Genomic DNA, 57,285 nt, shown 5'->3' with positions numbered 1-57,285 from the left:
ACTTCAAGGCCTTGCTGGAGTCCGAGCAGATCACCGGGGCCGAATTCTTCGAGGTCGGCACCCCCGTCAACCTCATGACGTGAGCATGGACCCCCTCGCCCAGGCCCGCCACAACTCCGCGTACTACCTGCGCAAGGCCCAGGCGGCGGCACGGCGCGCGGAAGGGGCGACGGCGGAGGAGCTGTTCACCCTCAGCTCCTGCTGGCGCAGCCTCGCGCTTTGCGCGCTCCTCCAGGATGCCGACGCGGACACCTTCGCCGAGCACCTGTGCAGGTCGGCCCAGGCGCGGCGCGTCCTCCTGGAGCTGGGAAGCCGCTCCTCCGTGAAGCCGCAACTGCTGTGCTGCACACGGGACCCGGGCTTCTGCGCGGCCCTCGCCGCCGGGCACCTGGGGCTGGCGGCCGACATTGCGGCCCGCTCCCCCACCCGCCACTTCCAGGGCGTGGAGTACGAGGACGACTTTCTCTTCTTCCACTTCATGCACCGGCTGGTCCTCAAGCCCGAAGGCATGGACGAACGGACGAGGCTGCTGGAGCGCTGGAAGCAGGTGGAGCAGGGCCGCCCCAGTGCGAACTTCGAGGTCTGCGTCGCGCTGAATGAAAAGGCCCCCAGGGCCTTCACGGCCGCGTTCGAACTCTTCATCGACACCCGCAGGGAGCAGCTCCAGGGCTACGCTCAGCGCATGGGCTTCAACCCGGAGCTGAACGCCACCGAGGGCAAGGTCTTCATCGAGGGGCTCGCCGTCCTCCGGCTGGCGGAGTTCCAGGGCCTGCCGACCCACCCCAGCTACGACTTCATCCCGGCCCTGGCGAGGTTCCCGCCTAGCAACCGCCCGCTCTCCAAGAACGCCTGGCGCGGGGACTGAGGCCCGCTCACCACTTCGAGTACAGGCCAAAGCCGGGGGTGCACCGGACGCGCAGTTCTGGAAGACTCCTGGCCGTGCACTTGGAGATGCCCCTCATCATCGGGTTGATGGTGGTGGCCGCCATCATACTGGCCATCGCCGCCAAGCGCGCGCCTGCCCTACAACGTTGCCCTGGTGGAGGGAGGTCTCCTCAGAGTATGGGCGGAATGAGGGCCCTGTTTGAGGGGGCGGGCTGGTGCAAAGGGGTTGAAAAGGGCCGCTAATGGGCACCACCCGGGCTGTGAGCCGGGCCGGAGGAGAGGCCGTTCCTCCTCTCTTGGGGCACACGCCGGCCCAGGCGGCCCACCCAGGCGCTCCGGACACAGCCAGAACAGGACCTGGAGCCAGCAGCAAACTAGCAGCAAAATCCTTGGTGCCCGCGCGTGCTGGATGGACTGGCTGGATAGCCTGGGGTGAAGAAACCCGAGTAGTTACCATGGGTTGTGAACCACTGGTAACGCCTGGACGCTCCCCGGCCTTGGTTCGGGACCAAGGGGTCGCAGGTTCGAATCCTGTCTCCCCGACCATTCAAAGCCCTGGAGTTTCGCGGACTTCAAGCGAACCTCCAGGGCTTTTGTTTTTCCTTCGGAGCCCTCCATCGGCAAGCGGAGGGGGCTCTCATCTGGCGGCCATTGGAACCGGGCGTTCGTTGCCCGGGCGCGGGGCTTAAACTCTGCCCGATGGCGACCAAGGAAGACCTCCTCTCGGATGTGCTGCGACTCCCTCCCGAGGAGCGTGCCGAGGTTGCCCACAAGCTCCTGCTCAGCTTGGAGGCAGAGGCCGAGGATCCGGAAGCCCAAGCCGAGTGGTCCGTGGAATTGGAGCGCCGGGCCCGTGAAGTGCTCGACGGTCGCGTGAAGACGGTTCCCTGGGAGCAGGTCGAGGAGCGCATCAGTACCCGGCTCGGCCAGCGGCGGTGAAGGTCCGTCTCGAACTTCACCCCGAGGCCGTTCGTGCGGTGGATGCGGCCATGGATTGGTACGAGGGCCAGCGTGCTGGCCTGGGAACCGAATTTTTCGCTGAACTCCGTCGGAGTCTCCGGGTGATTTGCCCTCGGAGGTTCGTTCGAAGTGCTCCGGGTCGTCGCGTTCCGCGTGGTGGCCCCCCTCCCAAGAGCTACTCATCGCGCTTGCGAGAGGTCCCCCTTCATGCTCTCGGGGAGGACTTCCCGGCGGAATTGCCTTTCTCGCTGGTGGTGCGCTTGTGCGCGGTCTTCCCGGCGGGGGCGCTCGCCTGGCGGCTCATGCTTCCCCGCTGTCTTGGCGGATGGGACGCCTTCACGCGGTGGACGCTCGCACCATCGCGGCGTGGCTCCCCGTTTCCCATTCTGGGGGTGACATCACTCGCCGCCTGTTCCGCCATGCGCCGGGCACTCCGGGTCGCGTCGCGCGCCATGCTCCGGGTCTCCTCGAGCACATCGCTCGTCACCTTCAGTCCCCGGCCCGGGGCCTCGAGCGTCCACTTGCGTGCCTCCTCGCTCACCTCCTCCGCGCGCTCGCGTCCCACCTTCGCGAGTTGCCGTGTCCACTCCAGGCCGCGTTCCACCAGCTCGGTGACCAGATCCCGGCCCCGGTCGAACACCGCCACCAGCGGCATCACCAGGTTGCCAGGAGGCTCATCCGGGAGCATCGGGTGCGGGTGCGTCGGCACCGCTCGCTTCGCGAGGGCGAGCGCGTCCGCCATGGCCTCGAGCTCCTCCTGGGTGAACGTCTGGTGGATACGGGCGAACAGCCCGTTCTCCTCCTCCTCGATGTGGTGCAGCACGTTCTGCACCAGCACGGTGAACCGCGCGTCGAACCGCGGCTCCTCCGGACTCATCCGCTGGATCGCGGCGAGTTCCCACTTCGCGACCCGGTGCTCCTCGAGGGACTCGTCGATCCGCTCGATCCACCTCGGATCGTGCGCCTTCACCGAGGGGTAGAAGACCTGCTCCTCGATGGCGGCGTGGATGGAAAGCTCCAGGATGATGCGCCGGGAGATCTCCTGCTTCTTCCTGACCTCCCCTCCGTGCTTGAGCGCTTCGTAACGCTTGAACAGCTTCCGGAGGGTGGCGTGGTCTTGTTTGAGTAGAGAGATGGCGTCCATGGCGCAATGGGTAAGCATCATGACGCGATGCGCCAGGGCCGCTTGCTCGCACGCTTCGTGCGGGTGTTCCTAGCCGCCCGACGTGATCTTGTAGGCCAGGCGCGAGGTGATGCGTTCGAGGTAGTTCTTGAAGATGGGCTCGTCCAGGCCGGGTGCGCCGAACTTCGCGCCCCAGCTCAGCTGGGCACCGACGTAGACGTCGGCCGCGCTGAACTGCTCCCCGAGGATGTAGGGGCCGGGGACGAGCATCTTCTTGAGCGCGTTGATCGTTTCCTCGTAGCTGCCGTAGCCCAGGGCGCCTTTGCGCTCGACCGGCGGACGCTTGAACATGGTGTCGATCAGCGCCGGCTCGAAACAGCCCGCGCCGAAGAAGAGCCAGCGCAGATATGTGCCGCGGCGCGGGTCTCCGGGCAGCGGGGCGAGCCCGGCCTGGGGGAACGTGTCGGCGAGGTAGGTGATGATCGCGGCCGTCTCGGTGATGACGGTGCCGTCGTGCACGAGCGTCGGCAGCTTGCCCATCGGATTGATGGCGAGGAACTCCGGCGTCTTGTGCTCCTGCTTCTCCATGTCGATGATCACGGTCCGATAGGGCACGCCACCGAGTTCCTCGAGCATCCAATGCACCATCTGCGCTCGCGACCTGGGGTTGTGGTAGAAGACGATCTCGTCGCTCATGTGCCGTTCTCCTAAGCTAGGGGGCGCGGAGCGTACGCTGGGCGCTCGCTTCCCAGCATGGAAATCTCCTGGCGGCGGTAGCGCTCGATGTGCGCGCTGCCCTCCTATCGTGAGGGCTACCCGCCCTTCTGGGACGTGTCCTTCTGGGGCTTGCCCTTCGTGGGGTCGTCCTCGCCGGGCTTCTTCTTGAGCGTCCCCAGGCTCGAACTCCACCACTCCGGGCCCAGCAGCAGGAAGACGCCGCCAAACGCCAGCACCCCCAACAGCGACACGATGATCACTTCCATACATTCCTCCCGGGCCCGGGGCCCCACATATCGATGTGCCCGGCGGTGGCCCGGAGCAGCTCGATTCCGAGGAAAGCCATGGGGTCCGCCGTCCGCGCGACCAGTGGAGAGCCGGGGGACCTGGGCCGCGGACAGGCGCCACCCGGGCGTCCTACGGCCGGGCAGCGGGTGCCCGAGCCGCCATCGGAACGCCAGGTGGCCACAAGAGGCCCGACCTTAACGTGAACCCCGGAGGCGGACAACCGCCGGAGGCACGCCCCACGACGTGGCCCGGGTGCTCCGTGCGCGCCCATGCCTTTTTCCCGTCGAGTTGAAGCAGCCGGGCGAGTACGTGCTCGAGCCTCGAGGGGAACTCGTTCCTAGCTTCGTCGGATGAACCTGAACCACACGTTGCGAAGCCTCGTCCTGGGCATGCCCCGGATGTTGCGCGGACGTCCCGGCGAGCGAGCGGGAGAAGAGCGACTCGCCCAATACCGGCTGGACTTGAGCCAGGTGGCTCCCCTGGTGGTGATGAGTCCCGCCTTCGTGAAGGGGCGCGACATTCCCGTGCACTACACCGCCGATGGTGCGGGGCTCAGTCCGCCGTTGCGCTGGGGCGCGGGCCCCACGGGCACTCAATCCTTCGTGGTCTGGATGGAGGATCCGGACGCGCCCACCCCCGAGCCGTTCGTCCACTGGCTCGTCGCGGACCTGGACGCCGGGCGCGACTCCCTGCCCGAGGGCATCCCGGCGCAGGGCGCGGACGTGGCGGTGCAAGGTCGCAACAGCTTCCTGCGCGTGGGCTACACCGGCTGTGCTCCGCCCTGGGGGGACGTCCCGCACCGCTACCACCTCCAGGTGCTGGCGCTCGACCAGCGCCTCGAGCTCGAGCCGGGCTTTGGACGCCAGCAGCTCTACCGGGCCGTGCAAGGTCATGTGCTCGCGTTCGGCGAGACCGTGGGCGTCTACGCGCGTCCCGGGTAGGCCCGACGGGGTGGGCGCACGGGCACCTCGACAGGGGCGCCCATCTCCTCCAGCGGGGCCTCCGCCCCCTCGCCCGTGCCCGCGAGCAGGCGTTTCTCGTGGCGCCGTCCCCACTCGAGCATGAGGAGGATGATGGGCTCGAGACTCTTGCCGAACGGGGTGAGCGAGTACTCCACCTTGGGGGGCACCTGTGGGTAGACCTCGCGGTGCACCACCCCGTCCACCTCGAGTTCGCGCAGCTGGTTGGTGAGCATCTGCAGCGTGATGCGCGGCATGAGCCGCCGGAACTCGTTGAAGCGCAGCGTTCCCTTGTTGATCAGATAGAAGAGGATGACGCTCTTCCACTTCCCGCCAATGACGTTGAGGGTCAATTCCACCGGGCAGCAGAAGTCCGAGGGTTTGCGTTGTTTCTTCATCCGGCCTCCACACTCTACTTTTACTGACTATATGCGAAAATCATGAGTACTTGAATCCGGGGAAGAGGAAGCGAATAAGAGGAGCCTCCAACCCAGAGGTCTCCATGAATGTCTTCATCGTGCACGCGCACCCCGAGCCCCAGAGCTTCAACGGGGCGCTCACCCGTCATGCCCAGAAGGTGCTGACCGCTCAGGGGCATCAGGTCGTGGTGTCCGATCTCCACGCCATGGGGTGGGATCCCGTGTCGGATCGCCGCAACTTCGTGACACGCAAGGATCCCACCTTCTTCAAGCAGCAGCAGGAGGAGCTGCACGCCGGGGCGCACGACGGCTTCGCTCCGGAGATCAAGGCCGAGCTCGACAAGCTCCTGCGGTGCGATGTGCTCATCTTTCAATTCCCGATCTGGTGGTTCTCCCTCCCGGCCATCCTCAAGGGGTGGGTGGACCGGGTGTTCGCCATGGGAACCATCTACGGTGGGGGCCGGTGGTTCGACACCGGGGTGCTGCGGGGCAAGCGGGCCATGCTGTCGTTGACGACGGGGGGCGGGGAGCCCCAGTTCTCCGAGGACGGGTTGTTCGGCTCGCTGGAGCAACTGCTCCTTCCCATCCACCACGGCATCTTCCGTTTCACGGGGCTGGATGTCCTGCCGCCGTTCGTCGCCTGGAGCGTCGCGCATGTCGGCGAGGAGGCAAGGGCCCGCTACCTCGAGGCCTATGGCCAGCGGCTCGTCTCGCTGGAGACGACGGAGCTGCTGCGCTTCCCGTCGTTCTCGGAGTTCGAGCCGAAGACGTTGACGCGCAAGCGGGCCTGAGGCCCACGAGGGGCCGATGCGAGCGATTGCCGGAGTGGACGCTTCGACCCGGTTGACGGGAGTGGAGGGCGTCTCACTTTAAAAGGGGAGGGAGGGAGCGTGTGTCATGGTCGCCGGAACCCCTGGACGTGCTTTCTACCCTCCATCCCATATGGCGTTTGCCATTGGGTACGTCCTCTCCGTGGTGGCGCTCTTCGTGGGCCTCCTGGCCGACTCCGTGCCGTGGCTGGCGCTGGGCGCCTGGCTCGGGATCAGCCTGACGGTGCTCGTCATCGACCACGCGGTCAGCCAGAAGCGGCCGAGCGCTGGACGTGAGGACACGGAGGGTTTCAGCGCCGCCTTCCGGGGCAGTACCGAGGCGCTCCTCATCATCTCGGTGCTGGCCGTGCTCGCCCTGCTCACGGGCCTCGTCGTCCGTCAGACCGGCTGAGCCATGGGGAGGGTGAGCAGGAGGGCGCCCGGCTTTCCGAGCGGAGGCGTCAGCGCTTCACGGGCTCGGCCAGGCCCTTGCGGATCGCGTCGTCCAACAGGGTCCGCACCTTCTTCTGTGCCTCCTGGTTGGCCAACTCCATCTGCCGGCCGAGCACTTCCATCGGCTTGGCGAGCTCTTCCATCTGCTGGCCAAGCTCCTCCATCGGCTGGGTGAAGACCTTCATCTGCCGGCCGAGCTCCTCCATCTGCTGTTCGAGCGGTTCCATCTCGCGCTCCAACTCCTGCTCCCGGCGCTCGAACTCCGGGGACACCTGCGCGTTCGTTCTCCCCAGCCGATGCCGCTCCATGGCGAGATCGGCTCGCTTCTGCGCCACTGCCGCCATCTTCATTCCGATGGTTGCCTGCTTGTGGCCCAGTTCGGCCTGCTTCTGGCCCAGCTCGGATTGCTTGTGGCCCAGCTCGGATTGCTTGTGGCCCAGCTCGGATTGCTTGTCGCCGATCGCCCGCTGCGCGTCGAACGACTCCAGGGTGGCCTTCAACGTCGCCGCGTCCCGGATGATGTACTCCTGGCCGTCCCGGCGCACATAGAGGAGAGGCTCCTTTCCCGCTCCCGCCAGCGCGCGTGCCACCCTCAAGTCCTCCGTCGAGCCGGACATGGTCGTGTGGTGGGGGGGATCGATGAGGACATACGAGAGTGCGGAGCCGTCGTCCGCTCGCGGGGCGCTCAGCGCGGGAAGGGGCACGGCGAGGTTGCCCGAGACACCGGGAGCCGTGGCGGTGACGGGGGTCTCGCGGGCGACCACCTGGAAGGGGACGAGCGCCACCAGGGCGAGTCCTCCCAGCACCCAGCGGGCCCAGTGGGGGTGACGCTTCGACTCGGTATCCGCGTGTTCCAGCATGGCGATTCTCCGTTTCAGGGCCGCGAGGTGTGACGGTGCACCGGATGCCGCCGCCGCGGCCGGCGCGCGGGCGACACCAAAGAGGAGCAGAAGGCGTCCATAGTCGTGGGGCTCGGCGCCGGTGGCCTGGAGCGCGGCGGCGTCACAGGCTTCCTCACGGGCGAGCGCGTACTCCCGGCAGGCCCGCCGCACGAGCGGGTGGAAGAAGAACACGGCTCGCGCGAGCGCCGGCACCCAGCCGAGCCACAAGTCCCGGCGCCGCACGTGGGCGAGCTCGTGCGCGAGTGCCATGCGCTGCTCCAGGGGAGACAGCGACTCCAGCGCGCGGCGCGGCAGGATGATCTCGGGTCGGAGCAGGCCGAGCGCGAGAGGGCCGGGTGCCTGCTCGGAGACGAGCAGGGAGGGAATCCGCGTGAGACCCAGCTCCCGTCCCAGCGTCATCGCGGCCTGGTGGAGCGCGTCGTCCTCGAGCGGCCGGGCCTCGCGCCGGAGGTGGCGCAGGCGCACCAGCCCCTGGAGCAACTCCCGTCCCTGCCATGCGAGCCCCCCGAGCCACAGCAGCAGCACCGCTTCCTTCCAGGGTGCTCCCCGCGTGGGCTTCTCGTCGCGCACGGGCGCGCGCGGAGCATCCACCGGCCGCGCGTCGTCGTGGGTCAGCGCGAGCCCGGGGGCTACCGTCTCCACGCGGGCCGTGGACGCCTCGGGTGCGGGCATCAGCGGCAGGCGCACCGCTCCCACCGCGCACAGGCCCACCAGGCACTTGAGCCCCACGAGCCACCACAGCGTGGTCCGCGCGGAGGCGGGCAGCTTCGGCCACACGCGCGTGAGGGCCCATACCCCCAGTGCCCAGAAGGCCGCCTGCCAGGACACCTGCCACAGCGTCCGCGCCACGGCGAGCGCCAGTTCACGTCCCGCGTTCCAGTCCAGCGCGCTCATGACTCCCCCTCCTTCTTCGACTTGAGCCGGGCGACGGCTTCCTCGAGCTGGCGCAGTTCCTCGTCGCTGACCTCATCGGTCTCGGACAGCCACGTGGCGAAGGGCGACAGCGAGCCCGCCAGCGACTTCTTCACGAAGTCCCCCACCACGCCGCGCAAGAGCTCCGCCAGCGGCATGCTCGAGCTGTACTGGTAGACGCCCTCCACCTTGCGCCGGGTGAGGTGCCCCTTGCTCCGCAGCCGCTCCATCACCGTGAGGATGGTGGAGCGCGCCAGCCCCTGCGGCTCGCCGAACTTCTCCGCCGCCTCCCCCACGGTGACGGGACCGTGCTCCGCCACCCAGCGCAGCAGCGTCAGTTCCTGTTCTCCCACCGGCTTCTTCATGTTCCCGCCCGCGTGACTACAAGTGTCGTCACGAAGCAAGGTACGTCCTGACTACGGTTGTAGTCAAGCAGGTGGGACGTGAATTCGTCGCGCCGGGGACGCCCGACGACCTGGTCCGTAGTGGCGTCGGTGCCCGACAGGGTGCCCGGTAGGCGACGAATCTCCTTTTGGGGGCCCTCACATCGTCTGCTGAATGCTCCGACGACTTTTTCTTTGGGCCGGTGTGCTTGTGGTGAGGCGTGGTTCCGATGCATTGGATGCTGCTCGCCATGAGCTCACTGCAGAAGCGGATCGAGAACGCGGAGTTGTTGGCCAAGGTCGTCCCGGTGGAAGAGGCGGTCAAGCACGTCACCGACGGCAACACCGTGGCCATCAGTGGTTTCACCAAGTCGGGCGAGCCGAAGACCTTCTTCCCGGCCCTGGCCCGGCACTTCGCCGAGACCGCTCCCGCCTCGCGCATCACGCTGCTCAGCGGCGCCTCGCTCGCCGACGACGTGGAGGGGCCCATGGCTCCCTTCATCCGCAAGCGCGGGCCGTACATGTCCTCGGCCGCCTCGCGCAAGCTCATCCACTCGGGGGAGATGGACTTCACCGACGTGCACCTGTCCGCCTTCGCGCGCAACCTCATGTACGGCTTCTATGGGGAGATCGACGTCGCCGTCGTCGAGGTGTCGCGCATCCTCGCGGACGGCAGCGTCATCCTCTCCTCGTCGGTGGGCATCTCCGCCGAGGCGCTCTCCCGGGCACGCAAGGTCATCCTCGAGGTGAACACCGCGGTGCCGGACTACACGGGCTTCCACGACATCGCCCTGCCCGCGGTGCACCCCAAGGTGGGCTGGCCGCTGCCGCTGCTCAACGTGCGGGATCGCATCGGCACGCCCAACGTCGAGTTCGACCACCGCAAGGTGGTGGCCGTCGTCGAGTCGCGCACGCCCGACCATCCGGTGCCCTTCAAGGGCACGAGTGAGACGGACCGCCGCATCGCGCAGAACGTCATCGCCTTCCTGCTCCAGTGCCGCGATCAGTTCGGCTGGGGTGAGCGTCTGCCCCCCATCCAGTCCGGCGTGGGCAACGTGGCCAACGCCATCATCGGTGAGCTGTACACGTCCCCCTTCCAGAAGATCCGCTTCTGGACCGAGGTCTTCCAGGACGGAATGCTGCGCTACCTGGAGGACGACGCGAAGTTCGAGAACGCCTCGGCCACCGCGGTGTCGTTCTCGGCGGATGGGCGCCGGCGCTTCATGGAGCTGTTCGAGCGCTGCCGGGACAAGCTGGTGCTGCGGCCCATGTGGCTGTCCAACAGCCCGGAGATCATCTCCCGCCTGTTCGTCATCGCGATGAACACCCCCATCGAGGTGGACATCTACGGCCACGTCAACTCCACCCACATCGACGGCTCGCGCATCGTCAACGGGCTGGGGGGCTCGGGAGACTTCTTCCGCAACGCCTACCTGAGCATCGTGCACACGCCGTCCACCCGGCCGCTCAAGGACGGGCGCACGGTGAGCTGCGTGATGCCGTACGTGCGGCACATCGACCACACCGAGCACGACATCAAGTGCGTCGTCACCGAGCACGGCTACGCGCTCAACATGGACATCCGCTCGCCCAAGCGCCGCGCCGTGGACATCATCGACAAGTGCGCGCACCCGCACTTCCGCCCGCTGCTGCACGCCTACCTGGACATGGCGGGCGCCGGCGACGAGCCCCGGCCCACCGACCTCAAGGCCCTGGAGGGTTGGTGGCGCGAGTACGGCGAGGCCTGCGCCTCCTTCCCCAAGGGAGGCTGAGCCGCGCCAGGCGTGTCAACACCCCGTGCTGACACGCCAGGCATGGGCCCTGACGGGCCCCGGTAGGGGCCCTCCCCGGGCGGGGAGGGGACCAGACACATGGGCATGAGGCTTGCTAGTGTGCGCGGAGCCGCCGGCCAAGGACGGCGGCCTTCTCCTCAAAGGCATCCCCGTTCCCATGGAATCACTCATCGAGCAGCTCAAGACCCTGGCCCTCACGCAAGCCCTCCCCTTCTTCATGAAGCTGGGCGTCGCGATCGTCCTCTGGTTCGTGGGGCGCTCGCTCATCGCCGGTTTCCAGCGCGTGCTGAACCTCGCGCTCAACAAGCGCAAGCTGGACGCCACGCTCATCCGCTACACCGAGTCACTCTTCTCGGGCGCCTTCACCATCCTGCTGCTGCTGGCGCTGCTGGGGATGATGGGCATCGAGACCACCTCGTTCGCCGCGCTGCTGGCCGCGGCGGGCATCGCCATCGGCTCGGCGTGGGCGGGCCTGTTGGGGAACTTCGCCGCGGGCGTCTTCCTGCTCGTGCTGCGGCCCTTCCGCGTCGGAGATGCGATCTCCTCGGCGGGTGTGTCGGGCACGGTCCAGGAGGTCGGTCTGTTCGTCACCGTCCTCGAGACACCGGACAACCTGCGCATCATCGTGGGCAACAGCCGGTTGCTCAGCGACAACATCGTCAACTACAGCCACCACGCCAACCGGCAGGTCTCCATCAAGGTGCCGCTGCGGCACGGTGCCGACGTCGCCGCGATCAAGCGGGCCCTGGTGGAGCGGGTGGCCGCGGTGCCGGGGGTGCTGGCGCAGCCCGCGCTCTCCATCGGCTTCGCGGAGTTCACCGTGAAGGGCCCCGTGTTGATGGTCCAGGCGTGGTGCCAGAACGCATCGTTCGGCCCGGTGTCGGGTGGCATGAGCGAGGCCATCGCGGAGGCCCTGATCCTCTCGGGCTATGCCGCTCCCCAGGACAACGCCGCTTCGCGGATCGCCAAGGTCGGCTGAAGCCAGGAGGACCCTCACCGGGAGCGTGTCCAACGACTCTCGGAGAGCACGTTCATCACCGGAGTGGAGTCGAGCAGGACGCGGGGTGGAGCCGGGGGTGCATTTGAGGTGGCGCCCTGGCGGCCCACTCGCTAGGCAGGGCGGATGCGTACCACGCAACGTCCCCTGACTACCCTGGCCCTCGCCCTGTGTCTCTTCATGGCGGCCCTGGAGATGACGGTCGTCTCCACGGCCATGCCCACGGTGGTGAGCGACCTGGGCGGGCTGCACAGCTACGCGTGGGTCTTCACCGCGTACATGCTCGCCTCCACCATCACCGTGCCCATCTACGGCAAGCTCGCGGACCTCTACGGTCGCAAGCCCGTGCTCCTCTTCGGCGTGGGCCTGTTCCTCGTGGGCTCCATCGCCAGTGGCCTGGCCACGTCCATGGGCATGCTCATCGCCTTCCGCACGCTCCAGGGGCTCGGGGCGGGCGCCATGCAGCCCGTGGCGCTCACCGTGGTGGGGGACCTCTACACGCTCGAGCAGCGCGCCCGCGTCCAGGGTGCCTTCAGCGCCGTGTGGGGCATCGCCGGCCTGGTGGGTCCCCTCACCGGCGGGCTCATCGTGAAGTACCTCACCTGGCATTGGATCTTCTTCGTCAACGTCCCCATCGGCGTGGGCGCGATGCTGCTGCTCGGCGTCTTCTTCCACGAGCGCATCCAGCGCAAACCCCAGCGGCTGGACATCGCGGGGGCGGTGCTGCTCTCCGCGGGCGTGGTGCTGCTGCTCATCGGGGTGCAGGGCATGGACCACCAGCTCCCCGCGCTCGTGGGGGCGGGGGTGTTGCTCGCCGCCTTCGTGTTCGTGGAGCTCCGGGCGGCCGAGCCCCTCCTGCCGATGTCCCTCTTCCGGATTCCCGCCATCGCCATCTCCTCGGTGGCCGGCGCGCTCTTCTCCTCCGCGCAGTTCGGTGCCACCACCTACGTGCCGTTGTACGTGCAGGCCGTGCTGGGCGGCTCTCCCACCATGGCCGGCGGGATGATCACCCCGATGATCGTCGGCTGGCCCCTGGCGAGCCTCCTGGCGGGACGGCTCATCCTCAGGATGGGCTTTCGTCCGCTCATCATCGGCGGATTCGGGATGGCGGGAGCGGGCACGGCGCTGATGGCGCTGCTGCTCAAGCCGGGCGCGCCCCTGCTCGTCCCCGAGGTGGCCATGGGGGTGTTCGGCCTCGGTCTGGGCTTTGCCTCCACGTCGCTGCTCATCGCGGTGCAGACGAGCGTGGGCTGGGAGCTGCGAGGCGTGGCCACCGCGAGCAACATGTTCTTCCGCACCATCGGCGGGGCGCTGGGCGTGGGGGTGATGGGCGGGGTGATGGTGTCCAAGTTGCTCGAGGATCCCAGCATTCCCCTGTCCGCGGCCAATCAGATCCTCAGTCCCGAGCATGGCCGGGGCCTCGCGCCCGAGGTGCTGCACACGCTCGGTGATGCGCTCGGCCGCGGCCTGTCCCTCAACTTCTGGCTCATCTGCGCCTCGGCCCTGGGTGCCTTCTCCGCCGGGCTCTTCTTCCCCCGGACCCATCGCCCCACTCCCACCTCCCTGCCCTCCAGCGACGCGGTGGCGCCGCACTGAGGGCCTCCCCTCGCGCGCATGGGCGTGGCACGCTTGCTCCATGTCCCGGATCATCCTGCTTCTTCGCGGCGTCAACGTGGGCGGGCATCGCAAGGTGCCCATGGAGCAGCTCCGCCAGACGTGCCGCGACATCGGCTTCGACGACGTCGAGAGCTACATCCAGAGTGGCAACCTCGTCGTCACCGCTCCCGGGGGCGCGGAGGCCGCCGCGGCGATGCTCGAGACCGCGCTGCAACAGCGCTTCGGCTTCCCGGTGGATGTGATCGCCCGGACCGCCCGGCAGTGGGCGGCCTATGCCGCGGGCAGCCCCTTCCCGGACGCGGCCGAGAAGCAGCCGAACCTCCTGCATCTGGCGCTGTCCAAGCAGAAGCCGAAGCCGGGCGCGCTCGCCGCGCTTCGTGAGCGCGCCAGTGCCGGTGAGCTGCTCGAGGTCTCGGGCGACGCGCTCTGGGTGCTCTATTCCAGTGGTGTGGCTGGCACGAAGCTTGGTCCGGCGGTGCTCGACAAGGCCGTGGGCTCGCCTGTCACCGCGCGCAACTGGAAGACGGTGTTGAAGCTGCACGAGCTGGCGGGAGGCAAGCCGTAGGGCGTCCGTCTTCCTGGATGCACGAATGTCCGGGGCGCTTCCCCTGCCCGAAGGAAAGGCTCTTCATCAGAGGTTGAATCATCGACAGCTCGAGGGGTTCGGGTTCCGATGATGTCGACGACAGGGCGCTCCATGGAGACACCGCTTCCGGCAGACCAATACCGTCTGCTGGTCGAGCATGCGCCGACGATGGTGTGGCGCTCGGGCCTGGACGCCCAATGTGATTACTTCAACGCGACGTGGCTTCGCTTCACCGGTCGCACCCTCGAGCAAGAGGTGGGGCCTGGCTGGGTGTCGGGGGTCCATCCGGACGACGTGCGGCGGTGCCTGGACACGTACCTCTCCAGCTTCGAGCGGCGTCAGCCCTTCGAGATGGAGTACCGGCTGCGGCGGCATGATGGTGTCTACCGCTACATCTTCGATTGGGGCGTTCCCTTCACCGATGACCAGGGCCGGTTCGCCGGCTTCATCGGGAGCTGTGTCGACGTGCACGAGCGGCGCGAGATGGACCAGGCCAAGGCGACGTTCCTCGCCCTCGCCGCGCACGAGCTGCGCACGCCGCTCACCTCCATGGGCATGTACCTGGAGGCCGTGCGCCGGGAAGTCGGGACGCGGGGCGTCGCGGGGGGCGCACTGACGCGGCTGGGCGCCCAGCTCGAGCGGGTTTCCTCCCTGGTGCGGGAGCTGGAGGACACCGGCCGGTTGGATGCGCACATGCCGCTCGTCATGCGCAAGGAGGTGCTGGAGCTGGCGGAGGTGGTCCAGGCCGTCGTGGCCAATCACCGGGACATGGACAAGCACCGCACCCGGGGGCGGCAGCGGCATTCCTTCGAGCTCGCCATCGCCCCGGGTGCCTATCCCGTCCTGGGAGATCGCCAGCGTCTGGAACAGGTGCTGAACAACCTGCTCGCCAACGCGCTCAAGTTCTCGCCACAGGGGGGCACCCTTCACGTCTCCCTGTCGCGAGGCGCGAAGGAGTTCGAGCTGTCCGTGGCGGACCCGGGGATTGGCATTCCCGCCGCGGATCTTCCCACCCTGACCCGGCGCTACTTCCGCGCGAGCAACGTCTCCGCGGAGAACTTCCCCGGACTCGGGCTCGGGTTGTCACTCGTCAAGGACATCCTGGACGCGCATGGGGGCCAGGTGCGCATCCAGAGTGAGCAGGGCAAGGGCACCACTGTCACCGTCCTCCTTCCCGAGCACCAGCGAGAGGTGCGGCCATGAAGAAGCGTCTGCTCCTCGTCGACGATGATCCGGACATCCTCGACTCGCTCGCTCTGCTGCTCGAGCAGCAGTACGACATCACCGTCGCCGAGGACGGGATGAGCGCGCTGGCGCTGGTGGAGCAACAGCGGTTCGACGCCGTGGTGCTCGACCTGATGATGCCCGTGCTCGATGGCACCCGGTTCCTCCAGACGCTGCGCCAGCGGGGGGACCTCCAGACGCCCGTCATCCTCATCTCCGCGCACCGTGACCTCGACAAGCACATGATGCTGCACCGCCGACTGGGGGCCTTCGCCTCCCTGCGCAAGCCCTTCGATATCCAGGAGCTGGAGAAGCGGCTCGAGCAGGCCCTGAGTCAGCGAGAGCCGGGGGGTTGGGCTCCAAGCGGGGCTTGCCCTCCTGAGCGCTCGTGAGGTGGGTGAACACGGACCGCGCGGCCGTCACGCTGGCAGGAAGCGGACCGGCATCTTCAACGGGCCGCTCGTGACGATGCTCCGGTTCCACACCACACCCTCGGGGATGAGCGAGAAACCGCTGAACCGGTCGAGCAGGGCGTCGAGGCCCGCCCGGGCCTCGAGCCGCGCCAGGAAGGCTCCGAGGCAGAAGTGGCTGCCAGCCCCGAAAGGGATGCCCGGCTGCTCCCGATCCAGGTCGAAGCGGTCGGCGTGGGGAAAACGGGCCTCGTCGCGGTTGGCCGAGGCGATGAGCGGCAGGACGCATGTGCCCCGCTCGATGCGCACGCCGGACAGCTCCACGTCGGTCGTGACGATGCGCGGCAGCCCCCGCACCGGGCCGTCGTAGCGCAGCATCTCCTCGATGAACTTCGGCAGCAGCTCGCGGTCGGCGCGCAGCCGTTCGAACACGTCGGGGCGCTCGGCCAGCAACGGCAGCGCGTGGGCGAAGAAGAAGCTCGTCGTCTCGAGTCCCGCCGCCAGCAGGGTGAAGGCGAGCCCGATGATCTCCTGGTCACCGAGCCGCTGCCCGTCGGGGCCGCCCTGCACGATGAGGCCCATCACGTCGTCGCCCGGCTGGGAGCGCCGCGCGTCGATGATTTGCTGCACGTAGCGCTTCATCTCGGCGATGGTGTCGCGGGTGCGGGTCACGTGCTCGTCGTTCTCGGGAACGGGTGCGATGCTGACGAGGACCTCCGTCCAGCGCTTGTAGTGGCGCTCGAGCGTGGGATCGATTCCCAGCAGGTCGCTGATGGTGCGAGCGGGCAGTGGGGTGGCGAACTCCTCCATGAAGTCCACCTCGCCCCGGGCGAGCAGGCCATCCGCCAGCCGGGCGGCGTTCGCGCGGACCTTCTCTTCGAGGCGGTTGATGGCCACGGGGGTGAAGGCACGGCTGACCAGGGAGCGCAGGCGGGCGTGCTCCTTGCCATCGGACGCGGCGAGGGATTGGGCGAGCGGGTTGTCTCCCACCCACGCCGGCTGCCACGCGAACCGGAAGCCGTGGGAGGAGAAGAGCTCCGGATGCTTGAGGACGTACTCCACGTCCTTGTACCGGCTGACGGCCACGAGTCCGCCGGGCTCTACCCGGCAGACCGGATGGTCGCGTCTGAGTTCCGCGTACAGGGGATAGGGATTCAGGCGGTGCGCGAGCGCCATCACATCCGGAGTCGGTTGCATCGGGCATCTCCAGGGCTGGGACAGGGCCGGTGTGGTGGGCCGCACCGGCGGGCCTCACGGAAGTATGACGATGCCGTTCTCCTCGGGGGAGGCCCTCAGGGCACGGTGAGCACGGGAGTGTCATCCAGGACGAGCGGTGACGTGGTGCCATCCGCACCCCAGAACTTCCACTGTTCGGACGTGGAGACGAGGGGCCGGTAGCCGTTGTCGTAGTCCCAGGTGGTGACGTAGACCTTCACGCCCTGGAGCGTCGACAGTCCGACGAACAGCTCTCCCGACAGGGTGAGGAAGACGGTGTGGGCGTTCTTGTCCACCTCGATGGCGGCGGTGGGGGAGACCGGGGTGCCCTCGTCGGTGGCGGAGGCTCCCTGGGGAGCGAACAAGGCGTTGGACCAGCCGTGGACGCGCAGGCGGTAGTTCCACGCCATGCCGACGGGAAGCGACGCGTTCTGTTGGGGCATCACGGTGAGACCCGAGCGTCCGGGCACGTCGATGTAGACGGTGAAGGCCACGTGGTCGAAGCCGTTCTGCGGATTCCAGGTGGTGGTGACGGTCTTCGTCTGGAGCGCGAGCTTGAGCGTGTTGCCCGAGCCCAGGAGGGTGACGCGGCGCAGGTCTCCCTGGTTGTTGACGCCCCAGGTCTCATCGGTGGGGTAGTGGTAGTTCTTCGTGGGGCCCACGTCATCCCCCTCGGGATCGTCGTGGGTGAGCAGGGTCGTGAAGACGCGCTCCACACGGAAGGTCCACGTGTCGGAGAGCACCTGGTCCTCCCCGGCCCACGCGACGAGCGAGTGCTGGAGGGTGCTGTCCGTCATGCCCTGGGTGCTGACGAGGGTGCTCCAGGAGCCATCCGCCCGCACCGTCACCAGGGGAGCACCCGCGAGCACGCCATCCACCACGAGGCGGAACGAGGACACGCCGGTGGCGGTGCCGGACAGCTCGAAGTCGCCCGGGACGGTGCCGCCGCTGGCGTTGGAGAGGGTGACGCGCGCGGTCTGGACGGGGGGCGGGACGACGTCGCCCGAGGGCTGGTAGACCCGGGCCGCGCGAGCGGGGAGCTTCAGGGACAGCCGTCCGTCCGCTCCGGTGCGCACGTCCCGAGCCTCCGGGTCCAGGCTCGCGAGCACCTTCAGCCCGCTGCCTCCGGCGAGGTCCGTGGGCAGGTTGTCCAGCAACACCTCTTCGTCCGAGGTGTTGAAGACGACGAACGCGACCTGTCCCGCGTCCTCCATCTTGAAGGCGAACACGCCCGCGCGTGCTTCGTTCTGCCGCAGCACCGTGGGGGTGCCATGCCGGAAGACGGCGTGCGTCTTGCGCAGCGTCGTCAGCTCGCGGATGAGGGCGTACAAGGGCGCCGTGGTGTCGAAGCGATCCCTGCCTCCCGAGCCGAACCCCTTCTGGAACATGGCGCCGCGCTGCTCGGTGAAGCCCTGCTCGGTGCCGTAATAGAGGACGGGAATGCCCGGCACGGTCATCATGAACAACAGCGCCTGCCGGAGCGCCGTCTCCGAGCCTCCCTTGAGGAAGCGGTCCACGTCGTGGTTGTCCAGGAAGGTGGGCATCAGGTGCGGACGCGGGAACGCCGTCGTCGCGCGCGTCATCCGGTAGCCGAGCTGGGACGTGGGGGCTCCCCGGGCGAACACGTCACCCGTCGTGCGGTAGAGCGGGAAGTCGAGCATGCCCGGTAGCAGGGCGTCACCCGTGGCCTCCTCCGTCAGGTACGAGGCGATCTTCCGGGTCGCGGTGTCCTGGAAGGGCAGGTCGGTGGCGTAGCCTTCGCCGAACGCGAGGAAGCCCTCCTTGCCCAGGCTCCGGGCGAACGGGACGACGCCCGGGTGGGCCGTGTCCGTGGCGTAGAGGAAGTCCTTGATGCTGGCCTGGGGCACGTAGAAGACCGTGTCCACGCGGAAGCCATCCACGCCCACCTCGCGGATCCAGAAGTCGTAGCTGTCCCGGAGGGCCGCGCGCACGGTGGCGTTCTCGGTGTCGAGGTCATCCAGGTCCGAGAGCTGCCAGTTCAGCTCCTGGTCTCGCACGCCGTAGTCCTGGATGGAGGGCGTCCAGTGGAAGACGTGGGCGTCGCGGTGGGCCGGACGGGTGGGATCCCACTGATCGAAGGGCGCCTGGGTGGGTCCACACGCGGGCCTGGCACCCGTGTTGAGCACCACGTGGGCGGACACGTCCGCGGGATCGTAGCGCGTGTACCGGAAGCAGTTGGCCATGTGGTTGAGGACGATGTCCTGCACCAGGTACATGCCGCGCGAGTGCAGCTCCCGCGACAGGCCCCGGTAGTCCTCCAGCGTGCCCAGATGAGGGTCCACCTGCTTGAAGTCGCGCGCCCAGTAGCCGTGGTAGCCACCGTAGTTGACGAGTGGATCCCACCACTGGTTCGCCACGGGCGGGGTGAGCCACACGGCCGTGGCGCCCAGGCCCTGGATGTAGTCGAGCCGCTCGCGCAGGCCCTTCAAGTCCCCACCGCTGTACTTCGCCCCATCCGCCGGGTCGTACTCGCCGGCGCCCTGGTCATCGTTGCCTGGCTCTCCGTTGGCGAAGCGGTCGGTCATGACGAAATAGAGGATCTGATCCCTCCAGTCCGGAGAGGGCACGTGGAGCGGATCCACGGGTGGTGGAGGAAGGGGCGTGACGGGGCCGGGCTGGGGGTCGCTCTTGCAGGCGAGCCATGCGGCGGCGACGCACACCGTGGCCAGACGCTTCGAGGAGAGGGAGGGCATGGCGTGGGAGCCTACCCGGGCACGGACGGCGTGGGAGGGCACGGTGGATGTGCCGGACGCGGCCGTCACGCCCAGGTGGGGCCGGGCCGGCGGCGAATGCTGGGGGGCTGGCCGTTCGACGGAATCTTCACGCGGCCTTTTTCCTTTTTTCGTCGCTGATGTGTCGTCCCTTTCATGAACGACTGTTTTGACGAGGTGTTCTCGTGTTTCGACGACTCATTGTAGGGGCCGCCGTGTTCCTATCGGGGGTGGCCCTGGCCAAACCTCCCGCGGGCGGAGCGTTCTGCTCCACCTATCCCACGGCTCCCGTGTGTGTGGGCCAGCAGCCGGCGTGCACGTACTGTCACGTCGCGCCGCCCCAACGCAACGTCTTCGGCGCCAGCCTGGAACCCCACCTGGTGCCCAACGCGGCGCGCCCCCTGTCCGACGGGGACTTCGCGGCCGCGCTTCCCTCGGCGCTCAAGGCCGTCGAGGCGCAGGACGCCGACGGTGACGGCGTGCCCAACCTCGTGGAGATCCAGCGCGGCACCTTCCCGGCCGATCCCAACAGCGTGCCCACGGATACCGGCCGCTGCCAGGCGGGCGAGAATTCCCAGTACGACGTGTGCCATTACGACGCGCGCTTCGCCTACAAGCGCCTCCTGCTCGACTTCTGTGGCACCCCGGTCACCTACGCGCAGCTCAAGGAGTTCAGCGCGTTGAGCGCCGATGCGCGGCTCGCCCGGCTCGACGCCGAGCTGGATCGGTGCACCCAGAGCGAGTTCTGGCGCGGCAAGAACGGGCAGTTGTGGAAGCTGGCGCACCCGAAGGTCCGCCCGGTGGGCTCGCTCAAGGGGGGCCCGGAGGACGCCGGGGCCATTCCGCTCGCGGACTACTATGACGACTACGCGCTCTACGCCTACGCGCAGCTCGACGATCACGACGCGCGCGAGGTGATGACGGCCAGGCACTACGTGCGCCGGGAGACCCACCCCACCCGCTACTCGGTGACGCAGACGCTGCCGTTGCAGGCCGTGGACGAGCTGCACCGCGCGGGCAACATCACCTCCGCGTGGAGTCTCATCTACTTCGTGATGTTCAGCGCGCTGCCGCGCAACGCCGCGTCCCAGGCGTACCGGGCCTACCTGGGCCTCGACATCGCCAAGCAGGAGGGCCTCTTCAGCATCCCCGGTGAGCCCCGTGACTACGACGCCAAGGGCGTGGACGCTCCCGCCTGCGCGGCCTGCCACGCGACGCTGGATCCGCTCAGCTACCCCTTCCGCAACTACGAGGGCCTGTCCTTCCCGCGCAACCCCGAGGTGCCCTGGGCGAGCTACGTGCCCGGCCGCATCGAGAAGCGCTTCGCCAACGCCTCGCCCATCATCACCCAGATGCCCGAGACCGGTTACCTCTTCGGCCAGCCGGTGAGCAGCCTCGTCGAGTGGGCGCAGGTCGGCGCCAACAGCGATGCCTTCGCCATCTCCGCCGTCACCGACTACTGGAAGCTGCTCGTGGGTCATCCTCCCACCGCCGAGGAGCACGCCGAGTTCGTCGCCACCTGGCAGCGCTTCAAGGGCACGCACCAGTACCGCGTGCAGCGCATGCTTCACGATCTGATCCGCACGGAGGCCTACGGTGCGCCCTGATTTCCTTCGCGTGTTGTTGCTGTCCTCCGCCTGTGTCCTCTCCGCGTGCCCCGCTCCCTCGCCCGCGCCCGGGGAGCCGGATGCCGGTACTCCGCCCGCCGATGCCGGTCCGGGTTCCTCCGGTGAGGTGGCGCCCTCCTCGCGCAACAACCTGCGCTTCAAGAATCCGGAGCAGCTCACGGCCCACTTCGCCTCGGCGCTGTCCCTGCCGCCAGAGCAGGTGTGCAACGAGCTGGGCCTGTACCCCTGCACCACGTACGTGCACAACGTGGCCCTGGGCGGCGTCGAGCCCTACGGCGTCGGCCTCTACGAGCCCCTGTCGTCCACGGGCGTGACGACCCCCATCGTCATCGATCGCGTGGCGCTGGCGGCCTGTATCCGACGCGTCTCGCTCGACATCGCCACTCCCGGAGAGACGAGCGTCTTCAAGGGCATCGAGCTCGACGCGCAGGGGCGTCTGGCCCACCGGGAAGGCGCGCCGGTCCGCGACGCCATCACCTCGCTCTACCAGCGCGCCCTGTTGCGAGACCCCAAGGAGGCCGAGGTGAACACCCTGTCGCAACTGGCCACCGAGATCGAGTCCAAGGGCAGCCAGACGCCGGGCCGCGACTGGATGATCGCGTCCTGCTTCGCCGTCCTCTCCTCCGCCGAATCCGTCTTCTTCTAAGGGAACGTCATGTCACTGCGTAACAATGGACGGCTCTCGCGCCGGGAAATGTTGAAGGCGTTGTCGATGTGCGCGGCGGGCTCCGCGATGGGGCCCCTGCTGACGGGTTGCCGGGATGCGCTCACCACCCCGGCGGCGCTCGAGCAGCTCGGGGGCGTGCGCCAGGCGCGCCTGGATGGCAAGCCCCGCTTCCTCATCGTGGTGGGCGCCGTGGGTGGCGCCTCCATCATCGACAGCATGCTGGCGGTACGGGCCGCGGAGACGACGGCGGCGGGCGGCAACCCCGAGAAGCTCAACACCTTCGCCGACTCACAGCTCGAGCTGGTGGACGGCTCTCCGTTCCGCGCCGTGAAGGTGAACAGCCCCCAGATGGGCAACATCCCCTATCCGGTGAAGACGGACCAGTCGGCCTTCGTGAAGAAGTACAAGGACTCGATGCTGGTGGCCACCACGGTGGGCACGTCGGTGAACCACGTCATCGCGCAGAAGCGCAGCCTCACCGGCAACGCCGCCTGGCGCGGCCGCACGTTGCAGGAGTGCGTGGCCCTCCAGTACGGCGCGGGTTTCCCCATTCCCAACGTGAACATGGGCAACTCGGGCTTCTCCGAGCGTGGCACCGACAGCTCCCTGCCGGCGCACTGCTACGGGGAGGTGGTGGCCAACCCCTCGCTCTGGCCCCTGGGTCTGGATGGCATCAAGGGCATCAAGGACGCGCCCTCTCGCGACGTGATGGCCCTGGCCCGGAACGTACGCAACTCGCTCGATGCCCAGTCGGTCTTCGGGAAGACCTTCGACGACGCGGCGGCGCTCAAGTTGTGGAACGAGCAGCGCACCGTGGGGCAGCCCGCGCTGGAGGTGCAGGATCTCATCAGCCGCCTCAACGTGCTGCCCGACCAGCCGCCGAAGACGCCGCTCTCCGAGTACGGCCTGTCGAGTTCGCCCGACGCGGAGCGGCTGCGCGCGGTGTTCCCCAATTACATGACGGATCCCGTGGAGGGGCAGGCGGCGCTGGCGTTCCTGCTGCTCAAGTACCGGGTGTCGGTGACGGTGACGCTGGGCCCGTCGTTCAACGTGGCGCTGACTCCGCCGTTCACGTTCACCAACCCGCCGCTGGCCTACGACTTCAGCCACAACGATCACCGCTCCATCCAGGCCTTCATGTGGTCGCGCATGATGGGCACCATCGACAAGCTCATCGAGCTGCTCAAGTCGGAGCCCTTCGACTCGAGCGGTGAGAGCCTGTGGGATCGCTCGTTGATCTACATGGCCACCGAGTTCGGGCGTACGCGCAACCGGACGGAGCCCTCGGAGATCTTCGGCACGGGGCATGACCTCAACAACGGGTTCATGATTCTCTCGCCGAGGGTCCGGGGCAACACGGTGCTCGGCGGCGTGGATCCGAAGACCACGCTCACCTACGGCTTCGACCCGCGCACCGGCGCGCCCCAGCCCGGCAAGGTGGACTCGAACGAGCCCGACATCTTCTCGGGCATCCTCACCGCGATGGGCGTCGACACCTCCGGCAGCGGGCTGCCCGACGCGAGCGCCTTCCTGCGCACCTGAGCCGCCCGGGACCGGGGGGCTCCTTCCCCCCGGCCCGCGTGCGGGTTGGTTTGAGCCGCCAGGGTGACGCGGTGCGTGTGGAGCATGCGCTCGCCGACGACCCGTGAACAGTTCCAGCCTCTAGGAGGAAGATCAAGGTATCCATGTTATGCCGGGATTGCTGGTCCCGACCATCACATGAAAGGCGGTGCCTTGGTGATTCCAAGCAAGAAGATGCTGGGCGTGCTCCTGCTGTGTCCGCTCTGGGCGGGGGAGGCGATGGCGCTTCCCTCGGACTACGTGAACACGCTGCGAGGGAGCAATTCCGGCGGTGGCTACTCCCGGGGGAACACGTTCCCGGCGGCGGCGGTGCCCTTCGGCTTCAATTTCTGGACGCCGATGACGGATGCGAACTCGACGAGCTGGATCTACGACTACAACCGGAGCGCGATCCAGGCCTTCACCATCAGCCACATGCCGAGCCCCTGGATGGGGGATCGGCAGACGTTCCAGGTGATGCCCCAGACGGGCTCGGTGACGGCGGACCGCGCGAGCCGGGGTGCGGCCTTCAGCCACGCCAACGAGATCGCCCGGGCGCACTACTACAGCGTGAGGTTCAACAACGGCCTCCAGACGGAGATCGCGCCCACGGACCACGGTGCGTCGTGGCGCTTCACGTTCCCGAGCACCAGTTCCTACGTGTTGTTCGACACGGTGGATGGCAAGAGTGGCTCGCTCACCGTCGATCAGGCCAATGGCGTGGTGTCTGGCTACACCGACCACTCGACGGGGTGGGGTCCCGCGCCCCGCATGTACTTCTACGCGAGGTTCAGCAAGGCGATCGCCGAGTCCCAGAAGGTGACGGGACAGCGCGCCGTGACGTCCTGGGTGCGCTTCAGCACCTCTCCGGGCGAGAAGGTGACGATGGCGATCGCCACCTCCTTCCTCAGCGTGGCCCAGGCCCAGGACAACCTGGCGCAGGAGATTGGCACCAAGAGCTTCGACACCGTCAAGCAGGAGGCGCAGAACGCCTGGAACGCGCTGCTGGGCAAGATCGAGGTGGAGGGGGCCAGCGAGGATCAGAAGACGATCCTCTACTCCAACATGTACCGGACGTTCCTGTACCCGAACTCCGCCTGGGAGAACGTGGGGGGCACGCCCCGCTACGCCTCGCCCTACGCGAGCGGCCATCCGGTGAAGACGGGCAAGGTGTACGTCAACAACGGGTTCTGGGACACGTACCGCACGACCTGGCCCTACTACTCCCTGCTCATCCCCACCCGGGCCGGCGAGATGATCGACGGGTTCGTCAATGGCTACAAGGACGGGGGGTGGGTCACCCGCTGGTCCGCGCCGGGCTACGCCAACATCATGGTGGGGACGAACTCGGACGTGATCTTCGCCGACGCCTACCTCAAGGGGGTGCGCAACTTCGACGTCGCCGCGGCGTATGACTCCATGCTGCGCAACGCGGCGACGTACAGCAGTGATCAGGCTCGGGGCCGCAAGGGAATGGATCGCTCCATCTTCCTCGGCTACACGCCGCAGGATCGCGTGGGCGAGTCGACGTCCTGGTCCCTGGAGGGCTACCTCAACGACTTCGGCATCGGCCAGCTCGCCCAGGCGCTGGGGAAGACCGAGGACGCGCAATACTTCCTCAACCGCTCCCTGAACTACGTCAACCTCTTCTCGCCCTCGGTGGGGTTCTTCCGCGGCAAGAACACCAATGGCTCGTGGCGGACCTCGGACGCGGACTTCAAGGCGAACCGGTGGGGCTGTGAGTACACCGAGGGCAATGCCTGGCATTACAGCGTGCTCGCGCCCCAGGACGGGCAGGGGCTCGCCAATCTCTACCAGGGCCGCAGCGGGCTGGCCAACAAGCTCGATGCCCTGTTCTCGGCGGCCCGGGACTACGACGTGGGCTGCTACGGCGGCGTCATCCACGAGATGAAGGAAGCCTACGACGTGAACATGGGCCAGTACGGCCACTCCAACCAGCCCGTGCACCACACGCTCTACATGTACAGCTACGCGGGGACGCCGTGGCGCATCCAGCAGCGAGTGCGGGACGTCTTGAATACCCAGTACCAGTCCGGGCTCGGCAACGGGTACGGCTACCTGGGCGACGAGGACAACGGCGAGCTGTCCGCGTGGTACCTCTTCAGCGCGATGGGCTTCTACCCGGTGAGCATGGGCCGGCCGGAGTACGCCGTGGGCGCTCCGTACTTCACGAAGATGACGGTCCACCTGGAGAACGGGAAGGACCTCGTCATCAACGCCCCGAGCGTCAGCGATACGAACCGGTACATCCAGGGCGTGTCCCTGAACGGGCAGGCGTATACCCGCAACTACCTGCCCCACTCGGCCCTCGCGAACGGCGGCACGCTGGACTTCACGATGGGCGCGTCCGCGACCAACTGGGGCTCGGGCGCGAGTGACATTCCTGCCTCGCTCACCACGGGCAGCGCCGTGGCGCAGCCGCTGGCCGATGTCGCCAAGGGGGGAAGCATTTCCGCCAGCGCGGACAACGCCGCGAGTGGCGAAGGCGCCGCCCAGGGCTTCGACGACGACTCGTTGACGAAGTGGCTCGCCTTCCAGTCCACCCCGTGGATCCGCTACCAGCTCACGGGCGCGAAGACGGTGAAGATGTACACGCTGACGTCCGCCAATGACTTCCCCGGACGGGATCCCCGGAGCTGGTCGCTCCAGGGCTCCAATGACGGCTCCACCTGGGTCACCCTGGATACGCGCACGGGGCAGGACTTCCCCTGGCGGTACCAGACCCGGGCGTTCGCCGTGAACAACAACACGGCCTACAGCCAGTACCGGTTGCAGATCAACGAGACCCACGGCGACTCGATCACCCAGTTGGCGGAGATCGAGTTGCTCGGCCGGTAGCCCGCCGCGTCAGGGCCGCGGTTGGTACTCCAGGGCCTAGGAGTACGGGACTTGAACCCGTGAATCAGGCGATGGAAAACCCTAAGCAGGACGCGCTGTTACCCGCTATCGCCTTGATTCTCCTCGGGCTCGTCATCCCGTCCCGCCCCACCCTGTGCCCTCGTGTCCCGTCCCTTTCCCCGCTGGAGGGTCACACTGGGGGCACATGCGGCCCAACAGGAGCAACCTGCTTGGAGGCAAGCGGCCTGAGTTCCCCGGTCTCCCAGGGCGCACGAGAACCCCGTGGGCGGCGGACAGTAGCGTGTGCCCTGGAACGGTGTGGCAGGGGAGGAGCGCGGGTGGGCGTACCGTCGGAGGCAGCCGGAGAGGACGGTGCTGTACGAGGCGGTGAAGGACAACCTGGCCACGCTGCTGGCGGAGGCGAGTGAGGTGGGGCGCGGCCTGCCCCGGTACGTGGAGCGGGACTTCGTCCGGTACCTGGAGTGCGGAGTGCTGGCGCACGGCTTCGCGCGGGTGCGCTGCGAGAGTTGCAAGGACGAGTTTCTCGTCGCCTTCTCGTGCAAGTGACGAGGGGTGTGTCCCTCCTGCAACGCGAAGCGAGCGCATGTGACGGCAGTGCACCGGGTGGAGTCGGTGCTGCCGCATGGCCTGCCTACCCTCCTGGCCGGTCGAGAATCACGGCCCGTCGTTTAGCGCGTGCACTCAGGGATATGCTGCCCTCAATACGGGCGGTGCATTGACCCTGTTCCGTGGGGAGAGTGCTGAACGCTATAACACTGGCCGGGTCGGCATGTGCTGGACGGCACGGAGGGAAACGGCGGTAATGTTTGCCAGATGGCTCAACGCTCTTTACGCTGGTGGTGGCGTCCTTCTTTCAGCAGTTTTCAGTCCATCCGCGGTAATCTCGGGCCCAGGTCGGCATAGCGAGTGGCTGGGCGAAGCAGAACATACGATTGATCCCACGGCCATCAGCGAAATGGAGGAGATGGTGCGTCTCCCCCAAATGCACTTGTCTACCGGCGCGACCGACGCTGACGAATAGGACGGAAAAGATGATGCACGAAGTCGACTTCAGCCAGCTCCAGCCTGACGACGAGTATCTGTCTGACCTCGGAGCGGACGTCTGGCTCATGGGTGATCACCGCTGGGCATTCCTCGTTTGGACGCGCTTCGGCCTTGAACGCGGAATCGAACGGTTTTCGCTGATCCATGCTGACCACCATTGGGATGGCATCAACGACTTCTATGAAAGAGAGGAGGCGCGAGACCGGCTTCTAGCCGCCGACCTGACGAAGATCGAGGCGATGGTTCGCAACAAAGAGCTCATCCAATTCGACTCGTTTATCGCGCCAGCCGTGATCCGAAAGCTCGTGACAGAGGTGCACTTCTTCGGGTCTTCGGTACGTCGAGTGGGCAGGACTGTCGACAAGAGGCCGTGCGCATGGGGAGGACATGGGGCTCAAGGGCGTGCGGAGCCGAGCGATGGCCATGGGATTCAAGTCCCCGCGAGAGTTCGAGGCATGAATGAGACAGGGGCACGACCTGGGGTGCCGAAAGCCGCAGCTGTGCATGACAGAGCGCCTGGCTCCGCTGCCCTACTGGCCGGGTTGCAGTCGAATCTGTCGGCGCTGCGGGGCTCGGTCCCCAGCCGCCTGCTTCTACGGCGAGGGGCTATGCCGCTACTGGCAACGGCGGAGTGAACTCCATGCCCCCGCAGCACAGCAGTATCATCGCCCTGAATGCCTTGGGATTGCGGAAGCCATAGGCGCGGCGGCTGAGGGCTCGAATCTTGTTGTTGATTCCCTCCACCACTCCGTTGCTCAGTCCCGTCTCCACGTAGGCGAGAATGCCGTCCTTGTGCCGCTGGACTGTCTTCGCCAGCTTCGCGAAGGGGGCGAGCCTGGAGTGGCTGGCCCATTGACACCACTTGTCCAGGTGCTCCGAGGCTCGCTTGGGCTGCACGTAGTCCATGCCCCGTGCCAGGCTTTCCTTGAGCAGATAGGCCCGGTAGAGCGTCTGGTTCGTCTTCTTCAACTCGCTGAGCTTCTCTCCCTGGCGCACCGTCAGGTTCCACGGATTCTTCAGCAACGCCCAGCGGCTCTGTTTGAGCGCCTTTCCCTCCTGGCTCCCCGCCTGCTCACGCACCTCTTGCCGGCGCACCGTATCCAGCGCTTCGTTCGCCAGCTTCTGCACGTGGAACCGGTCGAACACCTTGCGCACATGTGGGGCACGGTTGCCCACCGCCTTGCTGAAGGCCGCCGACAGGTCCATCGTCGCGTGCGTCAACTCCTTCGTCCTCTCCTCTCCCAGCTCGTCGAAGAAGGCGTCCAGGGTCTCTTCGTTCTTCCCCTCTCCCACCCAGACGACTCGCGAGCGCAGGTGGTCCACCACCAGGCTCACGTACTTGTGCCCGGCTTTCCAGCCCAGCTCGTCCACTCCAATGATTTGCAACCCCTCCAGGCGGCCTGGCGACAGGCGCTCCTCGACAATGCGCTCGATGATGGTGCCCACCGTGCGCCAGTTGATGCCCAGCAGCCGGCAGATGGAGGACTTGTCCAGGCGTTGCGCCTGGCCAGGCCACCAGCTCCTCGAAGGCCCGCGTGAAGCTCGAGTCGTGCGCCGCCCAGGCCACCCGCTCCACTCTCACCCCATGCTCGCGGCAGTGCACACGGCGCGGGGCGTAATGCAGCCAGAAGATGGTTTGTCCCAGCGCCAGGTGCCGCCACAACCGCCCAGGGCTCGCGTCGTAGCCGGGGGCGGGCCGGCCGCACACTCCGCAGCGAGGCTTGCGCTGGCGCGGGCGCACCTCCACCACCACTCCCTTGGCCTCCAGCCGGGCCCCTTGCACACTCAGCCCCTGGATGCGCAACACCCGCCCCAGCACCTCTCGCAGCCTTGGCCCCGCCACGCCCCGCCTCCCCCTCCAGCACCCCGGGGGCGGCACGTATTGCAACTCCGCGACCTGCTCTCTTCCCAGAGCGACAGCCTCTATCGGCTTCTCGCTCCCCATCTCTCATTGGAGACCCTCCCGTCCACGGCGGGAACGCCCATTTCGGCTACAGAAGATCCAGAAGTCCGAGCCCACGTAACGCACGACGCCCGGATTCTCCAGGAGGACGAGGATGCCGATTTCCCGTTTGGTCCTCCCGTCCATGGGGCCGGGAAGCAGTTTCAACGCGAAGAGGCGGCCCTCGCGCTCGACCTTGTACACGACGCCACGGTCCCCCGCGCCCAACCGCGTGACGACCTTGTACTCCCCGATGGCCTCGTCGGTGTCAGGATCCCTTCTTGCAACGTACACGCAGACTACCTCCTCAGTGGCGGAGCGTAGCATGACCGCCGGGATGTGGCTCGGAAGGCAGGACAGGCGGCGATGGGTGGGTCCTCCTCCGTGGCACCCGTCGATGCGCGACCGCCCCCAGTCCGCGCCAGGCACTCATTCGAGGCGGGTCCTCTTATCGGCACGGCCACAGGGCCACGAACCCGCAGCACGTGCAGCATGCCCTTGAGCCCTGCGACTCCTGTGTGGCAGCACCCGCTTTAGCGTCGCCTACGCGACGAAGAGCACGGCACATCGCAAGCAAGCAACGGCAAGCCCGACTGGAACGGATGCGGAGAAGAGGGGCCACGCCCGGGAGACCATCCACCTGCCCTCCGTGTAGCTGTTGAGCCTTGGGCGGTGAAGAGGGCACGGGGCAGGGCGCTGGGATGACCCTCTCCGGCGTGAACCGCCAGCGGAAGGCCACCACCCGACCTTCAACACCGTGAGGCCCGGCCCATGGGATCGCCCTCCTCGACTTCTCCAGCGCGGGCGATGACACGCCAGCTCGCGGCCCTCCAGCTTCGTTGACGCTGTGAACCGCTGCCCGCGCTGCTTCGTGCATTGCGGGCCCGACCAGAGCGCGTGCGCTGCGACTTGGGCAGGCCGCCTTGAGGCTTGCCGGAAGTGAAGAGGGCCACAGGGGCTCACAACAACTCCCCGCGAGCGGTGCAGGCGTCACGGAGTCTCGCGCCACCAATCTCCGGGAAGCGCGCGTAGACCCGTTTGAGCGCGTCCAGATGCGCGGGGTTGTCCAGGTCGAGCGGCGTGTCCGTGAGCCCGAGGCGCGCGACCTCCATTCTACAACGGCATGCGGTCCTTCGCTCCTCCGAGCAGTTCGAAAGCGGCGTCCCATGTCTGGGAATCAGATTCAGCACGCGGCGGCAGACGGTCGTGGGCGTGTAGGTCGTCCTCGTCCGGGGCCCTCGGGTCAGCGCCTGCGGCGAGCAGTAGCTTGATCATGGGTAGGTCCAGTCGAAGTGCCGCATGCCCGAGAGCGGTGAGCCCGGACAGCCCGCCCCAATCGTTGATGGTCCGGGCGGCCCCCGCGTACAGGAGCAGAGCCGCCATGGAAAGGCTGCCCACCTCCGCGCATGCCCGCAGCGGCATGATGCCTTCGCTGCTGCGCACATTGGGGTCGGCCCCCGCTCTCACGAGCACTTCGAGGGCTGCTACCTCTTGCTCGCAAACGGCCGTCAACAATGGGGTCTGGTCCCGCTTGGCGTCCCAAGCGTTGACGTCCGCGCCGTGCTCGATGAGCGCCTGGAGTACGTCGACCTCGCCTCCATCGTAAAGTGCGAAGATGGCCTCTTGCAGCGGACGCAGCCCCCGCTCCTCTGACTGCGGCTCGTTCGGATCGGCTCCCCCTGCCAGCAGTGCCTTGACCCGAGCTGTATCGTGCTGTTCGATCGCTGCGAAGAGTTCTTTCGACATGACTCACTTATCCGCCATTGGATGACCCAGGGCGCAATTTGTTGCTTCGAGTGGCTTCAGGTTTTTAATGCCCTGTTCAACATCGTCCATTGCTCGATCATGGCCAGGATCAGATTTTCCCCCAAAGCAGTCTCTCCGGATCTCCTCCCGTTTATCAAGAACTTTCTGCATGGCTGCAAGACGCAGCCGGCTCCTGGAGCACGGTGTCATCGGGTACCATCTTTTGTTCGACGAATTGGGCCGTCTTGGATCTAGAGGGGGGATTGCCTTGTAGAGTGCGAACTTCTGCTCACGATGTTTGTCGAGGTCGCTGTTCTTACATGTTTGATCAGGGTAACGCGCAATACGGTCATACTCCTCGACGCTGGTGTAGAACCTACCCGTCGCTGGATTTTCCGTGTTCCGCCAAGTCTTGGGTTCCCTGACGGCCATCAGCGGGGCCGAATCAAAGTCAGGCTCGGCATCCTGTAGTGCACGTTCCTCCATGAGTCGTCGCGACTCCTCCGCCACCTCCCGCAGACGGGCCTCGTACTCCCCTTGAGCGTCCACCCATTCCGGGCGACGGTCGATCTCCGGCCCGGCGGTGCTGGAGGGGTAGAGCAGCACGAGGAACACGAGCAACGGGCCCACTCGGGGAGAAACTTCAACCCACGTCCTGGCACGGCTCGCCTGTGCGAGTCCCTCCGCCCCCCTGACCACCTCGGCGGCTTGCCCGCTGGCTTTCGTGGCCTGGGAGAAGCGCTCGAAGGCTCGTTCCGCAGCGGTGAGTTTGCCCGCCAACGCTTCCCATTGACGCGGCTCCAGGTCATTGCGCGCCTGAAAGAGTAGCGCCCTGGCTTGTTCCAGGTCCGCCTTTCCTATGGGCGGCTGCTCGACGTCCGTCCGCGCGGAGACGAACTGGATGCGCGGGTGCGAGGGAGGAGCCGGGGCGAAGGTGGAGGACCGTGACAGCGAGGGCGAGGGGGGCGCGCTCGCGCAGGCGGACACCCAGAAGAGAAGTGCGAAGCACACTCGAAAGTGCATGGATACGTCCTCCAACCCATTTGGGACCTGGGGGGTCCTGGTAGAACTGTACGGAGTATGCAGGCGCGCTCTGTCAGCGACAGTTCCAGGGGCCCGAGTGCGAAGCATGGCGTGGGCCGGGACCTGTCGTGACGGGCTTGGGGCACGCATGGACTTCCCAGCACGGGCCGGAGAAGGTTGCGCCGCAGCGGCACTTCGCGGAGCGAGCGTCGTGAAGATCCAATCCCGGGGCCAGAGGAGTGCCGAAGTTTCGTGCGGAGAGCGCGCACCCGTGACGTGGAGAAGGGCGCAAACGTGAGGACGGCCATGTGAGCCGGGGCGCAGCTCCCCAGGTTCTCACCTGTCGGGGCGAGGGACGAGCCGCATGCCCCAGCAACTTGGGCCGGGAGCGGCGCCAGCGCATCGGCTGTAACGGTACGCGCAAGGGGCGCTGGCTCCAGGAACGCCGCAACCGATACTCGGGGGGAAGCCGGGGAACTGCGCAGCGGGCCGGTGACGGGCTCCAGAGACGCCGCAACGGATGGCGTCGGGGGATGGGTCGCCGGACCGGGCAACCGCGCAGCGGGGCCTTGGCACTTCATCAGCGGCTGCCGCAGTTCCAGGCGCCGAGAAGCGCGACAGGAGCACCCACTCGGCGGGTTCGTGGCAGACGCCAGGGCGCCGCAGCCCCTGCGCGTACGAGTCATGGAGAGCCTCCACCGTCCCGGATGCCAGGAGGAGGGCACGAGGAACGGCAGAAGCGGCGCGGCGTGCCCTGGACGTGGAGGATTCAAGGGGAGCGGCTCCCAGCGTTCGGAAGCTGGCGGCCAACGCGACGCCAACAAGGGCACGGCAAGGGCTGGAGGGCTCCAGGAACGCAGAAGGCCCCCCCTGGGGCTGACGGACACTGGAGGGGCGCAACGGCACAGGTAGGCCCGTGGAGCGCTTCAGGTGGGCGCCCCAGGCAGCCTCGTCACAGCGCCCCGGCAACGTCCAGTCAGTCACGGTGAGGGTTTCGGCGAGTCGGTTTCGACTACTACTTCAGCTTCGCCCCACACAAAACGGGACGCATGCTGGATGCGTTCAGGATTCGGCCTTCGGCGTGAACACATCGCCATGCGCCGCGAGTTTTTTTGGAAATTTTCCCAGCGTGTACGACCGCCGAGCAAGGTTCCGAGTGACAGCGCATCGGAAACGGGAACCAGGGGGACCCTCCCAGGGCACGGCGTGGCGAGCATGAGCCGCAGACAGCCAGGCCCCATGAGCTACGGTCAGGCGAGCGACAGCCGCACACCGCTGCCAGTGAGCCGCCCGCATTTGTCGCACTCATTTACCGGGTGAAAGCGAGGCAACGAGAAACAAACCCGCCGTACGCGTTCACCGGCTCAGGCCGGAGGTAAAGTCTGAGCGGTAGTCGAGAATGGGAGGAGGGAAGGCAATGGCAGCCCACGTCGATGTGCGTAGAGGAGGTCGGTCAGGAACTCCAGCACGTTGCGTTGTTGCAGGTCGAGTGTCGTCACGGCCGTCAGGATTCGCTCCACGAAGCGACTGCCTTCGGGCGACTGCGTCCCCAAGCTCGTCCCTCAGAAGTCCTGTGGGTCGGTCCATTCAAAGTCTTCATCTCGCCAGTCCTTGCGAGAGTTCAATCTTTCACCCAGTCTCGTGATGAGATCCTGGAGGGCCTCTACTTCTGTCCGTCCGAGCCCTGCCTCTCCATCGGGAGTGCCATTGGCATTTTTTTTACACACACATTGGCAACCGCGAGGAAGCCCCCGGAGCCTTCTTCGAGAACCTTGATCTTGTATTTGGTCCATGGAATACCGCGCATGTCGCGAATCTCGAAGACGTTGACTACCCGCGAAATGCTCGCGGCACCATGCAGGTCGATTGCCCTCCAATCCATCTGATTTCTCCCTTCTGGTTTGTCCTACCGAGACCCGAAAGATAAGATTCGCCCATCTGGAGCGAGATCAACATGCCGGCCGTTCTTGACATAGCGAATCACACCGTCGGTGGCGCCTTCAACTGGGAATTTTTGTGCGCCCTTGAGTTTCTGTGTGAATTCAAGGGCCTTCCGTAGATACTATGCGGCGTCCTTGGCATCAACCTCTGCTCCATGCTTGTTGAAATGGGCCTGGAGTGACTTTGATGGAGAGTCGTAACTCCCTTCATGCCACCGCGTATTGACCTCCTCGAGGTCATCCCCAGTCGGAGTGCCGCCACCGCTCGTGCCGCTTGAGGTCATCGCCACCGCGCCCGGCGCCAGGGCGATGGTGACGGTCTCGGCACTCACGGCGACCGTCTCTACTTCCCCCACCGCCGCGAGACGGATGCCCACCTGCGTCTCGGCTTGTACGGCCGCCTGCATCGAGCCGGGCAGCTTCGGCACCTTCGCGGCCAGCCCTGGCGCCATGTTGCCGATGGCCGCCATGGCCAGCATGGCGAATGCTCGCGCCGCGTTCCGGCCCATGAGCTTGCCGTACCGCTCGCCCGCCGCGCGCAGTTGGCTGAACGTCGTGGCCCGCTCCGCCTCGTCCATCAGCCGTTTGAAGCCCACGACGAGGCCCCAGAAGGTCTCGACACCCACGTAGGAAATCAGGGTGGCGGTCATCACCGCCGCGAGACCCTTGGAGACTGTCACGTCGGGAAGGGAGACGAGAACCATGTACGTGGTCCAGGTCCAGAGCACGGCCGCCACCATGGCGTGGGGGTCAGCCATGTCCTTGAACGCCTCCAGCATCTCGTCCAGCACCGCACCCTTGGCGAGCGCCAAAGCCAAGGCGAAACGGCCATCCCCGTTGAGGAGGGGGCTTTCCGTCAGCAGGCGCAGACAATCCCCGGGCCTGCCAGTGCGCTCGCACCAGCTGGGGGGCTGCGCGGGGGGGGCCGCACATCCCGATCCAAGGGGCAGTCCCCGCCAATTCCACCTGTCTCCTGGAGTCCCCTCCAGCCCTGGAGACATTTCGGAGACGCGCGGCGCATCAGCCGGGCGGCTCTTCCTGGCTGGTCGACTGCAAGTAGAACAGGCGTCCCTTGCTGCGCAGCGCCTTCTCCAAGAATTCCGAGAAGGAACTGGCGACTGGCTCGCAGTACTCCGGGTTCGGCCACGCCTCGTGGTAGCCATCCGTCAGGGGGTAGCAGTCGTTCTCCTGGCGAGCTACGTCCACCAATACGTAATCCCCGTCCTGTACATCACAGAGGGTGTACATCGAGGCCGGGCCCCACTTGTCATCATCTTCCCCGTAGATGGCTACCCGTGCCCGGATGATCTCGGCCAGGGAAAGGAGACGATACGGGGTGTTCGGTAGCCGCTTGAACAGTTCGGCGCCGTTGCAGTGCAGGTAGAAGGCCCGTAGGTCGGGGTCCAGCTTCCAGCCCACCCGACGCTCGAACTCTTCGATCTCCTCGGGTGTGGCGGGGGCATGCGGGAAGTGCTCGCGGGAGACTTCTTCCAGCAAGCGGCTCATGAGCGTGGCCACGGCCTCATTCCCCCAGCCAGTAGAGGCTACGCCGGGTGCGTAGCACCTGCTCCAGGAACTCCGAGAACGAGCTGGCGATCTGCGTGCAGTATTCCAGGTTGGGCCACGTTTCACGGTCTCCATCAATGAGCGGATACCGCCCGTCTACCTGTCGGCTCACGTCCACGACGACATAGTTGCTGTCGCGCACGTAGCAGAGCGCATACATCGAGGCTGGGCCACGCGAATCATCATCCTTTCCACGGATGGCCACTCGCGCCCGGACGATCTTCGACAGGGGAAAGAGTTCATAGGGCGAGTCCGGCCTCCGAATCAGAGAGGCTCCATTGCAGTGCAGGTAGAAGGCTCGCAGGTCTGGGTCCAGCTTCCAGCCCACCCGACGCTCGAACGCCTCGAGCTCCTCGGGCGTGGCGGGAGGATTTGGGAAGTGCTCGCGGGAGACTTCTTCAAGCAACCGGCTCATGGGCGTGACCATCGTCAGTTGTCCGTGTAGGGTAGAGCGGGACCTGCTGTATTCCAAGGCGTATTCCCGTCGTAACAGGCGGGGTACTCGTCATTGAATACCTTGTGAGTGTCTGGCTCGGCGGGAATGATGTTATTGGGGTCGGTCGGATCACCACCGTGCCATAGATCCCGGATGTGATGGCCCGGCCAGGAGGTGTTGCCCTCGGCAGGCCACTCTCCGAACTTCTTGCCCCACTTCTCTCGGAAGGTTTCTCGAATATTGTCCCACTTCTTGCGCTCAACCTCCTTCGCCGCCTTCGGCAGTGTGGGGTAGTTGCAGCAGCAGTGATAGATGCCGTAGCGGCTCCCGGCCCTCACGGGAACAGGCAAGACAACCAGGCGTCCCTCCCAGTCGAACTTGAAATCGGCCAGCCACATGCACCCCTTGAGCGTGTGGCCCTCGCTAGCGCACTCCCTCTGGCATCCGTTCATGAACTCCCGACGACACTGCCAGGGGCCATAGAAGAGGGTCGTCTTCATCCGTCCGCCGGGCACGTTCAACCAGGGCAGTTCCTTCTTCACGGCGGGCCTGGCCCCCGGTGAGGGCGAAGGGCCAGAACCTCCCGTTCCCTGGGTTGTCGCGCATCCGGTGAGAAACACCACCGCTTCGGCCAGCTTCATGGAAATTCCCCGTGGGGATGGCCACCCCCTGGGTGGGTTGCCAATCCGAGAAACACCCAGTGAGTCTGACATACTCAGGAGCGCCAGGAATCACGGGAAGGTCACGTTGCCGAGGGTGATGAGACGCTTCCCACTCTGGTCCCACAGCTTCAAGGTGAAAGGGCCTTGGGCTTCCCGGGCCGTCAGCTCCCACTCCATCACGACCTCCGCCTCCTCTGCGCCCGGCAGGATGGGCGAGGGCTGCCAACTCACCTTCATCGACTTGGGCTCCTGGCCCTTGCCCACCAGCGCCGCCCCCTGGAGCGCCCAGGGCTGCGTGCCCAGGTTCACCAGATACATGGCCACGGCCACCCGCACCACGCCCGCCTGACGAGTGGTGACGCGATAGGTGTAGACATGGCGAATACCGAGAGCGTTGCTCGCGGGCTGGGTGACATCTTTCGTTATGTGCTTGGCCTTCACGCCCGTGTCGTCCACCGTCATCAACCCGCTGGCGATCAGCCCCGCGAGACCACCCGGTCCCTTCTCCATCCGCAGGCGTTCAAGCTCCTGGCCGAGTTGCTGGGACTTCTTGCGCTCCCCCTGGATTTCCTTCTGGTAGTCCTCCACGGTGCGCTTGTGGCGGAACACGTTCACCTGCCGTGTCCCGAGTGCGGGGTGTCCTACCAGAATGAAGGTGGCGCTCGTTGGAGCCGCCCCGTCCGCGAAGCGCACCACCACCTTGAACCGCTCCCCGGCCTGGAGAGCCGCCGGAGGATGGAGGGTGAAGCTCCGCGTCCCTGGGGCCACGTCCTCGAAACGCTCGCGCTCTTGCAACTCCAGCGAGCCCGGCACCAGCGGCGAATCGAAGCGGAAGGTGATGGGCAGCTCCGGGCTGATGCACACCTCCTCCACCTTCCCGGTGGGCTCCGCTGGTAGCTCCACGCGAGACGGGGATGCCTCACAGTCCGGGAGAAGCGGTTGGGCGGTGGCGCTGGCCCCCGCGAGGAGCACCAGCGCCAGGAGGGCGGCGGGGGACGAGGCGAACACGAACGGGAACCTCACGAGGCGGGACGAGACCGGAGACGTGGCCTCTACCACACCTCCCCCCCTGGTAGTGTGGGGGCCGTATCGGGCTCGCGGCCCGCCAATCGCTGGGCCGGTTCACTCGAAGCGATCCACCGCCTTCAGGTCTTGGATGGAGAAAATCAGGACATTGTCCGGCGTACTCTCTGAATCCATCTCGGTACCGGGACCGGGCTTTTCGTACCCACCGCCTCGCTTGACCGTATGCTCCCCGGTGATGATTTGCATGCAGACCTTGTAGGTGTCCCCCATGGGAGTTCGGGCCTCGGTGAACCGGCCATAGACGCGACCTTCCCCAAAGTAGAAGCGTCCGTGGAGGATGGTCTCCACCGGCAATTTTCCCCGCGTTTGGGCGGTCTTCACCGAAGTGAGTCCCTCGCGCACGGAGACGAACTTGGGCTGGAGACCGACGTGGGGGAGAACGTCAACGTCAACCTTTTCCCCAATGCCGATGCCGAGCGTTTTCATGGTCTCGACGGCACCCTCCGGGCACGCCTCGGCTTCGGGGGAGGGACGCACCTGTGCACCGGGGCACGCCGTGTTGGCGGCAGCGGCGGCACCGACACACCACGTGGCCACGGTTGAGAGGGGCCCCTTCTTCTTCTTCTTCTTCTTGTCCCCCGGGGGGCTGGGGGCCTGCTGCTTCTTCAAGGCGTCGTCCTTGGGTCGCGTCACCAGCGAGGCGACGACCGCAGGGGTTGCCTTCGCCGGGGGCGGAGCTGCGGCCCGCTCAATTTCCGGCGGCGGCCACGGGGGCGCCACTTCCTGACCGAGAAGTGCTTTCCACGTTGGGGAGGGGGCGGAGGACTCCATGGGTGGGGACTCGGGCTGCCACCGCCGCGCGAGCCACCCCCCGGCAAGGGCCACGCCCACCAGCACGGCCATCCACACCGCCGCACGCCGAAGCGCCTGGAGCGCCAGGGCCTGCACGGGCACGTGCGCCACCGAGGCCGGAGTCGGTGTCGCCGGGGTGGGCTCCACGGGGGGCACGGCGGCCTCGGGCGTCTTGCGCGCCGCGGCTGCCCGGCGGCCTCGCCTCGGTCCACGGGGGCCGTCATGCAGGGGCACCTGCCAGGTCGCATCCGCACGGGCCTGCAAGAGCGTCAGCTCCTTCACCAACTCCAGGACGCTCGGGTAGCGCTTCTCCGGCGTCTTCTCCAGCAGCTTCATGCACACGTCACTCACCACCAGCGGCACGTTGGGGTTGACGATGTGCGGCGGCAGGGGCTCCTGGTGGATGACGGCCTGCACCGAGGCCTCGTCATCCCACGCCACCTCGAAGGGAAAACGACGGGTGAGCAGCCGGTAGAGCACCACGCCCAGGGCGTATTGGTCGTCCGCCTTCCCGGGCCGGTAGGTGACTCGCCGGTCGTTCCAGTGCTCCAGGCCGAAGCGCCACGCCTCCGGGCTGCGGTAGTTGGGCGTCCCCGGGGGGAACAGGCCCTCGGTGAGGGTGGTCTGCCCCTCACGCCTGGCGGCCCCGAAGTCCAACAGCACCGGCTCCCCATCCTCGTCGCGCACGACGATGTTGGCCTCCTTCACGTCCCGGTGGACGACCTGCCTGTCATGCACCACGGCCAGCCCCCGTGACACCCCCATCACCTTGCCCACCACGGCCCACGTATCGGGATTCTCTTCCCAGGCCCACACGTCGAGCGGGCGGCCCTCGACGTAAATCATCTTCAAGCAGAAGAACTCGGGCAGCACGGGCGGCCAGTAGCTGAAGCCCACCTGCTGCACGAGGTTCTTGTGCTGGAAGGGCATGGCGAGGATGCCCTCGCGCTCGGCCCACTGCTTGGCCCGGTAGAGCGGGACGAACTTGAGGGCGAACAGCAGCCCGGTCAGTTTGTCCCGTGCCCGGTACACGGTGCCGTAGCCCCCACGCTCCACCAGCTCCTCGATGATAGCCCCGTTGACGTTCGTGCCGGGCGGCAGGTCCGGTGTGTCCCGCTCGTTCATGGCGCCGCACGCTAGCAGCTCCACGGGGCGGATACCTACCTGGTGAGACTCCCTCGCGGGGCCAACTTCTCGGACAGGGTGGCAACTGAAGCACCCCCCGGTCTGCGTGAGGAGCACGAACGAACAACTCGAGTCGCTCCCGGTCTGGTCCGTCGGGTCAGGGTCGCAGTTGGTATTCCAGGGCCTTCGTCCGGAGTTGCTCGTACTTGCGCAGCAACTCCGGTTGGGTCAGCGCCTCGTCTCCGAAGAAGAACCCCTGTTCCTCACGCAGCAGGGTGAAGTGTTCCCGGAGGGCGCCCAGGGCCCAATCGGCCCGCTGGATGGTGGTCGGCGTGCAGGATTGGCCGTGCAGGTCATCGAACAGGTCCAGCACGTGGGAGCGGAAGCCCTCGACGAGGTACAGGCGCCGCAAGTCCTCGTCACTCCTCAAGGCTCGATGCCAGCGCTCGTTGATGTTCCGCTGCCAGGACAGCACGTGTTCCCCGGCGCCCATGGTCTCCAGCCGCGCCCGCTTGTCCTCGTAGTGCCTGAGCGCGTGTGTCTTCTCCTCCCGGTAGGCGGACAGGAGTTGCCGCTCGTCCAGACCCTGGGGGTTGCGCAGGAGGTGGTCGAAGAAGTTGCGCGTCTCGAAGCGCTCGATGCCATGGAACAGGGGCGTCGCGAGGCCGTTGTTGTTGTAGTGCTGGCGCGGCTCGAACCGGTACATGTAGCCGAAGTCGAAGAGCGTCACCCGCTCGCCGTCATCCAGGACGTTGCCCGGGCAGAAGTCCCACTCGAAGAAGCCATGCAGCTCGAGGTTCACGATGGTGCCGAAGAGCTGCTCGTAGACCCGGCCGTCGTAGCGCTGGAGCCGCTCCCCCTCGATCCAGGGCGAGAGGATCACCCCATCGAGCAGGGACGCGTAGTGCGTCTCGACGAGATGGGTGAAGCGTGGCGCGCTCGACGCATCGCGTTTGAGTTCAGTGAAGTCCCTCCGGCGCTGGACCTCGTTGAGGAACGAGGTCTGTCCATCCACGTTCTTCACCCGGCTCTCGGGCCGCTTGCGTTTGAGCGTCCAATGCCGGCCGCCCGCCTGGATCCGGTAGACGGAGGCGGTCAGTCCGGACTCGATGGCTTGCACCACGTGCGCATCGTGGGCCGTGGTGGCTGCCAGGATTTCCAGAGGCAAGGGCAGGGTGGAGCGATCGCCCACCTCGAGCGGCTGGCCGCTGGCGAGGAAGGACAGCTGGGCGTGTTGTCTTTCTTCTTCCAGGGTCATTCGAGTGGCTTCCAGGGCAGAATGCCTCGCGCGGACCCGCCCCATCCAGGGGAGTCCGCTGGGAGCATGCGACATGGCGGAGCAATACGACACCGTGGGCAACAAGTACGAGCAATTCAAGGACACGGCGCCCCTGCCCATCCCGGAGCGGCATACGTTCTTGAAGCTCGTGGGTGACCTACACGGCCAGCGTACCTTGGATCTGGCCTGTGGCGCTGGCTACTACACGCGGTTGTTGAAACAGCAGGGGGCCGAGAACGTCATCGGGGTGGACGTCTCCCCGGAGATGGTGGCGATCGCCCGGCAGCGGGAGCAGGAGCATCGGCAGGGCATCCAGTACCACGTCGCCAATGCCGTCCAGCTCTCCCACCTGGGAGACTTCCACCTGGTGACGGCCATCTACCTGCTCAACTACGCGAGCACCCGGGACGAGTTGCTGGGCATGTGCCGCGGGGCCTGTTCCAACCTCGTGGAGGGCGGGCGCTTCATCGCCTTCACCATCGATCCGGACTTCGTGCTGGAGAAGGGCCACTGGGGAAAGTATGGCTTCGAGGTGCTCGGTGAGCGGCTCGAGGGCGAGCGCCATGTGGCCCGGGCGCGCTTCCACACGGACCCCCCAGCGGATATCGAATACTTCCGATGGTCCACGTCCACCTATGAGTGGGCCATGACGCAGGCCGGCTTCCGGCAGCTCGAGTGGCGGCACTTCGAGATCCCCCCCGAGGCGGTGGAGAAGTTCGGCGCGGAGTTCTGGCGGGAATACCGGGAGAATCCGCTGCTCGTGGCGCTGACTGGCCGGAGGTAGACAGTCCGGGGCACACCCTTGTCAGAATTTTCCCGGCCGTCTTCTCTCCCCAAGAGGCGGCGCGGGGGCCTCACTCGAAAACTTGTCGTTCCTTCCGGGACGGCGCCAGGATGCCGCTCCTACCCCCTGAGGAGATCTTCTCCTCTGAAGAAGAAGGACGGATGGACATGCATTCATCGACGTCTCCGATTCGCACCGCCGGAATGCTCGCCGCGCTGTTGCTCCTGGCCCCCGCCTGCAAGCGCGACAACCCCGAGGCCAAGGGCACTCCGGCCACGGCCCAGAAAGAGGGCGAAGCTCCTGCCGCGGCCTCGGGCGGAAAGATCGCCCTGTTGCTGCCCGAGTCGAAGACGGCCCGCTATGAGACCCATGACCGTCCGCACTTCGAGCGCAAGGTGCGCGAGCTGTGTCCGGACTGTGAGATCCTCTACAGCAACGCCGACCAGGACGCCGCCAAGCAGCAGAACCAGGCCGAGGCGGCCCTGACCAACGGGGCCAAGGTGCTCGTGTTGGATCCGGTGGACTCGGCCTCCGCGGCGGCCATCGTCGCGCGTGCCCGTCAGTCGAAGGTGGCGGTGCTCAGCTACGAGCGCCTCATCCTCAACGCGGACGTGGACTACTACATCTCCTTCGACAACGAGCAGGTGGGCAAGCTCCAGGGCCAGGCCCTGGCGGACAAGCTGAAGGCGGACGGCAAGGGCTCGGGCACCATCGTGATGATCCACGGCTCGCCCACGGACAACAACGCGACGCTCTACAAGAAGGGCTCGCACAGCGTGATCGACGGCAGCGGCCTGAAGGTCGGCGCCGAGTACGACACCCCGGACTGGAGCCCGGACAAGGCGCAGCAGGAGATGGAGCAGGCCATCACCCGGCTCGGCAAGGAGAACATCGCGGGCGTGTACGCGGCCAATGATGGAACGGCCAGCGGCGCCATCGCGGCGATGAAGGCCGCGGGTCTCAATCCGGTGCCGCCCGTCACCGGCCAGGACGCGGAGCTGGCCGCCGTCCAGCGCATCCTCACCGGCGAGCAGTACATGACCGTCTACAAGGCCATCAAGACGGAGGGAGAGATCGCGGCCGAGGTCGCCGTGGCGCTGCTGCGCACGGGTCAGCCCCCGGAGGGCCGGATCAATGGCAAGGTGAACAACGGCATGAAGGACGTGCCGTCCATCCTCCTGCCCGCCCAGGTCGTCACCAAGGACAACGTGAAGAGCACCGTCGTCGCGGACGGCTTCTGGACGCCCGCGCAGATCTGCGAGGGCGCCTACGCGGCCGCCTGCGCGTCCGCGCAGCTCCAGCCCTGAGCTTTCAGCCGTCCCGCCCCGGACGCGCCGCGTCCAGGGCGAGGGCGAGGGAGCCCAGCACCCCGGCGCGGTCTCCCAACCCCGGGGGCACGATGTACGAGTCCAGGTGCTCGAGCAGGGCGGGCGCCTGGACGTAGCCGTTGAGCAGGCGGAGCACCTCGGCGCGCACCCGCGGGAAGAGGTGCCCCTGGGCCATCACCCCTCCGCCGAGGATGAGGCGCTGGGGGGAGAGGATGCAGATGTAGTTGGCGAGGGCCTGCGCGATGTAGTGCGCCTCGAGCGCCCAGGCCGGGTGCTCCGGCGGCAGGGACTCGGCGGGCTGGCCCCAGCGCTTCTCCAGGGCGGGACCGGACGCGAGCCCCTCGAAGCAGTCGCCATGGAAGGGGCAGCAGCCGGGGAAGGGATCCGCCTTCGCGTCGCGGGGCGGGCGGAAGTGGCCCATCTCCGGATGGAGCAGGCCGTGCAACAACCGGCCGTTGATGAGCGCTCCTCCGCCGATGCCCGTGCCCACCGTGAGGTAGATGAACGTGTCGAGCCCCTGGGCCGCGCCCCACTGTTTCTCTCCGAGGGCCGCGCCATTCACGTCGGTGTCGAAGCCGACGGGGATGTCCAGGGCGCGGCGGAACGGACCCGCCAGGTCGGCGTTCCTCCAGCCGGGCTTGGGCGTGGAGGTGATGAAGCCGTACCGCGGTGAGTCCGGATGCAGGTCCACCGGACCGAAGGACGCGATGCCCAGGGCGGCCAGGGGGCCGTGCTGGCGCGTCTGCTCCTGGAAGAAGGCCAGGGCCTGACCGATGGTGGCCTCGGGGGTGGTGGTGGGGATGCGCACGAGCGCCCGGATGTCGTCCGGGCCCGTCCCCATGGCGCATACGAACTTGGTGCCTCCCGCCTCGATACCACCCAACAGTGTCTTCACGGCGACCTCCTGGTCACGCCCCCCCTCTACCGCGTGAGGGGGCGGCATTCCACAGGGAGGTGGCCCGGGGCGTTCAGCGCACGCGCGGCGCGCACTCCCCCTCGCCCCGGTAGTGGCCCACCGTGCGGACCAGGGCGGTGACGAAGTCGCGCAGGTTGCGCACCTTCGAGGCGCCGCCGGTGCCGTACTGGTCCGGGGGCAGTTGCGTCAGGTCTACCTGCTCCAGCTCCTCGAGGGTGATCTGCCCGTCCGCGCCGATGATGCCCACGTTGTCGGCGGCGGCGAGCGCGTCGAAGCGCATCTTCGCGTCCGGCGACTGGAGGTCATCGAAGAACAGGTGGTCCCCGTGGATGGTGAGCTGCACCATCTCCTCACCGCCGTTGGGCACGGTCACGCCCACGCCGAGGTCCGGGTGCTCGCACTTCTCGTAGAGCGTGTTGGTCGGGAAGCCCCACCCGAACCGCTTCGTCTCCGTGCCCTTCGTCGCCACGCCCTCCACGAACACGGACCAGCCGTTCGTCTCGAGCAACTCCACGTCCTCGGCGCTCGCGTTGCCCGCCTCCGCGCTCGTCGACGGGGCGATGGCATAGCTCACCGCGTCCCAGTCCGACGCCGGAAGCCCGGAGAAGCGCGCCACCGTCACGGGGCCGGGCTTGTGCACGTCGAACACCTTGGCCCCCGTGGCCTCCACTGCCACCTTGGCGTCGTGGGCGGCCACCTTCACCTCGCCGAGGGTGACCAGGAACCTGGAGAACTTCACCGACCAGCCGTCCTCGAACGCCGTCGCGGGGATTTCCTTCTCGATGTAGTCCTCCCCGTAGGTGGTGATGGTCAGATCTCCCGAACCCCCACCGCACGACGCCAGTCCCAGCAAGCCCAATCCCAGCATCAGCTTCTTCATTGCGTTGCTCCTTCCACCCACGTCACGACGTAGGCACCCGTGTCCTCCACGCCCCGCGCCAGGGCGTTCATCGCCTGGCTTCCGGTGGGGAACGTGGACACGCCCTCGGCGTCCGCGGGGGACGCCGTGGCGAAGTCGATCCGGCCCAACCACGTGTTCAAGTCGACGGTGATGCGCACCCGGCCCACCTCCTCGGCCAGCGCCCGCTCGAAGCGGATGCCCTCGATGGGCTTGGGCAGATCCAGGGCCGCGTCGAAGCGCACCCGCCGTCCATCCGTGTGCGTCGCCATGCCGCGGACGCGCACCGCATGGCCTCCCAGGGGCGCCACCGCGTCACCCGTCGCCGGGGGGACCGGCAGCGTCAGCTCCATCGAGCCGTAGTCTCCCGTCACCGCGTTGGCCTCGCCGAGCACCGTGGGAGAGGCCGCCAGCAGGTCCACCACCGTGGTGCTCAGGACCTCGGCCATGGCGTCGCCGGGGAGGTAGTGCCCCGGGTGGGCCCACGCCGTGCCGCCCAGCAGCAGGAAGGGATCGAAGCGGGGCGCGCGGCGGGAGAGCAGCACGTGCCCCTCGTAGAAGCGCACGGGACCCACGGAGACATGGAGGGCCTCCGGGGTCACCGACCAGCCCCGCTCGTTCGGGCCCGTCATGGGCTGGAGCGTCATCTCCACGGGGAAGGTGCGCCGTTGGGCTCCCGTGCCACAGCTCGCCAGGAGCACGAGGAGGAGCAGCGCGGGGAGAAGGGACATGCGTTTCACAGATGGACCTCCAGGGTGAGCGAGGCCGTTCGTGGTGGCCCCGCGGTGAAATGCCGGCTGGGAACGAGGCTCGCGGGCGCCTGGGGATCGAAGCGCGAGCCGTACACGAACTCGCCGTCGCGCCACCGCGCATCCAGGACGTTCTGCACCTCGAGCCGCAGGGCCAGGCCACGCAGCCGCGCGCCCAGGAGCACGTCCGCGAGGAACACCGTGCGGCTGTATTCGTCGAAGGGCAGGGGCTTCGGCCCGAGGAGCGTCATGCCGAGTCCGGCGGTGAGCGCCAGGGGTTGTCCCCACACGGACACGGTCCGGTTCCAGCCCACGTCGCCCCGGGCCACCAGGGGCGCGAAGTAGGGCAGCAGGGTGTTCGTCGCGAGCACCCGCGCGTGCGCCACCGTCGCGCTCAGCGCCGCGATCACTCCGGGAAGGGGGCGGGCCTGAAGCGCCGCCGACAGCCCCGCGCGCACCGTCTCGCCGGTGAAGACCGTGGTGCCCACCGTGTGGTCGAAGAAGACGTCATCCTCCACCTGCGAGCCGAACAGGCCGAGCTGCGCCGCCACCCGCTCTCCCTCCCGCCGGGCTCCCAGCTCCGCGCTGCGGACCGAGACGAACGGGGTGCGCTCGCCCTCCGACAGGCTCCGGGCCTGTGGGGAGCGGAAGCCGTCGCCGTAGTTGGCGAACAGCCGCCAGTGCTCGGTGAGGTTGAGCTCGAGCCCCGCCTTCGCACCCAGGTGCGTGCCGAAGGCCCCACGGGAGTAGCCCTGGCCGTCGGTGTAGCGGGGATCCTGGAAGGCGAGGGTGTCGAACACCTCCACGCCCAACGCGTCCGCCCGGCCTCCGAGCATCAGGCTCCAGGCGCCCAGGACGAGCCGCGCCTCCGCGTAGCCCCACGCGTTCGTCTGCACGAACTGCGCGTCCACCTCGTTGGCGAAGAAGGTGCCATCCGTCTCGCGGTAGCGGCGCTGGGTCTGGGTGGCGCCATCCCTCCGGGCGCCCAGGCCCAGCTCCAGCGCCACGTCCTCGCCGAGCACCTCGACGTGCCGCCGGTGTTCCGCGCGCACGCCCAGTGTCCGCGCGTCATGCGTCTGCTCCAGCCCGTCCCCGCGCGCGTCCACCCGGAAGCCGGTGAAGTTGTTGCGCAGGCGCAGGTCCGTCAGCAGTCCGAAGACCTCCAGCAGCGTGCGCGCCGTGCCCTGCCGCGGCAGCTCCATGCCGAGCAGCAGTTGGTGCCGGGTCGCCGCGCCGCCCTGCCGGGAGAAGGAGGAGTCGAAGAAGCCGCTCCTGCCCGAGCGCAGGTCGTCCTCGCGCAGGACGCCGGGGGAGTCGAAGCGCGTGGTGTAGCTGCCCGCGAGCGCTCGCAGCCGCATTCGGCCCGCGCCCGTCTCCACGCTCGTTACCGCCTGGGCGAGCAGGGAGGCCCGTCCGAAAGTCCGCCCCGGTCCGAAGCCCTGGCCCTCGCCCAGCTCCACCGCGGCGAAGGTCTCCGCGTCGTCTCCCGGGCGGAAGGCGGCCACCACCCGGTGCTGGCCGTACTGGCCCAGGGTCCCCGACAGCAACACGCCGGGCTCCTCGAGGCCCAGCTCCAGCCGCACCGTCCCCGCCACCGCGAAGTCTCCCTGGGCGGCCCGGTAGGAGCCCTCCGTCACCCGGAGCTCGCGCACCACCTCGGGGATGATGAAGTTCATGTCCGCGTAGCCCAGCGCGTGGATGTGGCTCACCTCGTTGACGGGCAGGCCCCCCACGTTCAGCTCCACGTCCTGTCCGTGGAGCGCGTCGAAGCCGCGCAGGAAGAGCTGCTGGGCCTTGCCCTCGCCACCATGCCGCGAGGCGACGAGCCCCGGCACCAGCCGCAGCACGTCCACCGCGCCCTTCCGGGGCGCCGCGTTCATCACCTCCCGGTCGATCGTGAGCTCGGACGCGCCATGCGCCGGCCGCGCCGCGCGCACCGTGGTGTTCGCGGCGGGCGGGGGCGGTGTCTCCTCGGCAGGAGGCTCCTCGGCAGGAGGCTCCTGGATGGGCGGAGCTGGCGCCTCTTCGCGCCGCTCCTCGGACAAGGGGGGGACGTCTTCCATTCCTCCACCGTCCCAGGGGGACAGGGAGGCACAGAACAACAGACAGAGAGGAATCACTGGGGGCTCGGACGGACGAATGCCTGGCGCTCCCGCCTTCGCGGGGCGCACGCTTCTGACTGACTTCAGAAAGGAGGGCCGGGCCTAGGGGCCTTGCGGCATCGCCGTGGGGCGGAGCGGCTCACCTGGCAGCCACAACGGACCCCGGGAGGGCTCCCACCGCACGGGCGTCCACCACACCGCGGGGGCGCGTACCTCCACCCGGGCCACGGCCAGCGCGAGCAGGTGCTCCACGGAGCCCACCGGGTGCTGGTGGCCCGCGGCGCCCAGGACGGGTTCCCGCTCGTGGCCGCGCGCCTCCAGGGCCGCGGGGGCGTGGCGCCGGGAATGGGAGTGGCCATGGCCCACCGCCGCGTGGAGCACCGGTGCCAACGCGAGCCCATACACCAGGACCACCAGGCCCAGGCATGCCAGGTCTCGGCGGTCTCGGGGGTCCAACACGGGCGACGGGCTCCGACGACAAGGGGGGAGCGCCTCCCTATCCCTGTTCCACGCCAGGTGCAAGGAGCCCTTGCGCCGCGTTCAGCGCTGGGCCACGGCGAGCGGAGTGTGAAAGGGAATGAGCAGGGTCGCGGTGGTGCCGTGGCCAATCCCCTCGCTGTCCAGCGAGAGGCGGCCGCCCATGAGCTGCGCGGCGAGCGCGCTGGAGTGCAGGCCGATGCCATGGCCCTCGGCGCGGGTGGTGAAGCCCTGGGTGAAGAGGTGCTCGCGGATGTCCGGGGCGATGCCCACCCCCGTGTCCACCACCTGCATGCGCACCCAACCGTCCTCGAGCGTCGCGCGGACGGTGAGGTGGGAATCGTCCTGGGGGGGGTCCTCCATGGCCTGTCGCGCGTTGCTCAACAGGTTGATGAGAATGGTGAGCACCTTGTGCTTGTCTGTCTTCACGGGCGGAAGGTCTGGCACCTCCCGGGAGACGGTGATGCCGGCCTGGAACAGGGCGCCCTGTTGCAGGCGCAGGGCCTCGTCCACCAACTCACCCAGGTCACACTCCTCCATCAGCAGGGTGGAGGTGGCATGCGCCTGCTGGCTCTCCACGATGGAGCGCACCCGTGCCACGTTGGAGTCCAGCGTCTCCAGGTTCTGGGAGAGCGAGTCGTGCTCCTGCTCCAGCTCCTCGGACAGGCGGATGAGGTAGTCCACCATGTGGCGGCCGCGGGCGTCCTGGGTGAGGAACTCCGCGAGCTGGGAGCGGTTGTCCTCCAGGAGGGTGGTGGCCTGCCGGAAGCGGCTCACGCGGGAGGTGGCCGCGGCGCCGCGCATGAGCGCGGTGTCCACGACGATGCTGGTGAGGGCATTGCCCACGTCATGCAGGACACTGGAGGCGACTTCCGCCATGCCCACCCGGCGGGCCGTCTCCACCAGCCGGGCCTGGGCCTGCCTCAGCTCGTGGGTGCGCTGCTGGACGCGCGCCTCCAGCTCCTCGTTGGCGTGGCGCAGGGCGGTCTCGGCCTTGCGCACGTCCGCGTAGAGGCGGGCGTTCTCGATGGAGATGGCCGCCTGCGAGGCGAGGTGCTCCAGGAGCGAGAGCCGGCCGTGGGAGAAGGTCTCGGAGGAGAGCGAGTTCTCCAGGTAGAGCAGGCCCTGGAGGGTGTCCTGGCGGCGCAGGGGCAGGCACAGCACGGAGCGGGCGGAGGACGAGGAGAAGTAGACGTCGGAGGAGAAGGGGTGGGGTTGGGCGGTGTCGTCGAGCAGGACGTGCTCGCCGGTGCGGCGCACGTAGGCCAGCAGGGAGAGGGGCAGCTCGTGGGGCTGGAGGGCCTCGCCCTGGCGCTCCAAGGGGGGCTCGAGCGCCACCAGTTGCAGCGCGTCGTCCTGGAGCAGGAGGAAGGCGCCGCGTTGCGCTCCGGCGCTCTCCAGGGCGACGCGCATGAGGGTGGCCACCAGCCGCTCGAGGACGATCTCACTGGAGATGGCCTGCTGGGCCTTGATGACGGCGAGCGCGTCGATGCGCTGCACGCCCGTCCCCGTGGTGGTGGTGTCCTGGGTGGTGGCGATGACGAGGAGTTGGGGCCACTGCTCCTCCAGTTGGCGGGCCTTGCCGTGGGCGCCCCACTGGATGTAGCCCTCGTGGGCCTGACGGATGTAGGCGGTCGTGAGCGAGGGCAGCCCCAGGTCCTTGCAGCAGCGGGCGGCCAGCTCGCAGATGAGGCCCACCAGGTGGTGCGCACCGTATTCGCGCGCCGCGGACAGGGAGGCTTCGTAGGCGCGCAGGGCCTCTTCGGTGTGGCCGCGGAGCCGGGCCAGCTCGGCGGCTACCAGCCGCTCGGCGGCGAGGAAGTTCGCCGGGCAGCCACTGGCCCAACCCGCGAGCTGTTGGCGGTGGGCCTCGATGTCCTCGAGGAACTCCCGCTGCTCCTCGGCGGAGGCGTTGCGGTGGCAGGCGGCGAGGGTGAGTGCTCCATAGAGCTGGTAGGCGAACGCCGCGGTGTCGCCGGGAGTCCGGCGGGCCTCCGGGGTGGCGAGGGCGCGCGCCCGGCGCGCCTGCTCGTAGTCGCCACAGACGAAGCGGGACTGGAGCTTGATGAAGAGAAACATGTTGTAGTGCTGCGCCGAGCGACCACTGACGATGGTCGCCTCGGTGCTCTCTTCATCGAAGCCCTCTCCATCTGGAGAGGAGAAGGAGGGGGTAGACCCTCGCAGTTGTTGCACGAACCTTTCGTGGTAGCGCGTCAGGAGTTCGAAGATCCGATAGTTGGCCTTGCGTGAGAACTCGACGAACGCCTGGATCTCCTGGTGGACCTCGGAGAGCTCACGGCCCTCGACCAGGAGGCGGCGGCTGATGGAGAAGCCGTGAACGCAGGCGGCCGGAGAGTCTCCCAGGCGCTGCGCATATTCGAAGGCGGCGAGGCTGTATTTGTGGGTCTGGGAGAAGGGCTCGCGAAGGCTGGCCAGGCCGGCGTAGAAGGCGAGGACCCGGCCCCGGTAGAGGGAGTTGGGGTAGCGCTCGATCAGCTCGTGGGCGAGTTTGCCGAAGGCATGGGCCTTGTCGTACTTCTGGCGGATCATGCAATACCAGGCCGCGCAGAGGATGTAGCTGTTCGCCGAGGCTTCCGTGTTGCCATGGCGGATGCTCAGGACCACGGAGCGGAGGGCGGCGATGGTGGCCAGGCCGGGGCTGATGAACAGCGCCAGGGTGGCCAGGCTCGACAAGGCATTCTGGAGCGCCGTCACGTCGGGATCCGTCATGACGGGCAGATCGAGCAGGCTCTCGACGGAGTGCCGTTCCAGCAATTCTTCCAGTTCCGCTCCCGCGGCGCGCAGCTCCTCGGCGGAAGGGGAGAGTGGCAGGGGGATTCCAAACCTCTCCAGACACTCCAGGAGGTTGCGCAAACTGGCCTGGGTGTCGCCCGTGAGCAACTGGAGGCGGCTCTTGAGAATGTAGGCGGAGACGATGTCGAGGCGCGTTCGGGCGTGGTGTGACGCCTCGTCCACCAACTGGAGGGCCTGGGCGGTATGGCCCAGCACCATCTCACTGGCGGCGTGGGCCATGCGCAGGTTGAGGGCCAGCTCCGGGTGCGTCTGCCACGGATCTCCGGGCAGCAGGGAGAAGGCCAGGCCGAGGTAGCCCACGGCGGATTGATGGGCCGTGGAGTTCCTGGCCCGGAAGCCCGCCCGGGCATTGAGGTGCGCCAGCCGCGTGCGCTCCTCGACGTCGTCCAGCAGCTTCACGCCCGCGTTGAGCTGTCCCACCACGTCGAAGAGGCGCTCCTCGAGCTCCTCGGCGCCCAGGCCCCGCAGCAGCAGGCGGCCGATGCGCAGGTGCAGGCGCTCGCGTTCCTCCCGGGGAGTGAGGCCATGGGCGGCTTGTTGGATGCGGTCATGCTGGAATCTCAGCTCCAGGGGACCGGTCTGGAGCACCAATCCCTCCACCAGGGCCGGCTCCAGCCAGCGCTCCACGTCGGGGGCCTCCCGCTCGGACAGCAGGGCGAGGAGGTCGAGCGGAAAGGAGCCGCCCACGCCCGCGGCCAGTTGGAGCAGGTGCTGCGTGTCCGGGGGCAACTGGCGCAGCCGGCTCGCCATGAAGTCCACCACGTTGTCCGAGTAGCCACACGCCTTCACGCCCGCTTCGTCCCAGCACCAGCCGCCCTCGGGGGCACGCGTCACCAGCTCTTCCTGGTGGAGGGTCTGCAACAACTGCAACAGGAAGAAGGGGTTGCCCGCCGTCTTCTCCCACACCAGCGCGGACAGGGGCCACACCATGTCCTCCTGGGCCCCGGGCAGGGCATCCGTCACGAGCTGGCGCGTCTGCTCGAGCGACAAGGCTCCCAGGTGGATGTCCGAGAACCGCGTCCCCGTCTTGCGCGCCGTGGCGAGCGTCAACATGAGCGGATGCGTGGGACTCACCTCGTTGTCCCGGTAGGCCCCCACCCACAGCACGGAGGGCGTGTCCGGGTGGGTCATCAGGTATTGGATGAACGCGAGGCAGGCGGTGTCCGCCCACTGCAAGTCGTCCAGGAAGAGGACGAGGGGGTGCTCCCCCGTGGCGAAGACGCTCAGCAGGCGCTGGAAGAGGTGGTGGACGCGGTGCTGGGCCGCCTCGGGCGGCAGGTCCTCCACGGCGGGCTGTCTGCCCAGGATGAGCTCGAGCTGGGGCACCATCTCCAGCAACACCTCGCCCTGTCCTTCCAGGGCCTCCAGCAGGCGTTGGCGCCAGGTGGCCAGCTCCGCGTCACTGCCGGCCAGCAGGTGTTGGATGAGGCCCCGCAGGGCCTGCACCAGGGTGGCGTAGGGCTTGTCCCGTTGGTACTGCTCGAACTTGCCCTGGAGGAAGAAGCCCCGGCTGCGCAGGACTGGCTGGTGCAGCTCCTTCACGACGGAGGACTTGCCGATGCCCGAGTAGCCGCGCACGAGCACCCACTCCGGCCGGCCCGTCCGGGCCACGCGCTCGAACGCCTCCAGCAGCGTCGCCACCTCGGCCTGCCGGCCATACAGCCGCTGCGGCAGGAGGAAGCGCGCGGGCACGTCCTTCTGCCCCAGGGGGAAGTCCCGCTCTCCATTCAGGAGGCGCTCCAGGTCGAAGCGCAGGCCCTCCGCTCCCTGGTAGCGATCCTCGGCCCGCTTGGACAGCAGCTTCATCACCAGCGCGGAGAGGGCCGGCGGCAGGTCGGGCACCACCTGGTGCGGGGGCACGGGCGCCTGGGCCAGGTGGGCATGAAACCACTCCAGCAGGTCCCTGCCCGTGAAAGGCAGACGCCCCGTGAGCAATTGGTAGAAGGTGACGCCCAGGGAATAGAGGTCGGTGCGGTAGTCCAGCGCCCGGTTCATCCGCCCCGTCTGCTCCGGAGACATGTAGGCCGGTGTGCCCTCCACGAGCGCGGCGGGCGCCGCCTCCACGTGCTGCGTCCGCTGGAGGGTGGAGATGCCGAAGTCGATGAGCCAGGGCTGCCCGGACGAGGACAGGAGGATGTTGCCGGGCTTGATGTCCTTGTGGATGACGCCCCGGCGGTGCACCTCGGCCAGGGTGGTACACAGGTCCAGGGCGATGGGGAGGAAGCGCGCGACGGGGAAGGGTCGGTCCTGGTGCTCGGAGAGCGAGGCGCCGCCCTCGTTGCCGAGGACGAGCACGGGACGCTCCTGGAGCAACTCATAGGCGTGCACCTGGACGACGCCGGGCGTATCCCGCAGCCGCTGCAGGAGCGTGTACTCGTGCTGGAGGTGGGCGCGCTCGCGGGCCCCCGGGAAGTCGGAACGGGGGGTCTTCAGGATGACGGGCTGGCCATCCACCTCGCGCAGTGCACGGTACAGGAGGTTGGAGGAGGTGGACTGCAGGAGTCCGAGGAGGGAGTAGCCAGGGAGACGCATGGGGGCGCACCGAGCATAGAACAACTCCGTATCCGCTCTTGCCGGCTGCTCCTCCTCGAATAATGGTTCGACTACCACGGACCGAGAGCCTGTCCGCTCAGATGCTGAGAGTATGGAACGGGCGTGCCCCACCCCAGGGTCCTGAGTTCACCTGCGGGCGGACGCCGAGCGGTCACGGATGCTCTTGAACTCCGAGCCGGGCTTCCACTGGGGCCAGCGAGTGGACGTGGCCAGCTCCCGGCCGATGTCATGGAGCAGGTGCACGTCCTGGGCGGCGCCGCGCAGATCCCAACTGGCGCTCCAGGCATCGCAGGGTTGGTGGTAGCAGCGCGCGGTGTAATCCGCGACCCATTTGTCGCCGGCCTCCCGGCCTCCGTCCACCAGATCGTGGCCGCCGCCCAGCCCCATCAACAGGAGCACCGGCACGCCGCGCCGGGCCAGCGAGAAATGGTCCGCGCGGTAGAACAGGCCCCGCTCGGGTTTCGCATCGGGGGTGACGGTGCGGCCCTGTTTCGCGGCGGCCCGGGCGAGATCGTCCTCGAGCTCGTTCTGCCCATGGCCGACGAGCACGACGTCGCGCGCGGGCCCGGCGGTCTGTAGCACGTCCATGGTCAGGTTCGCCGCCAGGGTGGCGAGGGGTTGGAGCGGATGCGCGGCGTAGTACTCCGAGCCGAGCAGGCCCCGCTCCTCGGCGGTCCAGGCGGCGAAGAGGACCGTGCGCGCGGGCCTCGGTTCGCGCTGGAAGACGCGAGCGATCTCGATCATGCCGGCCAGCCCGATGGCGTCATCCACGGCGCCATGGCGGACCGTGTCGCCGGAGGCATCGGCCGGACCGGTGCCGTAGGCGTCCCAGTGGGCGCCGTACATGATGGCCTCGCGGGGGCGCTGCTTGCCGGGCAGCTTGCCCAGCACGTTGTGGCTGTCGGCGCGCGCGTGGGTCACGCGGTAGTCGGTGCTCAGGTGGGCTCCCTCGAGCGGGACGGGCTTGAAGCCCGCGGTGCGTGCCTCGTTCTCGAGCTGCTCCAGGTCCAACCCCGCGCGCGTGAACAGCGCGGTGGCGGCGTCGCGGTGGAGCCACCCCTGCATCAGGACCTTCTCCCGGGCGGGTTGGGCCCGGACGATGTCGTAGGTCTCGCCGTGGCCCGCCTGGACCGTGGACCAGCCATAGCCCGCGCCCGGGGTCTCGTGGATGATCAGCGCTCCGAGCGCGCCCCGCCGGGCCGCCTCCTCGTACTTGTAGGTCCAGCGGGCGTAGTACGTGGCCGCCCGGCCGCCGAACCTGCCGTGGACGGGTTCTCCCTCGCGCGCCTCGAAGTCGGGATCGTTGATGAGGAAGACGGCGATCTTCCCGCGCAGCTCGACGCCCTTGAAGTCATCCCATCCCCGCTCGGGCGCGGAGACGCCGTAGCCCACGAACACCAGCGGCGCCTTGTCGATCTTCACGCGGCTCACCGGGCGCAGCGTGTTGACCACCACCTCCTGGCCCTGGTGCAGCGGCGTGTCCTGGCCCCCGGCGAACAGGTTCACGGTGGCGTCCTCCTGCGTTTGGAAGCGGACCAGGGGGACCTTCTGCGTCCAACCGCCCTTCTCGCCGGCGGGCTCCAGGCCCGCCTCCTTGAACTGGCGGATGAGGTACTCGACGGTCCTGGCCTCGCCGGGCCCTCCCGGTGCCCGGCCCGCGAACTCGTCCGAGGCGAGCGTCTTGACGATCTCCGACAGCCGTGCCGGATCGATCGTCACCGGCTCCTCCGCACGGCCCTTCCTCGCGCCCAGAAGCAAGGCGAGCGCGGCGAGGAGGGGAGCACATGGAACGCGCCTCGAAACTCTCGGGAAGGTCATGGCCGCACTTAAAACACGACCGGGATCCTTTTGAAGCCGCGCAGCGCGGCCCCCATGCTGAGCTCGAGCTGTCCGGCGGGTTGTGCCAGCCGCAGCTCCGGCCATCGGCGGAACAGGGCCTCGAAGGCCAGCTCGGCCTCGAGCCGCGCCAGGGGGGCTCCGATGCAGACGTGGATGCCCTTGCCGAAGGCGATGTGCCGGTGGGCATCGGGCCGCGAGATGTCGAACGCGTCCGGGTTGGTGAAGCGCCGGGGGTCCCGGTTGGCCGAGGCGAGTCCCACCGCCACCTTCGCTCCGCGAGGCACGCGTGTTCCCCCCACGTCGAGGTCCTCGAGGGCGATGCGCGGGCCGCCGATGAAGTCGACCGGCCCCCAGTAGCGCAGCGTCTCCTCCACCATGCCCTTGACGCAGGCGGCGGGGTCCTCGAGGAAGCGGGCGTGCTGCTCGGGGTGGCTCAGGAGCGCGACGACTCCATTGCCGATCAGGTTGACGGTCGTCAGGTGCCCGGCGAAGAAGAGGATGAACACCATCGACAGCAGTTCCTGGGGGGAGAGGATGTCTCCGTCCTCCTGGACCTGGACCATCTGGCTGATCATGTCCTCGGCGGGCGCTTGCCGCTTCCGTGCGAACAGGGACTCGAGGTAGTTCGCGAAGGCAGTCAAGCCGGCGCGCGTCTCTCCATCCATCATGCCCTCTGGCCCCTTGGCCCGCAGGAGCCGCTCCGCCCAGGGATAGACCGTCTCCCGCTCCTCCACGGGAATGCCGAGCATGTCGCTGATGACGGTGATGGACAGCGGGTAGGCGAAGGACTCGACCAGATCCAACCGCCGGTCGGGGGACACCTCACCGCGCGTGGCCGCCTCGCGCTCGGCCTTGTCGAGCAGGTCCTCCACGATGCGCTGGATGCGCGGCTTGAGCGCCTCCATGGCGCGCGCGGTGAAGTTGGGCTGCACGAGCTTGCGCAGCCGCGTGTGGTCCGGGGGATCGAGCACCAGGATGCTGCGCACGATGGGGCGCAGCTCCTCGGGCATGGCGGCGTCCATGCGCGCGCGCTGCTCGGGGGGCATGGCCTTGAGCACATCGGACGAGAGCTTCTCCTCCATGAGGATGGACACGGCCTCGTCGTAGCGGGTCACGAAGTATTGCTCCGGGGAAGACGCCCCCGGTGACGCGCGCTCGGCCTGCGCCCGGTCCACGATGCCGCGCCCGGAGGGAACACGCACGATGGGGCCTTTGTCGCGCAGCTCGGCGTAGACGGCATGGGCCCGGGTCATGAACTCCAGACTCTCCTTGTCCAGGACCACGGGCCCCCCGAAGGGGGCCTCCCTCGGGGGCTGGGCAGGGGTCTGCTGCTGCTGCTCGTCCAGTGGGTTCGGCGCCATGGTGTCCTCCCTCGTCAGCGGGGAGGAACGATAGCCCAGGCGCCGCCGTGCCCTGGCCTACTTGATCTCCGCCTTGCAGAGGGCGCTGCACCCGTCGCCATTGACGGTGTTGCCGTCGTCGCACTGCTCGCCGGCCTCGGGCTGGACGACGTTGTCGCCGCAGCGGGGGCCGAACACGCACGCGCGGGTGCACTGACCGGAGCCGTTGTTGGCCCCCTCGTCACACTCCTCGCCCGGGTCCACCGTCCCATTGCCGCAGGTGGGCGTGCACTGGGTGCGGCGGGTGAGGAAGTTGGTGAGCGTGAGCCTGTACGAGGAGGCCGAGGTGTGGCGCTCGGCCTGGAACACCACCGCCTCGTAGATGCCGCCCACCTGGAGGCCGAGGTTGGTGGCCTGGTTCTTCAGGGTGATGATGCCCTCCTGCGCTCCGTGGACACCGCCGAGATCCAACGCCAGCCGGCCGTTGATGAACACCCAGACGTCATCATCCCCCAGGAAGTTGAGCACCTCGGTGCCCTTGTACTCGAACCAGTAGCGGGCCTCGCTGGTGAAGCTGAAGTTGTGATCGACCCCGCTGTTGTCCTTGCGCGTGATCTCCTTGCCCTGGGCAACCCAGCCCAGGTTGTCGAGCGGGAAGAAGGTCGTGTCCTCGAACCGGTAGGTGCCGGTGTCTCCCTGGCGCGCGAGCTCCAGCGAGCCCACCA

At 67.7% G+C, this 57,285-nt stretch carries 50 protein-coding genes and 2 pseudogenes (2 of these 52 running past the window's edge); 20 read left to right on the top strand and 32 right to left on the bottom strand.

The features are described 5' to 3' along the window. The 3 genes from CYFUS_RS43455 to CYFUS_RS43435 all read left to right on the top strand — a co-directional run. A protein-coding gene (locus CYFUS_RS43455; protein ID WP_095990574.1) for an imm11 family protein crosses the window boundary here: on the top strand, positions 1-83 show its end. The gene continues 505 nt to the left of window position 1, outside the view; only the last 83 of its 588 coding nucleotides appear in the window; the start codon falls outside the window, past its left edge; it ends in the stop codon at positions 81-83. A gap of 2 nt (positions 84-85) precedes the next feature. Beyond that, a complete protein-coding gene (locus CYFUS_RS43450) occupies positions 86-865 on the top strand; it encodes a hypothetical protein (protein WP_095990573.1) in 780 nt (259 codons plus the stop codon). 719 nt (positions 866-1,584) lie between these two features. Beyond that, a complete protein-coding gene (locus CYFUS_RS43435) occupies positions 1,585-1,824 on the top strand; it encodes an addiction module protein (protein WP_095990571.1) in 240 nt (79 codons plus the stop codon). A 226-nt stretch (positions 1,825-2,050) separates the two neighbouring features. Here CYFUS_RS43435 and CYFUS_RS43430 read toward each other — a convergent pair whose 3' ends face one another. The 3 genes from CYFUS_RS43430 to CYFUS_RS51375 all read right to left on the bottom strand — a co-directional run bounded on the left by CYFUS_RS43430 (position 2,051) and on the right by CYFUS_RS51375 (position 3,951). Beyond that, positions 2,051-3,010: a hemerythrin domain-containing protein gene (locus tag CYFUS_RS43430; protein ID WP_095990570.1), complete on the bottom strand. Its 960-nt coding sequence runs from the start codon at positions 3,008-3,010 to the stop codon at positions 2,051-2,053. A gap of 48 nt (positions 3,011-3,058) precedes the next feature. Continuing rightward, entirely contained in the window at positions 3,059-3,664 is a 606-nt protein-coding gene (locus tag CYFUS_RS43425) for a glutathione S-transferase family protein (RefSeq protein ID WP_095990569.1), read from the bottom strand. Positions 3,665-3,780: 116 nt separating this feature from the next. Beyond that, positions 3,781-3,951, bottom strand: a complete 171-nt coding sequence (locus tag CYFUS_RS51375; RefSeq protein ID WP_157758986.1) for a hypothetical protein — start codon at positions 3,949-3,951, stop codon at positions 3,781-3,783. 372 nt (positions 3,952-4,323) lie between these two features. Between CYFUS_RS51375 and CYFUS_RS43420 the strand changes: the two genes are divergently transcribed. Continuing rightward, positions 4,324-4,914, top strand: coding sequence for a YbhB/YbcL family Raf kinase inhibitor-like protein (locus CYFUS_RS43420; protein ID WP_095990568.1), 591 nt, complete (start codon positions 4,324-4,326; stop codon positions 4,912-4,914). Here CYFUS_RS43420 and CYFUS_RS43415 read toward each other — a convergent pair. Next, complete coding sequence (locus CYFUS_RS43415; RefSeq protein ID WP_095990567.1) at positions 4,896-5,330, bottom strand: winged helix-turn-helix transcriptional regulator; 435 nt, start codon at positions 5,328-5,330, stop codon at positions 4,896-4,898. The two genes, CYFUS_RS43420 and CYFUS_RS43415, sit on opposite strands and share 19 nt — an antisense overlap. Before the next feature lie 104 nt (positions 5,331-5,434). On the opposite strand from CYFUS_RS43415, the gene CYFUS_RS43410 reads away from it, so the two are divergent. Both CYFUS_RS43410 and CYFUS_RS43405 read left to right on the top strand, forming a co-directional pair. Beyond that, a complete protein-coding gene (locus CYFUS_RS43410; RefSeq protein ID WP_095990566.1) occupies positions 5,435-6,142 on the top strand; it encodes an NAD(P)H-dependent oxidoreductase in 708 nt (235 codons plus the stop codon). Between the two features lie 151 nt (positions 6,143-6,293). Beyond that, complete coding sequence (locus CYFUS_RS43405) at positions 6,294-6,572, top strand: hypothetical protein (protein WP_095990565.1); 279 nt, start codon at positions 6,294-6,296, stop codon at positions 6,570-6,572. A 49-nt stretch (positions 6,573-6,621) separates the two neighbouring features. On the opposite strand, the gene CYFUS_RS43400 is transcribed toward CYFUS_RS43405, so the two are convergent. Further along, on the bottom strand, positions 6,622-8,409 hold the full coding sequence (locus CYFUS_RS43400; protein WP_095990564.1) for a M56 family metallopeptidase: 1,788 nt from the start codon (positions 8,407-8,409) through the stop codon (positions 6,622-6,624). Next, complete coding sequence (locus tag CYFUS_RS43395) at positions 8,406-8,792, bottom strand: BlaI/MecI/CopY family transcriptional regulator (protein WP_095990563.1); 387 nt, start codon at positions 8,790-8,792, stop codon at positions 8,406-8,408. The genes CYFUS_RS43400 and CYFUS_RS43395 overlap by 4 nt, the downstream gene beginning before the upstream one ends. Positions 8,793-9,061: 269 nt before the next feature. On the opposite strand from CYFUS_RS43395, the gene CYFUS_RS43390 reads away from it, so the two are divergent. From CYFUS_RS43390 to CYFUS_RS43365, 6 genes are all read left to right on the top strand, one after another. Further along, positions 9,062-10,582 carry an acetyl-CoA hydrolase/transferase C-terminal domain-containing protein gene (locus tag CYFUS_RS43390; protein WP_232537139.1) on the top strand — a complete coding sequence of 507 codons (1,521 nt, stop codon included), beginning with the start codon at positions 9,062-9,064 and terminating at the stop codon, positions 10,580-10,582. Positions 10,583-10,760: 178 nt separating this feature from the next. After that, the gene (locus CYFUS_RS43385) at positions 10,761-11,582 is read left to right on the top strand and encodes a mechanosensitive ion channel family protein (RefSeq protein ID WP_095992574.1); all 822 of its coding nucleotides are present in this window, start codon (positions 10,761-10,763) and stop codon (positions 11,580-11,582) included. A gap of 144 nt (positions 11,583-11,726) precedes the next feature. After that, a complete protein-coding gene (locus CYFUS_RS43380; RefSeq protein ID WP_095990561.1) occupies positions 11,727-13,196 on the top strand; it encodes an MDR family MFS transporter in 1,470 nt (489 codons plus the stop codon). 40 nt (positions 13,197-13,236) lie between these two features. Further along, complete coding sequence (locus CYFUS_RS43375) at positions 13,237-13,782, top strand: DUF1697 domain-containing protein (RefSeq protein ID WP_095990560.1); 546 nt, start codon at positions 13,237-13,239, stop codon at positions 13,780-13,782. Between the two features lie 132 nt (positions 13,783-13,914). Then, positions 13,915-15,006 carry a PAS domain-containing sensor histidine kinase gene (locus tag CYFUS_RS43370; protein ID WP_198316339.1) on the top strand — a complete coding sequence of 364 codons (1,092 nt, stop codon included), beginning with the start codon at positions 13,915-13,917 and terminating at the stop codon, positions 15,004-15,006. Then, complete coding sequence (locus tag CYFUS_RS43365; RefSeq protein ID WP_095990558.1) at positions 15,003-15,419, top strand: response regulator; 417 nt, start codon at positions 15,003-15,005, stop codon at positions 15,417-15,419. The genes CYFUS_RS43370 and CYFUS_RS43365 overlap by 4 nt, the downstream gene beginning before the upstream one ends. Before the next feature lie 27 nt (positions 15,420-15,446). On the opposite strand, the gene CYFUS_RS43360 is transcribed toward CYFUS_RS43365, so the two are convergent. Then, positions 15,447-16,634, bottom strand: a complete 1,188-nt coding sequence (locus CYFUS_RS43360) for a cytochrome P450 (protein ID WP_095990557.1) — start codon at positions 16,632-16,634, stop codon at positions 15,447-15,449. A gap of 95 nt (positions 16,635-16,729) precedes the next feature. After that, positions 16,730-19,366: an alpha-amylase family glycosyl hydrolase gene (locus CYFUS_RS43355; protein WP_095990556.1), complete on the bottom strand. Its 2,637-nt coding sequence runs from the start codon at positions 19,364-19,366 to the stop codon at positions 16,730-16,732. A gap of 203 nt (positions 19,367-19,569) precedes the next feature. Between CYFUS_RS43355 and CYFUS_RS43350 the strand changes: the two genes are divergently transcribed. From CYFUS_RS43350 to CYFUS_RS43325, 6 genes are all read left to right on the top strand, one after another. Continuing rightward, positions 19,570-20,991: a hypothetical protein gene (locus CYFUS_RS43350; RefSeq protein WP_198316338.1), complete on the top strand. Its 1,422-nt coding sequence runs from the start codon at positions 19,570-19,572 to the stop codon at positions 20,989-20,991. After that, complete coding sequence (locus tag CYFUS_RS43345; protein ID WP_095990555.1) at positions 20,981-21,658, top strand: hypothetical protein; 678 nt, start codon at positions 20,981-20,983, stop codon at positions 21,656-21,658. Before CYFUS_RS43350 ends, CYFUS_RS43345 begins: the two co-directional genes overlap by 11 nt. Positions 21,659-21,667: 9 nt before the next feature. Next, positions 21,668-23,221 carry a hypothetical protein gene (locus CYFUS_RS43340; protein WP_095990554.1) on the top strand — a complete coding sequence of 518 codons (1,554 nt, stop codon included), beginning with the start codon at positions 21,668-21,670 and terminating at the stop codon, positions 23,219-23,221. Between the two features lie 195 nt (positions 23,222-23,416). After that, positions 23,417-26,098, top strand: coding sequence for a GH92 family glycosyl hydrolase (locus tag CYFUS_RS43335; RefSeq protein WP_232537138.1), 2,682 nt, complete (start codon positions 23,417-23,419; stop codon positions 26,096-26,098). A 372-nt stretch (positions 26,099-26,470) separates the two neighbouring features. Further along, the gene (locus tag CYFUS_RS43330) at positions 26,471-26,665 is read left to right on the top strand and encodes a transposase zinc-binding domain-containing protein (RefSeq protein WP_095990552.1); all 195 of its coding nucleotides are present in this window, start codon (positions 26,471-26,473) and stop codon (positions 26,663-26,665) included. Positions 26,666-27,150: 485 nt separating this feature from the next. After that, positions 27,151-27,798, top strand: coding sequence for a UPF0489 family protein (locus CYFUS_RS43325; protein WP_095990551.1), 648 nt, complete (start codon positions 27,151-27,153; stop codon positions 27,796-27,798). Here the strand turns inward: CYFUS_RS43325 and CYFUS_RS53480 are convergent. The 15 genes and pseudogenes from CYFUS_RS53480 to CYFUS_RS43260 form a co-directional block, all read right to left on the bottom strand. Beyond that, the gene (locus tag CYFUS_RS53480) at positions 27,770-28,642 is read right to left on the bottom strand and encodes an ISL3 family transposase (RefSeq protein ID WP_269770292.1); all 873 of its coding nucleotides are present in this window, start codon (positions 28,640-28,642) and stop codon (positions 27,770-27,772) included. The genes CYFUS_RS43325 and CYFUS_RS53480 overlap by 29 nt on opposite strands. Positions 28,643-28,760: 118 nt before the next feature. Next, a pseudogene (locus CYFUS_RS54740) lies at positions 28,761-29,108 on the bottom strand (hypothetical protein); the annotation flags it as partial. Positions 29,109-29,111: 3 nt separating this feature from the next. Then, positions 29,112-29,432 (bottom strand): hypothetical protein, encoded by a 321-nt coding sequence (locus tag CYFUS_RS43310; RefSeq protein ID WP_157758984.1) that lies wholly within the window; start codon positions 29,430-29,432, stop codon positions 29,112-29,114. 632 nt (positions 29,433-30,064) lie between these two features. Next, complete coding sequence (locus CYFUS_RS52050; protein WP_198317013.1) at positions 30,065-30,217, bottom strand: DUF5953 family protein; 153 nt, start codon at positions 30,215-30,217, stop codon at positions 30,065-30,067. Between the two features lies 1 nt (position 30,218). Further along, entirely contained in the window at positions 30,219-30,851 is a 633-nt protein-coding gene (locus tag CYFUS_RS43305) for an ankyrin repeat domain-containing protein (RefSeq protein WP_095990548.1), read from the bottom strand. Between the two features lie 3 nt (positions 30,852-30,854). After that, complete coding sequence (locus CYFUS_RS43300) at positions 30,855-31,874, bottom strand: hypothetical protein (protein ID WP_095990547.1); 1,020 nt, start codon at positions 31,872-31,874, stop codon at positions 30,855-30,857. Between the two features lie 1,364 nt (positions 31,875-33,238). Then, positions 33,239-33,433 (bottom strand): annotated as a pseudogene (locus CYFUS_RS51365) (IS66 family transposase); the annotation flags it as partial. A gap of 104 nt (positions 33,434-33,537) precedes the next feature. Continuing rightward, positions 33,538-33,756 (bottom strand): hypothetical protein, encoded by a 219-nt coding sequence (locus tag CYFUS_RS43295; protein WP_095990546.1) that lies wholly within the window; start codon positions 33,754-33,756, stop codon positions 33,538-33,540. A 180-nt stretch (positions 33,757-33,936) separates the two neighbouring features. Then, positions 33,937-34,632: a hypothetical protein gene (locus CYFUS_RS43290; protein WP_232537136.1), complete on the bottom strand. Its 696-nt coding sequence runs from the start codon at positions 34,630-34,632 to the stop codon at positions 33,937-33,939. Positions 34,633-34,834: 202 nt separating this feature from the next. Further along, positions 34,835-35,320: an SMI1/KNR4 family protein gene (locus tag CYFUS_RS43285; RefSeq protein WP_095992572.1), complete on the bottom strand. Its 486-nt coding sequence runs from the start codon at positions 35,318-35,320 to the stop codon at positions 34,835-34,837. Positions 35,321-35,336: 16 nt separating this feature from the next. Beyond that, positions 35,337-35,807: an SMI1/KNR4 family protein gene (locus CYFUS_RS43280; protein ID WP_095990545.1), complete on the bottom strand. Its 471-nt coding sequence runs from the start codon at positions 35,805-35,807 to the stop codon at positions 35,337-35,339. Positions 35,808-35,809: 2 nt separating this feature from the next. Next, positions 35,810-36,457 (bottom strand): hypothetical protein, encoded by a 648-nt coding sequence (locus CYFUS_RS43275; RefSeq protein ID WP_095990544.1) that lies wholly within the window; start codon positions 36,455-36,457, stop codon positions 35,810-35,812. A gap of 90 nt (positions 36,458-36,547) precedes the next feature. Continuing rightward, positions 36,548-37,486 (bottom strand): DUF2381 family protein, encoded by a 939-nt coding sequence (locus tag CYFUS_RS43270; RefSeq protein ID WP_095992571.1) that lies wholly within the window; start codon positions 37,484-37,486, stop codon positions 36,548-36,550. A 114-nt stretch (positions 37,487-37,600) separates the two neighbouring features. After that, positions 37,601-39,505: a serine/threonine protein kinase gene (locus CYFUS_RS43265; protein ID WP_232537135.1), complete on the bottom strand. Its 1,905-nt coding sequence runs from the start codon at positions 39,503-39,505 to the stop codon at positions 37,601-37,603. Between the two features lie 133 nt (positions 39,506-39,638). Then, the gene (locus CYFUS_RS43260; RefSeq protein ID WP_095990542.1) at positions 39,639-40,739 is read right to left on the bottom strand and encodes a hypothetical protein; all 1,101 of its coding nucleotides are present in this window, start codon (positions 40,737-40,739) and stop codon (positions 39,639-39,641) included. A gap of 73 nt (positions 40,740-40,812) precedes the next feature. Here CYFUS_RS43260 and CYFUS_RS43255 point away from each other — a divergent pair, with 73 nt between their 5' ends. Together CYFUS_RS43255 and CYFUS_RS43250 are read left to right on the top strand one after the other, a co-directional pair. Beyond that, complete coding sequence (locus CYFUS_RS43255; protein WP_095990541.1) at positions 40,813-41,544, top strand: class I SAM-dependent methyltransferase; 732 nt, start codon at positions 40,813-40,815, stop codon at positions 41,542-41,544. A 167-nt stretch (positions 41,545-41,711) separates the two neighbouring features. Continuing rightward, positions 41,712-42,851 carry a sugar ABC transporter substrate-binding protein gene (locus CYFUS_RS43250; protein WP_095992570.1) on the top strand — a complete coding sequence of 380 codons (1,140 nt, stop codon included), beginning with the start codon at positions 41,712-41,714 and terminating at the stop codon, positions 42,849-42,851. 4 nt (positions 42,852-42,855) lie between these two features. Here CYFUS_RS43250 and CYFUS_RS43245 read toward each other — a convergent pair whose 3' ends face one another. From CYFUS_RS43245 to CYFUS_RS43205, 9 genes are all read right to left on the bottom strand, one after another. After that, on the bottom strand, positions 42,856-43,767 hold the full coding sequence (locus CYFUS_RS43245) for an ROK family protein (RefSeq protein ID WP_095990540.1): 912 nt from the start codon (positions 43,765-43,767) through the stop codon (positions 42,856-42,858). Positions 43,768-43,840: 73 nt separating this feature from the next. Then, positions 43,841-44,668, bottom strand: coding sequence for a hypothetical protein (locus tag CYFUS_RS43240; RefSeq protein WP_095990539.1), 828 nt, complete (start codon positions 44,666-44,668; stop codon positions 43,841-43,843). Beyond that, positions 44,665-45,426, bottom strand: a complete 762-nt coding sequence (locus CYFUS_RS43235) for a hypothetical protein (RefSeq protein ID WP_420042665.1) — start codon at positions 45,424-45,426, stop codon at positions 44,665-44,667. Before CYFUS_RS43235 ends, CYFUS_RS43240 begins: the two co-directional genes overlap by 4 nt. After that, on the bottom strand, positions 45,423-47,498 hold the full coding sequence (locus tag CYFUS_RS43230; RefSeq protein ID WP_232537134.1) for a TonB-dependent receptor: 2,076 nt from the start codon (positions 47,496-47,498) through the stop codon (positions 45,423-45,425). Before CYFUS_RS43230 ends, CYFUS_RS43235 begins: the two co-directional genes overlap by 4 nt. Positions 47,499-47,639: 141 nt before the next feature. Next, positions 47,640-47,996 (bottom strand): hypothetical protein, encoded by a 357-nt coding sequence (locus CYFUS_RS43225; protein WP_198316335.1) that lies wholly within the window; start codon positions 47,994-47,996, stop codon positions 47,640-47,642. Positions 47,997-48,077: 81 nt separating this feature from the next. Further along, positions 48,078-53,360, bottom strand: a complete 5,283-nt coding sequence (locus CYFUS_RS43220; protein WP_095990536.1) for a trifunctional serine/threonine-protein kinase/ATP-binding protein/sensor histidine kinase — start codon at positions 53,358-53,360, stop codon at positions 48,078-48,080. 147 nt (positions 53,361-53,507) lie between these two features. Beyond that, positions 53,508-55,100 (bottom strand): M28 family metallopeptidase, encoded by a 1,593-nt coding sequence (locus CYFUS_RS43215; RefSeq protein WP_232537133.1) that lies wholly within the window; start codon positions 55,098-55,100, stop codon positions 53,508-53,510. Positions 55,101-55,207: 107 nt separating this feature from the next. Beyond that, complete coding sequence (locus tag CYFUS_RS43210) at positions 55,208-56,581, bottom strand: cytochrome P450 family protein (protein WP_095990534.1); 1,374 nt, start codon at positions 56,579-56,581, stop codon at positions 55,208-55,210. Positions 56,582-56,638: 57 nt separating this feature from the next. After that, positions 56,639-57,285, bottom strand: the final stretch of a protein-coding gene (locus CYFUS_RS43205) for a DUF4215 domain-containing protein (RefSeq protein WP_095990533.1). 1,021 nt of this gene lie beyond the right edge of the window; the window shows 647 of its 1,668 coding nt (coding positions 1,022-1,668); its start codon lies beyond the right edge, outside the window; it ends in the stop codon at positions 56,639-56,641.

Origin of the sequence: Cystobacter fuscus, from assembly GCF_002305875.1 — a bacterium.
GTDB classification, from domain to species: domain Bacteria; phylum Myxococcota; class Myxococcia; order Myxococcales; family Myxococcaceae; genus Cystobacter; species Cystobacter fuscus_A.
This window is presented reverse-complemented; position numbering and strand designations above follow the sequence as displayed.

Bases quoted from the DNA above. Each gene is read 5' to 3' on its own strand.
- CYFUS_RS43365 (WP_095990558.1), top strand. From the start codon at position 15,003: ATGAAGAAGCGTCTGCTCCTCGTCGACGATGATCCGGACATCCTCGAC.
- CYFUS_RS43310 (WP_157758984.1), bottom strand. From the start codon at position 29,432: ATGCTACGCTCCGCCACTGAGGAGGTAGTCTGCGTGTACGTTGCAAGA.
- CYFUS_RS43385 (WP_095992574.1), top strand. From the start codon at position 10,761: ATGGAATCACTCATCGAGCAGCTCAAGACCCTGGCCCTCACGCAAGCC.
- CYFUS_RS43435 (WP_095990571.1), top strand. From the start codon at position 1,585: ATGGCGACCAAGGAAGACCTCCTCTCGGATGTGCTGCGACTCCCTCCC.
- CYFUS_RS43375 (WP_095990560.1), top strand. From the start codon at position 13,237: ATGTCCCGGATCATCCTGCTTCTTCGCGGCGTCAACGTGGGCGGGCAT.
- CYFUS_RS43305 (WP_095990548.1), bottom strand. From the start codon at position 30,851: ATGTCGAAAGAACTCTTCGCAGCGATCGAACAGCACGATACAGCTCGG.
- CYFUS_RS43450 (WP_095990573.1), top strand. From the start codon at position 86: ATGGACCCCCTCGCCCAGGCCCGCCACAACTCCGCGTACTACCTGCGC.
- CYFUS_RS43380 (WP_095990561.1), top strand. From the start codon at position 11,727: ATGCGTACCACGCAACGTCCCCTGACTACCCTGGCCCTCGCCCTGTGT.
- CYFUS_RS43355 (WP_095990556.1), bottom strand. From the start codon at position 19,366: ATGCCCTCCCTCTCCTCGAAGCGTCTGGCCACGGTGTGCGTCGCCGCC.
- CYFUS_RS43410 (WP_095990566.1), top strand. From the start codon at position 5,435: ATGAATGTCTTCATCGTGCACGCGCACCCCGAGCCCCAGAGCTTCAAC.
- CYFUS_RS43260 (WP_095990542.1), bottom strand. From the start codon at position 40,739: ATGACCCTGGAAGAAGAAAGACAACACGCCCAGCTGTCCTTCCTCGCC.
- CYFUS_RS43285 (WP_095992572.1), bottom strand. From the start codon at position 35,320: ATGAGCCGCTTGCTGGAAGAAGTCTCCCGCGAGCACTTCCCGCATGCC.
- CYFUS_RS43210 (WP_095990534.1), bottom strand. From the start codon at position 56,581: ATGGCGCCGAACCCACTGGACGAGCAGCAGCAGCAGACCCCTGCCCAG.
- CYFUS_RS43300 (WP_095990547.1), bottom strand. From the start codon at position 31,874: ATGCACTTTCGAGTGTGCTTCGCACTTCTCTTCTGGGTGTCCGCCTGC.
- CYFUS_RS43240 (WP_095990539.1), bottom strand. From the start codon at position 44,668: ATGAAGAAGCTGATGCTGGGATTGGGCTTGCTGGGACTGGCGTCGTGC.
- CYFUS_RS43395 (WP_095990563.1), bottom strand. From the start codon at position 8,792: ATGAAGAAGCCGGTGGGAGAACAGGAACTGACGCTGCTGCGCTGGGTG.
- CYFUS_RS43220 (WP_095990536.1), bottom strand. From the start codon at position 53,360: ATGCGTCTCCCTGGCTACTCCCTCCTCGGACTCCTGCAGTCCACCTCC.
- CYFUS_RS43400 (WP_095990564.1), bottom strand. From the start codon at position 8,409: ATGAGCGCGCTGGACTGGAACGCGGGACGTGAACTGGCGCTCGCCGTG.
- CYFUS_RS51375 (WP_157758986.1), bottom strand. From the start codon at position 3,951: ATGGAAGTGATCATCGTGTCGCTGTTGGGGGTGCTGGCGTTTGGCGGC.
- CYFUS_RS43420 (WP_095990568.1), top strand. From the start codon at position 4,324: ATGAACCTGAACCACACGTTGCGAAGCCTCGTCCTGGGCATGCCCCGG.
- CYFUS_RS43280 (WP_095990545.1), bottom strand. From the start codon at position 35,807: ATGGTCACGCCCATGAGCCGGTTGCTTGAAGAAGTCTCCCGCGAGCAC.
- CYFUS_RS43325 (WP_095990551.1), top strand. From the start codon at position 27,151: ATGATGCACGAAGTCGACTTCAGCCAGCTCCAGCCTGACGACGAGTAT.
- CYFUS_RS43275 (WP_095990544.1), bottom strand. From the start codon at position 36,457: ATGAAGCTGGCCGAAGCGGTGGTGTTTCTCACCGGATGCGCGACAACC.
- CYFUS_RS43295 (WP_095990546.1), bottom strand. From the start codon at position 33,756: ATGGATTGGAGGGCAATCGACCTGCATGGTGCCGCGAGCATTTCGCGG.
- CYFUS_RS43360 (WP_095990557.1), bottom strand. From the start codon at position 16,634: ATGCAACCGACTCCGGATGTGATGGCGCTCGCGCACCGCCTGAATCCC.
- CYFUS_RS43415 (WP_095990567.1), bottom strand. From the start codon at position 5,330: ATGAAGAAACAACGCAAACCCTCGGACTTCTGCTGCCCGGTGGAATTG.
- CYFUS_RS43370 (WP_198316339.1), top strand. From the start codon at position 13,915: ATGGAGACACCGCTTCCGGCAGACCAATACCGTCTGCTGGTCGAGCAT.
- CYFUS_RS43390 (WP_232537139.1), top strand. From the start codon at position 9,062: ATGAGCTCACTGCAGAAGCGGATCGAGAACGCGGAGTTGTTGGCCAAG.
- CYFUS_RS43250 (WP_095992570.1), top strand. From the start codon at position 41,712: ATGCATTCATCGACGTCTCCGATTCGCACCGCCGGAATGCTCGCCGCG.
- CYFUS_RS43230 (WP_232537134.1), bottom strand. From the start codon at position 47,498: ATGGAAGACGTCCCCCCCTTGTCCGAGGAGCGGCGCGAAGAGGCGCCA.
- CYFUS_RS43405 (WP_095990565.1), top strand. From the start codon at position 6,294: ATGGCGTTTGCCATTGGGTACGTCCTCTCCGTGGTGGCGCTCTTCGTG.
- CYFUS_RS43255 (WP_095990541.1), top strand. From the start codon at position 40,813: ATGGCGGAGCAATACGACACCGTGGGCAACAAGTACGAGCAATTCAAG.
- CYFUS_RS43430 (WP_095990570.1), bottom strand. From the start codon at position 3,010: ATGATGCTTACCCATTGCGCCATGGACGCCATCTCTCTACTCAAACAA.
- CYFUS_RS43340 (WP_095990554.1), top strand. From the start codon at position 21,668: ATGTCACTGCGTAACAATGGACGGCTCTCGCGCCGGGAAATGTTGAAG.
- CYFUS_RS52050 (WP_198317013.1), bottom strand. From the start codon at position 30,217: ATGGAGGTCGCGCGCCTCGGGCTCACGGACACGCCGCTCGACCTGGAC.
- CYFUS_RS43425 (WP_095990569.1), bottom strand. From the start codon at position 3,664: ATGAGCGACGAGATCGTCTTCTACCACAACCCCAGGTCGCGAGCGCAG.